Source organism: Janibacter anophelis NBRC 107843 (assembly GCF_001570945.1).
GTDB classification, from domain to species: domain Bacteria; phylum Actinomycetota; class Actinomycetes; order Actinomycetales; family Dermatophilaceae; genus Janibacter; species Janibacter anophelis.
Map to the genome: position 1 here is coordinate 1 of NZ_BCSQ01000028.1, position 45438 is coordinate 45438.

At 71.9% G+C, this 45438-nt stretch carries 45 protein-coding genes and 1 riboswitch; of the genes, 21 read left to right on the top strand and 24 right to left on the bottom strand.

What is annotated here, in order from left to right; genetic code table 11:
• On the bottom strand, positions 1 to 391 hold a 391-nt coding region (locus tag JAN01S_RS08995), incomplete at its 3' end, for an MFS transporter (RefSeq protein ID WP_157075678.1).
• 193 nt (positions 392 to 584) lie between these two features.
• On the opposite strand from JAN01S_RS08995, the gene rpsO reads away from it, so the two are divergent.
• Together rpsO and JAN01S_RS09005 are read left to right on the top strand one after the other, a co-directional pair.
• On the top strand, positions 585 to 854 hold the full coding sequence (gene rpsO, locus JAN01S_RS09000; protein WP_068316896.1) for a 30S ribosomal protein S15: 270 nt from the start codon (positions 585 to 587) through the stop codon (positions 852 to 854).
• A 156-nt stretch (positions 855 to 1010) separates the two neighbouring features.
• Positions 1011 to 3413 carry a polyribonucleotide nucleotidyltransferase gene (locus JAN01S_RS09005; RefSeq protein ID WP_068316899.1) on the top strand — a complete coding sequence of 801 codons (2403 nt, stop codon included), beginning with the start codon at positions 1011 to 1013 and terminating at the stop codon, positions 3411 to 3413.
• Between the two features lie 137 nt (positions 3414 to 3550).
• On the opposite strand, the gene JAN01S_RS16920 is transcribed toward JAN01S_RS09005, so the two are convergent.
• Positions 3551 to 3700, bottom strand: coding sequence for a hypothetical protein (locus JAN01S_RS16920; RefSeq protein WP_157075679.1), 150 nt, complete (start codon positions 3698 to 3700; stop codon positions 3551 to 3553).
• Between the two features lie 114 nt (positions 3701 to 3814).
• Between JAN01S_RS16920 and dapB the strand changes: the two genes are divergently transcribed.
• Positions 3815 to 4555: a 4-hydroxy-tetrahydrodipicolinate reductase gene (gene dapB, locus JAN01S_RS09010; RefSeq protein WP_068316902.1), complete on the top strand. Its 741-nt coding sequence runs from the start codon at positions 3815 to 3817 to the stop codon at positions 4553 to 4555.
• Positions 4556 to 4589: 34 nt separating this feature from the next.
• On the opposite strand, the gene JAN01S_RS09015 is transcribed toward dapB, so the two are convergent.
• The 8 genes from JAN01S_RS09015 to JAN01S_RS09050 are packed head-to-tail and all read right to left on the bottom strand — an operon-like array spanning position 4590 to position 10135.
• Positions 4590 to 4910 carry an AzlD domain-containing protein gene (locus JAN01S_RS09015; protein ID WP_068316904.1) on the bottom strand — a complete coding sequence of 107 codons (321 nt, stop codon included), beginning with the start codon at positions 4908 to 4910 and terminating at the stop codon, positions 4590 to 4592.
• On the bottom strand, positions 4907 to 5629 hold the full coding sequence (locus JAN01S_RS09020) for an AzlC family ABC transporter permease (protein WP_068316906.1): 723 nt from the start codon (positions 5627 to 5629) through the stop codon (positions 4907 to 4909). The genes JAN01S_RS09015 and JAN01S_RS09020 overlap by 4 nt, the downstream gene beginning before the upstream one ends.
• A complete protein-coding gene (locus JAN01S_RS09025) occupies positions 5619 to 6173 on the bottom strand; it encodes a GNAT family N-acetyltransferase (RefSeq protein ID WP_068316909.1) in 555 nt (184 codons plus the stop codon). The genes JAN01S_RS09020 and JAN01S_RS09025 overlap by 11 nt, the downstream gene beginning before the upstream one ends.
• Positions 6173 to 6895, bottom strand: coding sequence for an enoyl-CoA hydratase-related protein (locus JAN01S_RS09030; RefSeq protein WP_068316984.1), 723 nt, complete (start codon positions 6893 to 6895; stop codon positions 6173 to 6175). Before JAN01S_RS09030 ends, JAN01S_RS09025 begins: the two co-directional genes overlap by 1 nt.
• A 35-nt stretch (positions 6896 to 6930) precedes the next feature.
• Positions 6931 to 7683 (bottom strand): hypothetical protein, encoded by a 753-nt coding sequence (locus JAN01S_RS09035; protein ID WP_068316911.1) that lies wholly within the window; start codon positions 7681 to 7683, stop codon positions 6931 to 6933.
• On the bottom strand, positions 7680 to 8309 hold the full coding sequence (locus JAN01S_RS09040) for a SatD family protein (RefSeq protein ID WP_068316912.1): 630 nt from the start codon (positions 8307 to 8309) through the stop codon (positions 7680 to 7682). Before JAN01S_RS09040 ends, JAN01S_RS09035 begins: the two co-directional genes overlap by 4 nt.
• Before the next feature lie 15 nt (positions 8310 to 8324).
• Positions 8325 to 9329: a dihydrofolate reductase gene (locus JAN01S_RS09045; protein WP_068316915.1), complete on the bottom strand. Its 1005-nt coding sequence runs from the start codon at positions 9327 to 9329 to the stop codon at positions 8325 to 8327.
• The gene (locus tag JAN01S_RS09050; RefSeq protein ID WP_068316917.1) at positions 9326 to 10135 is read right to left on the bottom strand and encodes a thymidylate synthase; all 810 of its coding nucleotides are present in this window, start codon (positions 10133 to 10135) and stop codon (positions 9326 to 9328) included. The genes JAN01S_RS09045 and JAN01S_RS09050 overlap by 4 nt, the downstream gene beginning before the upstream one ends.
• A gap of 43 nt (positions 10136 to 10178) precedes the next feature.
• Between JAN01S_RS09050 and dapA the strand changes: the two genes are divergently transcribed.
• Both dapA and JAN01S_RS09060 read left to right on the top strand, forming a co-directional pair.
• Positions 10179 to 11075, top strand: a complete 897-nt coding sequence (gene dapA, locus JAN01S_RS09055; RefSeq protein ID WP_068316919.1) for a 4-hydroxy-tetrahydrodipicolinate synthase — start codon at positions 10179 to 10181, stop codon at positions 11073 to 11075.
• Positions 11072 to 12757: a ribonuclease J gene (locus JAN01S_RS09060; protein WP_068316922.1), complete on the top strand. Its 1686-nt coding sequence runs from the start codon at positions 11072 to 11074 to the stop codon at positions 12755 to 12757. The genes dapA and JAN01S_RS09060 overlap by 4 nt, the downstream gene beginning before the upstream one ends.
• 57 nt (positions 12758 to 12814) lie before the next feature.
• On the opposite strand, the gene JAN01S_RS09065 is transcribed toward JAN01S_RS09060, so the two are convergent.
• Together JAN01S_RS09065 and JAN01S_RS09070 are read right to left on the bottom strand one after the other, a co-directional pair.
• Entirely contained in the window at positions 12815 to 14029 is a 1215-nt protein-coding gene (locus JAN01S_RS09065) for an aminotransferase class V-fold PLP-dependent enzyme (protein WP_068316924.1), read from the bottom strand.
• A 41-nt stretch (positions 14030 to 14070) separates the two neighbouring features.
• Positions 14071 to 14185, bottom strand: a riboswitch (SAM riboswitch).
• A gap of 75 nt (positions 14186 to 14260) precedes the next feature.
• On the bottom strand, positions 14261 to 14905 hold the full coding sequence (locus tag JAN01S_RS09070) for a prepilin peptidase (RefSeq protein ID WP_068316926.1): 645 nt from the start codon (positions 14903 to 14905) through the stop codon (positions 14261 to 14263).
• A gap of 121 nt (positions 14906 to 15026) precedes the next feature.
• Here JAN01S_RS09070 and JAN01S_RS09075 point away from each other — a divergent pair, with 121 nt between their 5' ends.
• The gene (locus JAN01S_RS09075; protein ID WP_068316928.1) at positions 15027 to 17867 is read left to right on the top strand and encodes an FtsK/SpoIIIE family DNA translocase; all 2841 of its coding nucleotides are present in this window, start codon (positions 15027 to 15029) and stop codon (positions 17865 to 17867) included.
• On the opposite strand, the gene JAN01S_RS09080 is transcribed toward JAN01S_RS09075, so the two are convergent.
• The gene (locus tag JAN01S_RS09080) at positions 17851 to 18885 is read right to left on the bottom strand and encodes a TlpA family protein disulfide reductase (protein ID WP_068316931.1); all 1035 of its coding nucleotides are present in this window, start codon (positions 18883 to 18885) and stop codon (positions 17851 to 17853) included. The two genes, JAN01S_RS09075 and JAN01S_RS09080, sit on opposite strands and share 17 nt — an antisense overlap.
• Before the next feature lie 22 nt (positions 18886 to 18907).
• On the opposite strand from JAN01S_RS09080, the gene JAN01S_RS09085 reads away from it, so the two are divergent.
• From JAN01S_RS09085 to JAN01S_RS09105, 5 genes are all read left to right on the top strand, one after another.
• On the top strand, positions 18908 to 19612 hold the full coding sequence (locus JAN01S_RS09085) for an ion channel (protein WP_068316934.1): 705 nt from the start codon (positions 18908 to 18910) through the stop codon (positions 19610 to 19612).
• Positions 19613 to 19653: 41 nt separating this feature from the next.
• Entirely contained in the window at positions 19654 to 21060 is a 1407-nt protein-coding gene (gene rimO, locus JAN01S_RS09090; protein ID WP_068316986.1) for a 30S ribosomal protein S12 methylthiotransferase RimO, read from the top strand.
• Positions 21057 to 21716: a CDP-diacylglycerol--glycerol-3-phosphate 3-phosphatidyltransferase gene (pgsA, locus tag JAN01S_RS09095; RefSeq protein ID WP_084360129.1), complete on the top strand. Its 660-nt coding sequence runs from the start codon at positions 21057 to 21059 to the stop codon at positions 21714 to 21716. The genes rimO and pgsA overlap by 4 nt, the downstream gene beginning before the upstream one ends.
• Positions 21706 to 22188 (top strand): CinA family protein, encoded by a 483-nt coding sequence (locus JAN01S_RS09100; RefSeq protein ID WP_068316938.1) that lies wholly within the window; start codon positions 21706 to 21708, stop codon positions 22186 to 22188. Before pgsA ends, JAN01S_RS09100 begins: the two co-directional genes overlap by 11 nt.
• Before the next feature lie 86 nt (positions 22189 to 22274).
• Positions 22275 to 22574: a helix-turn-helix domain-containing protein gene (locus tag JAN01S_RS09105; protein WP_068316990.1), complete on the top strand. Its 300-nt coding sequence runs from the start codon at positions 22275 to 22277 to the stop codon at positions 22572 to 22574.
• A gap of 41 nt (positions 22575 to 22615) precedes the next feature.
• Here the strand turns inward: JAN01S_RS09105 and JAN01S_RS09110 are convergent, their stop codons facing one another.
• The 9 genes from JAN01S_RS09110 to JAN01S_RS09150 are packed head-to-tail and all read right to left on the bottom strand — an operon-like array spanning position 22616 to position 34568.
• Entirely contained in the window at positions 22616 to 23473 is an 858-nt protein-coding gene (locus tag JAN01S_RS09110; protein WP_068316941.1) for a DNA-formamidopyrimidine glycosylase family protein, read from the bottom strand.
• A 3-nt stretch (positions 23474 to 23476) separates the two neighbouring features.
• Positions 23477 to 28102, bottom strand: coding sequence for an ATP-dependent helicase (locus tag JAN01S_RS09115; protein WP_068316943.1), 4626 nt, complete (start codon positions 28100 to 28102; stop codon positions 23477 to 23479).
• A 36-nt stretch (positions 28103 to 28138) separates the two neighbouring features.
• A complete protein-coding gene (locus JAN01S_RS09120) occupies positions 28139 to 28630 on the bottom strand; it encodes a DUF2306 domain-containing protein (RefSeq protein WP_068316947.1) in 492 nt (163 codons plus the stop codon).
• Positions 28627 to 29043 (bottom strand): MarR family winged helix-turn-helix transcriptional regulator, encoded by a 417-nt coding sequence (locus JAN01S_RS09125; protein ID WP_068316950.1) that lies wholly within the window; start codon positions 29041 to 29043, stop codon positions 28627 to 28629. The genes JAN01S_RS09120 and JAN01S_RS09125 overlap by 4 nt, the downstream gene beginning before the upstream one ends.
• Positions 29044 to 29089: 46 nt before the next feature.
• Positions 29090 to 29626 (bottom strand): carboxymuconolactone decarboxylase family protein, encoded by a 537-nt coding sequence (locus JAN01S_RS09130; protein WP_068316953.1) that lies wholly within the window; start codon positions 29624 to 29626, stop codon positions 29090 to 29092.
• Complete coding sequence (locus JAN01S_RS09135; protein ID WP_068316955.1) at positions 29623 to 30504, bottom strand: SDR family NAD(P)-dependent oxidoreductase; 882 nt, start codon at positions 30502 to 30504, stop codon at positions 29623 to 29625. The genes JAN01S_RS09130 and JAN01S_RS09135 overlap by 4 nt, the downstream gene beginning before the upstream one ends.
• A gap of 39 nt (positions 30505 to 30543) precedes the next feature.
• Entirely contained in the window at positions 30544 to 32781 is a 2238-nt protein-coding gene (locus JAN01S_RS09140; RefSeq protein ID WP_157075680.1) for a hypothetical protein, read from the bottom strand.
• 57 nt (positions 32782 to 32838) lie between these two features.
• Positions 32839 to 33525, bottom strand: a complete 687-nt coding sequence (locus tag JAN01S_RS09145) for a lysoplasmalogenase family protein (protein ID WP_068316960.1) — start codon at positions 33523 to 33525, stop codon at positions 32839 to 32841.
• Positions 33522 to 34568 (bottom strand): agmatine deiminase family protein, encoded by a 1047-nt coding sequence (locus tag JAN01S_RS09150; protein WP_068316962.1) that lies wholly within the window; start codon positions 34566 to 34568, stop codon positions 33522 to 33524. The genes JAN01S_RS09145 and JAN01S_RS09150 overlap by 4 nt, the downstream gene beginning before the upstream one ends.
• A gap of 66 nt (positions 34569 to 34634) precedes the next feature.
• Between JAN01S_RS09150 and JAN01S_RS17125 the strand changes: the two genes are divergently transcribed.
• From JAN01S_RS17125 to JAN01S_RS09180, 6 genes are all read left to right on the top strand, one after another.
• Positions 34635 to 34889, top strand: coding sequence for a DUF3046 domain-containing protein (locus JAN01S_RS17125; RefSeq protein ID WP_169797199.1), 255 nt, complete (start codon positions 34635 to 34637; stop codon positions 34887 to 34889).
• Complete coding sequence (locus tag JAN01S_RS09160) at positions 34886 to 35809, top strand: ABC transporter ATP-binding protein (protein WP_068316967.1); 924 nt, start codon at positions 34886 to 34888, stop codon at positions 35807 to 35809. Before JAN01S_RS17125 ends, JAN01S_RS09160 begins: the two co-directional genes overlap by 4 nt.
• Positions 35809 to 36624, top strand: coding sequence for an ABC transporter permease (locus tag JAN01S_RS09165; protein ID WP_068316969.1), 816 nt, complete (start codon positions 35809 to 35811; stop codon positions 36622 to 36624). Before JAN01S_RS09160 ends, JAN01S_RS09165 begins: the two co-directional genes overlap by 1 nt.
• A complete protein-coding gene (locus JAN01S_RS09170) occupies positions 36621 to 37430 on the top strand; it encodes an ABC transporter permease (protein ID WP_068316971.1) in 810 nt (269 codons plus the stop codon). Before JAN01S_RS09165 ends, JAN01S_RS09170 begins: the two co-directional genes overlap by 4 nt.
• A gap of 243 nt (positions 37431 to 37673) precedes the next feature.
• The gene (gene recA / locus JAN01S_RS09175; protein ID WP_068316974.1) at positions 37674 to 38750 is read left to right on the top strand and encodes a recombinase RecA; all 1077 of its coding nucleotides are present in this window, start codon (positions 37674 to 37676) and stop codon (positions 38748 to 38750) included.
• 4 nt (positions 38751 to 38754) lie between these two features.
• Positions 38755 to 39360, top strand: a complete 606-nt coding sequence (locus JAN01S_RS09180) for a regulatory protein RecX (protein ID WP_084360131.1) — start codon at positions 38755 to 38757, stop codon at positions 39358 to 39360.
• Here the strand turns inward: JAN01S_RS09180 and JAN01S_RS09185 are convergent, their stop codons facing one another.
• Positions 39361 to 40017, bottom strand: coding sequence for an FMN-binding negative transcriptional regulator (locus JAN01S_RS09185; RefSeq protein ID WP_084360132.1), 657 nt, complete (start codon positions 40015 to 40017; stop codon positions 39361 to 39363). It abuts the gene before it with no gap.
• Positions 40018 to 40142: 125 nt separating this feature from the next.
• Here JAN01S_RS09185 and JAN01S_RS09190 point away from each other — a divergent pair, with 125 nt between their 5' ends.
• From JAN01S_RS09190 to miaB, 4 genes are read left to right on the top strand one after another with little or no spacing between them, the layout of a single operon-like run.
• On the top strand, positions 40143 to 41690 hold the full coding sequence (locus JAN01S_RS09190) for a circularly permuted type 2 ATP-grasp protein (RefSeq protein WP_084360135.1): 1548 nt from the start codon (positions 40143 to 40145) through the stop codon (positions 41688 to 41690).
• On the top strand, positions 41690 to 42610 hold the full coding sequence (locus JAN01S_RS09195) for an alpha-E domain-containing protein (protein WP_068316996.1): 921 nt from the start codon (positions 41690 to 41692) through the stop codon (positions 42608 to 42610). Before JAN01S_RS09190 ends, JAN01S_RS09195 begins: the two co-directional genes overlap by 1 nt.
• Complete coding sequence (locus tag JAN01S_RS09200; RefSeq protein WP_068316978.1) at positions 42607 to 43455, top strand: transglutaminase family protein; 849 nt, start codon at positions 42607 to 42609, stop codon at positions 43453 to 43455. Before JAN01S_RS09195 ends, JAN01S_RS09200 begins: the two co-directional genes overlap by 4 nt.
• A 35-nt stretch (positions 43456 to 43490) precedes the next feature.
• Entirely contained in the window at positions 43491 to 45029 is a 1539-nt protein-coding gene (miaB, locus tag JAN01S_RS09205; RefSeq protein WP_068316981.1) for a tRNA (N6-isopentenyl adenosine(37)-C2)-methylthiotransferase MiaB, read from the top strand.
• A gap of 71 nt (positions 45030 to 45100) precedes the next feature.
• Here miaB and JAN01S_RS09210 read toward each other — a convergent pair.
• Positions 45101 to 45438: YsnF/AvaK domain-containing protein (locus JAN01S_RS09210; RefSeq protein WP_157075681.1), on the bottom strand; the 338-nt coding region annotated here is incomplete at its 5' end.

Sequence of the window (45438 nt, forward strand, 5' to 3'; positions counted from 1 at the left end):
AGGCGGGGGCGATGACCGAGGCGGCGCCGACGCCGACGCCCCCGACGGCCCGCCAGAAGATCATGTCCACGGGCCCGAAGGCCAGGCCCGATCCGATCGCGGAGAGGGTGAAGAGCACGGAGGCGATGACCATGACCCGGATGCGGCCGATCCGGTCGGCGATCCGCCCGGCGAGGTAGGCGCCGAGCATGCAGCCCAGCAACGCCGAGGAGACGACGAACCCGGTGAGGGCCGAGGACATGCCGAAGTCCTCGCGCATGGCCCCGACCGCCCCGTTGATCACGGCGGTGTCGAAGCCGAAGAGGAGGCCGCCGAGGGCTGCGACCAGGGCGAGCTGGATGACCCTCGCCGTGTGGTACGCGCCGGGTGTCGCCGTCGTCGATGAGCTCATGGCCAAACCTCTCCCTCGGGGACGTGACAGCCACGCTAGGGGCGCAGCGTCGGTTCTTGCGGATTAGGGCCCCGGCGGAACTCGCTGCTAATCTTCAACGGTTGCCGTGAGAATCGGCCGCGGATCCACAGAGCCCCGGTGAACCAGCCCGGGCGCGCCGCGCAACAACCCAGAGAAGGAGCAGTGTCACCGCATGCCGCTGACCGCTGAAGTCAAGAAGCAGATCATGGCCGAGTACGGCACCGTCGAGGGTGACACCGGCTCCCCCGAGGTCCAGATCGCGATGCTCACGCAGCGCATCAAGGACCTCACCGAGCACTCGCGTGAGCACAAGCACGACCACCACAGCCGTCGTGGTCTGCTGCTCCTCGTCGGTAAGCGTCGCCGTCTCCTGCGTTACCTGGAGACCACCGACATCGAGCGCTACCGTGCGCTGATCAAGCGCCTCGGCCTTCGCCGATAAGGACAACGCGTCGAGCGGTTCCCGACCACTGGGGGCCGCTTCTTCGCGTATCGGGGGGAATCTCCGCCCGAGCCACAACTGAAGATCGTCATCACCGAAGTCCGCCCGGGGCACAACGACGATGCCCCCGGAACGCAGAGAGAAAAGGAGGGCCCGATGGAGGGTCCTGAGATCAAGTTCGCCGAGGCCACGATCGACAACGGCCAGTTCGGCACCCGCACCATCCGGTTCGAGACCGGTCGCCTCGCCCAGCAGGCCGGTGGCGCCGTCGCCGCCTACCTCGACGGCGAGACCATGCTCCTGTCGACCACCACGGCCGGCAAGACCCCGAAGGACCACTTCGACTTCTTCCCGCTGACGGTGGACGTCGAGGAGCGCATGTACGCCGCGGGACGCATCCCCGGCAGCTTCTTCCGCCGTGAGGGCCGTCCGAGCACGGACGCCATCCTCACCTGCCGCCTCATCGACCGCCCGCTGCGCCCCACCTTCGTCAAGGGTCTGCGCAACGAGGTCCAGGTCGTCATCTCCGTCCTGTCGGTCCACCCGGACCACCAGTACGACGTCCTCGCGATCAACGCGGCGTCCGCGTCCACGCAGATCTCCGGTCTGCCCTTCTCGGGCCCGATCGGCGCCGTGCGCGTCTCGCTCATCGACGGCCAGTGGGTCGCCTTCCCGAACTTCAGCGACATCGAGCGCTCGACCTTCGACATGGTCGTCGCCGGCCGGGTGGTTGAAGACGCTGCGGGTGGTGCCGATGTGGCTGTGATGATGGTCGAGGCCGAGTCCACCGAGTCGACCTGGGACCTGGTGAAGAACCAGGGCAAGACCGCCCCCACCGAGGAGGTCGTCGCCGAGGGCCTCGAGGCGTCCAAGCAGTTCATCAAGACGCTGTGCGACGCGCAGGCCGACCTGGCGGCTGCGGCCGCCAAGCCGGTCGAGGAGTTCCCGATCTTCCTCGACTACGAGGACGACGCCTACGCCGCAGTCGAGGCCGCGACCTCCGCCGACCTGGCGCAGGCGCTGACCATCGCCGGCAAGCAGGAGCGCGAGGCGCGCCTGGACGAGATCAAGGACGCCATGAAGGCCTCCCTCGCCGGTACCGAGGAGGCCCCGGGCCAGTTCTTCGGTCGCGACAAGGAGCTGTCCGCTGCCTTCCGCTCCGCGCAGAAGGCCCAGGTGCGTCAGCGCATCCTGCGCGACAAGGTCCGCATCGACGGCCGTGGCCTCGCCGACATCCGCGCCCTGGGCGCCGAGGTCGAGGTCCTGCCGCGCGTGCACGGCTCGGCGCTCTTCGAGCGCGGCGAGACCCAGATCATGGGTGTCACCACGCTCAACATGCTCAAGATGGAGCAGCAGATCGACTCGCTGAGCCCGGTCACCAAGAAGCGCTACATGCACAACTACAACTTCCCGCCCTACTCGACCGGCGAGACCGGCCGCGTGGGCAGCCCGAAGCGCCGCGAGATCGGCCACGGTGCGCTCGCCGAGCGCGCGCTCCTGCCGGTGCTGCCCTCCCGCGAGGAGTTCCCGTACGCGATCCGTCAGGTCTCCGAGGCCCTCGGGTCCAACGGCTCGACCTCGATGGGCTCGGTCTGCGCCTCGACGATGTCGCTGCTCAACGCCGGTGTGCCGCTGCGCGCCGCCGTCGCCGGCATCGCCATGGGTCTGGTCTCCGACCAGGTCGACGGTGAGACCCGCTACGCCGCGATGACCGACATCCTCGGCGCCGAGGACGCGTTCGGCGACATGGACTTCAAGGTCGCCGGCACCCGCGAGTTCGTGACGGCCATCCAGCTCGACACCAAGCTCGACGGCATCCCCGCCTCGGTCCTGGCCGGCGCGCTGACCCAGGCCCGTGACGCGCGGATGCACATCCTCGACGTCATGAACGAGGCCATCGACGCTCCCGACGAGATGGCCCCGACCGCTCCGCGGATCATCACGGTCAACGTCCCCGTCGACAAGATCGGTGAGGTCATCGGCCCCAAGGGCAAGATGATCAAGCAGATCCAGGAGGACACCGGCGCCGACATCAGCATCGAGGACGACGGCACCGTCTTCATCGGTGCGGTCGACGGCCCGTCCGCCGACGCCGCGCGCAACGCGATCAACGCGATCGCCAACCCGCAGATGCCCGAGGTCGGGGAGCGCTTCCTCGGCACCGTCGTCAAGACGACCACCTTCGGTGCGTTCGTCTCCCTGACGCCGGGCAAGGACGGCCTGCTGCACATCTCCGAGGTGCGCAAGCTCGTCGGTGGCAAGCGGATCGACGCGGTCGAGGACATCCTCGGCATCGGCCAGAAGGTCCAGGTCGAGCTCAAGGAGATCGACCCGCGCGGCAAGCTGAGCCTGGCCGCCGTCCTCACCCCGGAGCAGGAGGCCGAGCTGGCCTCCGGCGCGAAGGGTGACGACGAGGGCGGTCGCGGCGGTCGCCGTGAGGGCGGTCGTGAGGGTGGCCGCGACGGCGGTCGCCGTCGCCGTCGCCGTGGCGACGACAACGGCTCCTCGTCCGGCGAGTCCGCCGGCTCGGACGAGGGCAGCGCGTCGCAGGACGACTGACCGACAGGTCCCTGACAGAGGGCCGACCTCCCCACGGGGAGGTCGGCCCTCTGTCGTGCGGGCGCGGGCACGGAGAAGCCCCCGCCACCGGCGACTCAGGTGATGGGGGCTTCGGTCCGGGGGAGCGGTGGCTCCGGTCAGGCCGCGTGGCGCGCGGTGCGACGGGTCTCGTCGATCCAGCGCATCTCCATGCGGGTCCGGCCGTCCTCACCGCGCACGGCGACCCAGGTGCAGGTCAGCTTCGGCGTGCGGGGCTCGCTCGTCTTCTTGAGGGTGGTGACGGTCATGGCGGACACCTCCTGTTCATGTCTTGTTCACTTACGACACTAGCACCAAAGTGAACACAAGGTGAACGCCGCGCCGGTGGATGAGACGCGGCACCCCCTTCGTAGGCTGTCCCCATGACGACGAAGGTGGCAGTGATCGGCGCCGCGGGGCGCATGGGTGCGACGGCCTGCGAGGCGGTCGAGGGAGCGCACGACCTCGAGCTCGTCGCCCGCCTCGACGAGGGCGACGACCTGGGTGACCTCGGTGGGGCGGACGTCGCGATCGACTTCACCGTCCTGGCAGCCAGCGAGCGCAATGTCCGCCACTGCGTCGAGCGCGGCGTCCACGTCGTCGTCGGCACCTCCGGGTGGACGGACGAGCGGGCGGCGGCACTGCGCACCGAGGTCGAGGCGAAGGGGGGAGTGGGCGTGCTCATCGCGCCGAACTTCGCCATCGGCGCCGTCCTGATGATGCAGTTCGCCAAGCAGGCGGCGCGCTTCTACGAGTCCGTCGAGGTCGTCGAGCTGCACCACCCGCGCAAGGTCGACGCCCCGAGCGGCACCGCGACCCGCACGGCCGAGCTCATTGGCGCCGCGCGCGCCGAGGCAGGTCTCGGTGACGTGCCCGACGCGACGACCGACGACCCGGACGGCGCCCGCGGAGCCGTCGTCGAGGGCGTGCCGGTGCACGCGGTGCGCCTGCGTGGGCTCGTGGCCCACCAGGAGGTCCTCCTGGGCAACGAGGGCGAGATGCTCACGATCCGCCACGACTCCTTCGACCGTGTCTCCTTCATGCCCGGGGTGCTCACCGGCGTGCGTGAGGTCGGCAAGCACCCGGGCGTGACCGTCGGTCTGGAGCACGTGCTCGGGATCTGATCCTCGGGTCCGGCCCCACGGCCGGTGTGTGGCGTCAGCCCCAGCCGAGCGCGCGCAGCCCCGCGGCGAGAGCGGCGGCGGCGAAGACGACGACGACGAAGTTGGCGCGCAGCCACAGCAGCACGACGGCCAGCGTGACCGCGGCGAGGCGCGCGTCGAGCACGAGGCCGTCGTCGCCGCCGACGGTCTGCGTCACGACGAGGCCGGCGAGGAGGGCGACGGGCAGCAGGCCGATGACGCGCGAGCGCCGACGGCCGTCGACGAGCGACTCGGGCACGAGGTACCCGAGGTACTTCGTGACGAACCCGAGCACGCAGGCGGCGAGGACCGAGATCCACAGGACTGTGGCGCTCACAGCAGGTCCCCCTCCGGCTGCTCGATGTCGTGGGCCCGGCTCGGCGCGGAGTCGATGAGCCCGACGACGACGGCGGCGAGCGCGGCAAGCAGCACGGGCACGCCGGCCGGCGTCGGGGCGAAGGCGATGAGGGCGATGGCGGCGGCCAGGGCCGCGGTCACCTGACCCGTGCGGTCGCGCAGCCGCGGCCAGATGAGCCCGACGAAGGCGGCTGCGGCCGCTGCGTCTAGGCCCCACACACGAGGGTCGCCGATGGCATTGCCCACGACGGCACCGATGAGGGTCGAGAGGTTCCAGAAGGTGAAGACGCCCAGGCCGCCGGCCCAGAAGCCGGTGCGCTGCACCTCGGGGTGCTCCTGCGCGAGCGCGACCGCGGTGGACTCGTCGATGGTCACGTGCGCGGCCGCGGTCCGTCGCCAGCCGGTCAGGCGCAGGACGCGGGCCAGCTGGAGGCCGTAGAGGCCGTTGCGGATGCCGAGCAGGGTCGAGGTGGCGACCGCGGTGACCGGGCTGCCGCCCGCGCCGATGATGCCGATGAAGGCGAACTGGGAGCCGCCGGTGAAGAGCAGGAGGGACAGCGCGACGGTCTGCCACACGTCGAGCCCGGCGGCGATGCCCAGCGCGCCGAAGCTCACGCCGTAGATGCCGGTCGCCAGCCCGACGGACAGTCCTTGGCGGCGGGCCGCGGCGTGCTGCGCCGCGAGCGGGTCAGTCGTCACCGGGCTCCTCCACGAGGGCGGCGATGAGCCGCACCTCGCGCGCGGTGTCGTCGTCGGGGGAGACGACGCGGTCGCGGAAGGCGCCGTCGGGGGTCAGGCCGGACGCGGTGAGGAAGGAGCGCAGCCCCTCGTGCTCGACGAGGCACCACGTCGCCACGTGCTGGGCCCCGGCCTCGCGCAGGACGTCGACGGCGGCGTTGACCAGGCGGGAGCCGTGCCCCTGCCGGCGGTGCATCGGGTGCACCCCGAGTGCGGTGATCTCGCCGGTCGTCTGGCCGGCGTCCGGGTCCTGGCTCGGGCCGATGGCGACGAACCCGACGACCTGCTCACCGGCGCGGGCCACGAGCAGGCGGTGCACCCCTTCGGGCGGGGTGCGCAGGGCGTCGCGCCATGCCGTGGCGAAGGCCTGCGGGTCGAAGGCGGCATGCACCCGGGGCGGGACGATCCCGTCGTACGCCTCCTGCCACACCAGGGCCTGGGTCTGCCCGACGGCGGGGGCGTCGTTGACCGTCGCCGTGCGCACACTCGCGTCCGCGGCCGTCATCAGCGCCCCACGAAGCTCGGGCTGCGGCGCTCGCCGAAGGCGCGCTGTCCCTCGGCGAGGTCCTCGCTGGCCCAGGCGCGGGCGAAGGCGGCCTCGTAGTCGGGGTCGGGTCCGGGGCCGGCGACCATCCCCGCCTTGGACCCGGCCTGGGAGAGCGGGGCCAGTCGTGCGGTGGCGGTGGCCAACTCGACGGCCGCGTCGAGGTCGCCGCGCACCTGCGCGAAGCCCAGACGCCACGCGTCGTCACCGTCGAGCACGGCGGCGGTGAGCACCATGTGCCGGGCGGCGCCCTCACCCCAGCAGCGAGTGACCCGGTCGAGCGTCCACTTGTCGACCATGAGCCCGAGCCGCGCCACCGGCACGGCGAAGCGCGCGTCGCCGTCGACCACGCGCAGGTCGCACGCGACGGCGAGCTGCATGCCCAGGCCCATGCACGAGCCGGAGATGGCGGCGATCGTCGTGATCGGCACCGCGGCCAGGTGGCGCAGGACCTGCGCCAGGCGCTCGGTGAAGGAGACGTCCTCGAGCTCCTTGAGGTCGGCGCCGGCGCAGAAGTGCCCCTCGGCGCCGGTGAGCACGAGCACGCGGGCCCCGGAGTCGACGGCGGCCACGACCGCTGCGTGCAGCTCCTCGAGCGTCTGCAGGTCGAGGGCATTGCGCCGGTGCGTGCGGTCGATGGTCAGGACGGTGACAGCGTCGTGGCGCTGGGTGTGGATCGGCACGTCCGCCAGCATACGGAGCGGGCGAAGGGGGACGATCAGGCGGCGAGGACGAGCGCCGCGAGGGCGACGAGCCAGCTGACGAAGCTGCCGACGAGGAAGTACTCGGTCACCTTGTCGATGCCACCGCCGTGCTCGTCGTCGGCATGGGCCTTCAGCTCAGGCCAGCGGATCAGCCCCTTGGCGGCGATGACGAGGCCGGCAGCGGTCAGCTCGCCGGCCAGACCCAGGCCGAGGACGAAGATCCGCTCGAGCGGTCCGAGCAGCCGGCCCCCGCGCAGCTCACCGTCGGTGCCTCCCGAGACGGGTCGCGCCGGCAGGGCGCCGGTGGTGACGAGGACGAGTCGCACCACGCGGTTGCCCGTGGCGAGCTGGACGAGGACGAGGCCGGCCAGGAGGAGCGCGCGGTCGGGCGAGGGCTGCCAGGGCAGGTTGCTCCACGCCAACCAGTCGGCGACCCAGCCGTCCACCGGGGGAGCCCAGCCCGACAGGAGCAGTTGCACGAGCACCGCCCCGGCGAAGACGGCCAGGGCCCTCCCGTGGCCCTCGCCCCGGTCGGCGCGCTCGGCGAACACCAGCCAGGCGACCAGCCCGGCGACCGCGAGCGCGGTCAGGGTGACGCCACCCCAGGTGGTGAGCAGGCCGGCGCCTGCGGCGACGAGGGCGAGCACGCCAAGGCCGATGATCGGCACGGTGCGGGCGGGGCGTGTCGAGCCGGCCGGCCGTGCGACGAGGGCACTCAGCAGGTCGGCCACGCCCATGGCGACGAGCAGGGCGGACAGCACGCTCACGGCAGGCCCGCCAGCTCGTCGGACAGGCGCACGAGGTGGTCCAGCGCGTCCCGGTGCACTCGGCGTGAGACGGCGGTGGGGCTGATGCCCTCCGCCTCGGCGAGGGCCTGTTGGCTGCTCCCGGCGAGGAGGCCGGCGAGCAGGCGCAGTGACCGGTGGTCCAGTCCCGCGATGAGCAGGTCGCGGTGCTGCAGCGCGACGTCGAGTGCCAGCCCGGCGGGGGAGTCCTCGCGCCACCGGGTGCGCACGATCCGCGCCTCCCGTGCGGCCCCGGTCTCGCCCTCCTTGGCCAGGGTGATCGCGTCACGTGCGAGCCACCAGCCGGGTCCGTCCTGGACGCTGCCGTCCTCGCTCAGGGCGGTGACCTCGCCGTGGGCGAGGCCGTAGCGGGTCTCGACCTCGGGCAGCAGGCCCAGCCGCAGCAGCAGCGCGGCGTGGGCGGCCTGACCTCGGCGCTCCCAGGCGCCCTGGAGCTCGTCGCCGGTCCGGACGGCCACCGGCTGCACCGGGTCGGTCGCCGCGTTGACCTGCGCGACGACCTCGGTCAGGCGCGCGTGCAGCGCTCGGCGGTCGGCCGCCTCGCGCGAGCCGACGACGTCCCCGAGGAGGGTGGCGATCGAGGTCATGTGAACATCATAGCTTCATTCGCCTAGAAATGAACCTATGTCGTTCATCAGCGGCGGTGTGGACCCCTGGGGTTCACGCTCGTAGGTGACGAAGTCGAAGCCGTCGCGGGCCTCGCGCCGCACCTCGCGCCACAGCGTCGGGTCCACCTCGGGGAAGAAGACCTCCGCCGCCGGGGCGGCGGCGATCTCGGTCAGCTCCAGGCGGGAGGCCAGCCCGATCGTCTGTCGGTAGATCTCCCCGCCCCCGACGACGAAGACCTCGCCGGGCCCGGCCACGACAAGTGCCTCGCCCAAGGAATGCACGACGAGGGCCCCGGGCGCCGACCACTCGTGGTCGGAGGTGACGACGATCGTCGTGCGACCGGGCAGTGCGCGCCCGATCGAGTCCCACGTGCGCCGACCCATGACCATGACGCCGCCCATCGTCAGCGCCTTGAAGTGGGCCAGGTCCTCGGGCAGGTGCCACGGCATCCCGCCGTCGACCCCGATGGCGCGGTTGGCGCCGAGGGCGGCGACCAGCACGAGCCGCTGGTCGTGCCCCAGCTCGACGAAGGGGGCCAGCCCCCCGTCACGCAGCCCCTCCAGCACGACCCGCTCGTGCGGGACGACCTGCTCCGGCAGGTCCGCGAGCGGCCACCACCGCAGGTCGGCGGCCTTGTCGGGCTCGCGCAGCGTCGGCTCGCCGGACCAGCCGGTGACGTGGAAGAAGAAGTCGGCGCGCTGCTCGATCCGACCGGCGAGGGTCGAGCGCTGCACGGTCGTGAGCGGGGCGGCCGCCTCGACCCGGATGCCGAGCTCCTCCTCGACCTCGCGGGCCAGCGCCTCGCTCGGCGCGCTCGCGTCCTCGACGTGGCCGGCGGCCCCGCAGGCCCACCAGCCGTCCATGAACCCGGTGCCCCGGCGCAGCTGGAGCAGCACCTCGCGGCCCCGGTCCCCCTCACGGGTCATCACGGCGTAGGAGGCGGCGACGAGCGGCACCCGACCGCGCAGCTCCTCGGGCGTGGGACGCGGCAGGCTCATACGGCGATCGGCGCCTTGATGCTCGGGGCAGCCTCGTAGCCGACGAGGGTGAAGTCCTCGAGCTCGTAGGCATCGATCGACTCCCGGGGCCGGATCTCCATGCGCGGCAGCGGCCCGGGGGAGCGGCCCAGCTGCTCGTCGGCCTGCTCGAGGTGGTTGAGGTAGAGGTGCGCGTCGCCGAGGGTGTGGACGAACTCGCCCGGCTCCATGTCCACCTGCTGGGCGACCATCATCGTCAGCAGCGCGTACGAGGCGATGTTGAAGGGCACCCCGAGGAAGATGTCGGCGCTGCGCTGGTACAGCTGGCAGGACAGGCGCGCACGCGCGCCGTCACGCCCGGGAGTGACGTAGAACTGGAACATCGTGTGGCACGGGGGCAGCGCCATCTCGCCGACCTCCGCGACGTTCCACGCGGAGACGATGTGCCGGCGGCTGTCGGGGTTGGTCCGCAGCCCCTCGATCACCTGCGCGATCTGGTCGATCGTCGAGCCGTCGGGCGCCGGCCAGGAGCGCCACTGGTGCCCGTAGACCGGACCGAGGTCACCCTGCTCGTCGGCCCACTCGTCCCAGATGGAGATGCCGCGCTCCTGCAGCCAGCGCACATTGGTCTCGCCGCGCAGGAACCACAGCAGCTCGCCGATGATCGAGCGCAGGTGCAGCTTCTTCGTCGTGAGGACGGGGAAGCCCTCCGAGAGGTCGAAACGCATCTGGTGCCCGAAGACGCTGCGCGTGCCCGTCCCGGTGCGGTCGGACTTGTCGACACCGTGGTCGCGGACGTGCTCGAGGAGGTCGAGGTACTGGCGCATGGCGCCACGATAGACGCCACCACCGACGGCTACGCTGGCCCGCATGACGACTTCCCCCTTCGGCCGGGTCATCACCGCGATGGTGACCCCCATGACCCCTGACGGCGCGCTGGACACGAAGGGTGCGGCGGCCGTCGTCGAGCACCTCGTGGCCACCGGTCACGACGGCGTCGTGGTCAACGGCACGACCGGCGAGTCGCCGACGCTCAGCTCCGCCGAGAGCATCGCCATGGTCGAGGCGGTCAAGCAGGCCGCCGGTGACCGCCTGCTCGTCACCGCGGGCGTCGGCTCCAACAACACCGCGCACGCCATCCAGATGGCCGCCGACGCCACGAGTGCCGGCGCGGACGGGCTGCTCGTCGTCTCGCCGTACTACAACAAGCCGACCCAGCCGGGCCTGCTCGCGCACACCCGCGCCATCGCCGACGCCGCCGAGCTGCCGGTCATGCTCTACGACATCCCGGGGCGCACCGCGACCCCCTTCGCCGTGGACACGCTCATCGCGCTCGCCGAGCACGAGCGGATCGTCGCGGTCAAGGACGCGAAGGGGGACCTGTGGGCCTCCTCGGAGGTCATGGCCGCGACCGACCTGCTCTGGTACTCCGGTGCCGACGAGGTCAACCTCGCCCACCTCGCCCAGGGGGCCCACGGCGTCGTCTCCGTCGTCGGCCACGTCGCCGGTGAGCACTACCGGGCGATGATCGAGGCCGTCGACGCCGGTGACCTCGCGACGGCCCGCGAGATCCACCACCGCCTCATCCCCGTGACCAACGCGATCATGGGGACCTCCCAGGGAGCGATCATGGCCAAGGCCGCCCTCGTCGAGCTCGGGGTCATCGAGCACGCGAGCGTGCGCCTGCCCTACGTCGAGGGCCCCGCCGAGCACCTCGAGGTGCTGCGCGCCGGCCTCGCCGCCTCCCGGATCGGAGCCACTGCATGAGCCATCCCCACCCCGACCTCCAGCTCCCCCCGCCCCTCGCCCCCGGCGCGCTGCGTGTCGTCCCGCTCGGCGGGCTCGGCGAGGTCGGCCGCAACATGGCCGTCATCGAGCACGAGGGTCAGCTGCTCATCATCGACTGCGGCGTGCTCTTCCCCGAGGACCACCAGCCGGGCGTCGACCTCATCCTCCCCGACTTCGAGTACATCCTCGACCGGCTCGACGACGTGCAGGCGATCATCCTCACGCACGGGCACGAGGACCACATCGGCGCGGTGCCCTACCTGCTCAAGCACAAGCCCGACATCCCGCTCGTCGGCTCCATGCTCACCCTCGCCCTCATCGAGGCGAAGCTCAAGGAGCACCGGATCAAGCCGTACACGCTCGGGGTCAAGGAGGGCGGGCGCGAGTCCTTCGGTGTCTTCGACTGCGAGTTCATCGCCGTCAACCACTCGATCCCCGACGCCCTGGCGGTCTTCGTGCGCACCGCCGGCGGCACGCTGCTGCACACGGGCGACTTCAAGATGGACCAGCTCCCGCTGGACCGGCGCCTGACGGACCTGCGGGCCTTCGCCCGGGTCGGCGAGGAGGGGGTCGACCTCTTCCTCACCGACTCGACCAATGCCGAGGTCCCCGGGTTCACCACGCCCGAGCGCGAGATCTCCGGAGCGATCGACCAGGTCTTCCGCAACGCGCGGCGCCGGATCATCGTCGCCTGCTTCTCCAGCCACGTGCACCGCGTGCAGCAGGTCCTCGACGCCGCCGAGCGCAACGGCCGCAAGGTCGCGATGGTCGGCCGCTCGATGGTGCGCAACATGGGCATCGCCGCCGACCTGGGGTACCTCCACGTCCCCGACGGCGTCCTCGTCGACATCAAGAAGCTCGACCGTCTCGCCGACGACGAGGTCGTGCTCATCTGCACCGGCAGCCAGGGCGAGCCGATGGCCGCCCTCTCGCGCATGGCCAACCGCGACCACCGCATCGACGTCGGTGACGGCGACACCGTGCTGCTCGCCTCGAGCCTCATCCCGGGCAACGAAAACGCGGTCTACCGCGTCATCAACGGCCTGATGCGCCTGGGCGCCGACGTCGTGCACAAGGGCAACGCCAAGGTGCACGTCTCCGGCCACGCCAGCGCCGGTGAGCTCCTCTACTGCTACAACATCGTCAAACCACGCAATGTCATGCCGGTCCACGGCGAGTGGCGCCACCTCGTGGCCAATGCCGACCTGGCGATCCAGACCGGGGTCGACCCCGACCACGTCGTGCTCGCCGAGGACGGCCTGGTCGTCGACCTCGTCGACGGTCGCGCCCGCATTGCGGGGGCCGTGCCGTGCGGTTACGTCTACGTCGACGGCTCGAGCGTCGGTGGGACGACCGAGGAGCTGCTCAAGGACCGCCGCATCCTGCGCGACGAGGGCTTCATCTCCGTCATGGTCGTCGTCGACTCCTCGACCGGCAAGGTGATCGCCGGCCCGGAGATCACGGCCCGCGGCTTCGCCGAGGACGACGAGATCTTCACCCAGGTGCGGCCCAAGATCATCGCTGCGCTCGACGAGGCGATGGCCAAGGGCACCAACGACACCCACCAGCTGCAGCAGGTCGTGCGCCGCGCGGTCGGCGGCTGGGTCGGCGGCAAGATCCGCCGTCGCCCGATGATCATCCCGGTGGTCGTCGAGGCCTGACCGCCCGAGCGCGAAGGGGGCCTGCCGGGTCCCCCTTCGCGCTCACCCGAGGAGGGGTCAGAGGGAGCGCAGCGCGGCGAGCAGCCGGTCGACGTGCGCGGGCGTCGTGCCCAGGCCGGCGCTGATCCGCACCGCGGTCTCCTGCTCGTGCTCCGACAGCAGGTCGTCGACGAGCAGGTGCGCGCAGAACTTGCCGTCCCGCACGCCGATGCCGTGCTCGTCACCGAGGACGCGGGCGACCTCGCCGCTGTCGTGGCCGTCGACCGTGATCGTCGCGACGGGGGCACCGTCGACGCCGCCGAAGAGGGTGTGCACGTGGACGCCGTCGATGTCGGCCAGACCGGCGAGCAGCCGGATGCGCAGGGCCTGCTCGTGGTCGATGATCGCCCGCTCGTGCTCGGTGATGATCTCGCAGGCGGTGGCCAGGGCGACCGCGCCCAGCACGTTGGGGGAGCCGGCCTCGTGCCGGGCCGGGCCGCAGGTCCACTCGGTCGTGTCGAGGCCGACCCGGGCGGTGGCCCCGCCGCCGGCGAGGTAGGGGTCGGCGGCGTCGAGCCAGTCGCTGCGCCCGACGAGCACCCCGGCGCCGAAGGGGGCATAGATCTTGTGGCCGCTGAAGGCGATCCAGTCGACGCCGAGCGCGTCGATGTCGACGCGGCGGTGCGGGACGACCTGGGCGGCGTCGAGGGCGAAGCGGGCACCGTGCTCGTGGGCGAGCGTCGCGACCCGCTCGATCGGCCAGTGCTCACCGGTGACATTGGACGCGCCGGTCGCGACGACGAGCCGGTGCTCGGCCGGGTGGTTGCGCAGGGCCTGCTCGAGCAGGTCGAGCGCCTCGTCGTGGCTGTGCGGCACCGGCAGGCGCAGGGCATCACCCCACGGCAGCAGCGCCGCGTGGTGCTCGGAGGCGAAGACGAAGACCTTTGTGCCCTCGGGCAGCGCCCGCGCGAGCAGGTTGAACGAGTCGGTCGTGTTGCGGGTGAAGACGACCTGGTCGTCCTCGCGGGCCCCGACGAAGGTGGCGACGGACTCGCGCGCCTGCTCGTAGCGCGAGCTGGTCACCCGGGAGGCGAAGCCGGCCCCGCGGTGCACGGAGGAGTAGGTGACGGCCGCCGCGGCGACCTCCTGCGCGACGGCGGCGAAGGCCGGGGTCGTCGCGCCGTGGTCGAGGTGGGCGTACTCCACGACCGAGCCGTCGGCGTCGCGGTAGGTCAACCCGGCGGAGACGAGCTCGGGCAGGGCGGTGGCGGTGTGCAGGTCGGACACGGTCATGGCGGTGCTCCTCGAGGTCTTCGGACCCCGGGCTCGACCGCGATCCGCGCTTGCCGGGCGACACTGCGCCGCCGGCCAGGTCGTCACCCGGAGCACCCCACCGCGGAGGAGGGTTGCCGACCAGCTAGCCGGGGCTTGTCGCTGGTACTCGTGACCTTGTGCGCCACACGTTAGCGCATGCGGGTGGGTCGCTGTCGAGCGCTGGGCGCACGTGTCTCGCCACCCGGGACGTCAGGCGAGAGGGAGCGCCAGCAGGGCGCCGGCGACGAGGTAGGGGCCGAAGGCCAGGTTCGATTTGCGGGTCGCGCGCCGCAGCAGGATCAGGACGAGGGCGACGAGGCCCCCGAGGACGAACCCGAGCCAGATCCCCGTCACGAGGTGCGGCCAACCCAGCCAGGCGAGCGTCGGGGTGATCGAGACGAGCAGCTTGGCATCGCCGATGCCGATGGAGCGTCCGTGCAGGACGAAGGAGAGGGCGAGCGCCCCGCCCCCGACGAGCACGCAGGCGATGGCGGCCCGCACCAGTGAGGACCCGTCACCGGTCATGACGGACGCGAGGGTGAGCAGCACCGCGACGACGGGCAACAGGGGCACGGTGAGGGCATTGGGCAGGCGGTGGACGTCCGCGTCGACCGCCGCGAGGACCAGGCCGACGAGGCCGAGCGCGAGCGGGGCGAGCAGCACCGGCCAGGGGCGGTCGGCGAGCGAGCGCTCCACGAGCAGTCCGACGCCGGGGGCGAGCACCGGGACCCACAGGTGACGGGGGAGGGGGCCCTCATCGTCCGGGCGTCGGTAGGCGCCAGTGCGCAGCCAAGACCACCCGGCGAGGCCGCAGGCCAGCGCCGCGAGCACGATGACAAGGGTCCGCGGGTCCATCGGGGCGAGGTTATCGGTCCGCTCGCGACGTCGCTGCGGTGCCTGTGGACGAGCGGATCGGTGGCCCGTGGTGCGCGTGTGACGCGTGTGTCAGGGGTGGCTTTCGCCTACCCTGCGAACCATGGCCACTCGTCCGTCGACCTCCTCGCGCAGCACCAAGGGTGCCTCCGCGCGGCCCAAGGGCAGCACGCGCCCGTCCGGCCGCAAGGCCCCCGCCAAGGGCACGACGAAGGGGAGGGCCGCCGCCTCCCGTAAGCAGTCCGCGTCCGGGGGCGGCCTGCCGCTGCCCCTGGCCGCCGTGCAGAAGACCTGGATGGGCGTCGCCCACGCCACCGGGTCGGGGGTGCGCCGCATCGGCCACAGCGCGAGCCAGATCGAGCCGGAGCACCGCCGTGACGGCTGGGGCTTTCTCGCCCTCGCGCTGGCCCTCGTCGTCGCCGTGCGCGAGTGGTGGGGCCTCACGGGCCTCTTCGGGGACATCGTCCACGCCGTCTTCGCCGGCACCTTCGGCCGCGTCGCGTACGCGCTGCCCATCGTCCTGCTCGTGCTCGGGATCCGGCTGCTGCGCTCCCAGGGTGACTCGGCGGCCGACGCCCGGCTCGGTTTCGGCGCCGTGATGGGGCTGTTCGCCGCCTCCGGCCTGACCCACATCGCCAAGGACATCCCGCAGCCGCCGGACGGCGCGGGACCGATGCGTGACGCCGGCGGCATCGTCGGGTTCCTCGCCTCCGACCCGCTCGCGACCGCCGTCACCGAGTGGCCGGCGATCATCCTCCTCGTCCTCCTCGGCCTCTTCAGCCTCCTGCTGCTCACCGGCACCCCGCTCCACGAGGTGCCGCAGCGGCTGGCGTACGTCCGGGCGGCCTTCACCGGCGAGGTCCCGTCGCACGTCACCGCCGACGACGTCCGGGCGAAGGGGGATGCCCCCCAGGCGGCCGTCGCCCGGGCCCGACGCCGGCGCACCTTCGACGACGACGACCTGTCCGGGGAGCGCGACGGCGACACCGCCTACGACCAGGCGGCCGTGGTCCAGCCCGCGGGCAAGGGCCGCAAGCGCAAGCGCTCTGCCGAGCCCGCGACCGACGAGGTCGAGGCAACCACCGAGACCCCGCAGGCCGAGGCCGGCGGTCCCCGCCCCGGTGAGAAGCGCCCGACCAAGAACCCCGTCGTCGCCCCGATCAAGTCCTCGTCGCAGACGGTGCTCGAGCCGCCGCCCACGACGCAGCTGCCGCAACGCGTCGAGCAGCTGGCCCTCGCCGGCGACGTGACGTACACGTTGCCCGACAGCAGCCACCTCAAGCCCGGCGCCCCGCACAAGGAGCGCTCCGCTGCCAACGACAAGGTGGTCGAGTCCCTGACAAGCGTCCTCGACGAGTTCGGCATCGACGCCCAGGTCACCGGGTTCCACCGCGGCCCGACCGTCACCCGCTATGTCGTCGAGCTCGGGCCCGGCGTCAAGGTCGAGCGGGTCACGGCACTGTCGAAGAACATCGCCTACGCCGTCGCCTCCGCCGATGTGCGCATCCTCAGCCCGATCCCCGGCAAGTCGGCCATCGGCATCGAGATCCCCAATGCCGACAAGGAGATGGTCTGCCTCGGTGACGTGCTGCGCTCCGACGTCGCGCGCAACAACGAGCACCCGATGGTCATGGGTGTCGGCAAGGACGTCGAGGGTGGCTACGTCATCGCCAACCTGGCCAAGATGCCGCACATCCTCGTCGCCGGCGCCACCGGCTCCGGCAAGTCCTCCTTCGTCAACTCGATGATCACCTCGATCCTCATGCGGGCGACGCCCGACGAGGTGCGGATGGTGCTCGTCGACCCCAAGCGCGTGGAGCTGACCGCCTACGAGGGCATCCCGCACCTCATCACCCCGATCATCACCAACGCCAAGAAGGCGGCCGAGGCCCTCCAGTGGGTCGTGCGCGAGATGGACATGCGCTACGACGACCTCGCCTCGTCCGGCTACAAGCACGTCGACGACTACAACAAGGCCGTGCGGGCGGGCAAGGTCGAGGCGATCCCGGGCAGCGAGCGGGTCATCCAGCCCTACCCGTACCTCTTGGTCATCGTCGACGAGCTCGCCGACCTGATGATGGTCGCCCCGCGCGACGTCGAGGACTCGATCGTGCGGATCACCCAGCTCGCGCGTGCGGCGGGCATCCACCTGGTCCTCGCGACGCAGCGGCCCTCGGTCGACGTCGTCACCGGTCTGATCAAGGCCAATGTCCCCTCACGGATGGCCTTCGCCACCTCGTCGCTCGCCGACTCTCGCGTCGTGCTCGACCAGCCCGGTGCCGAAAAGCTGCTCGGCCAGGGTGACGCGCTCTTCCTGCCGATGGGCAAGTCCAAGCCGATGCGCGTGCAGGGCGCGTGGGTCACCGAGTCCGAGATCCAGGAGGTCGTCGACCACGTCACCGGCCAGCTCAAGCCGGTCTACCGCGAGGACGTCGCCCCGGAGACCCCCAAGAAGCAGATCGACGAGGACATCGGCGACGACCTCGACGTCCTGCTGCAGGCGACCGAGCTGGTCGTCACCTCGCAGTTCGGCTCGACCTCGATGCTCCAGCGCAAGCTGCGCGTCGGCTTCGCCAAGGCCGGACGGCTCATGGACCTGCTCGAGTCGCGTGGCGTCGTCGGCCCCTCCGAGGGGTCCAAGGCCCGCGACGTGCTCATCACGCCCGAGGACCTGCCGACGACCCTCGCCCTGATGCGGGGGGAGGAGCCGCCCGCCGCGGAACCGGCCGAGGACGCGCTGGACGGGGCAGCCGATGGCGAGGGTGGCACCGAGGTGGGGCCGCAGGCCCCTGTCGGCACCGACACGGACGTCATCGACGTGCGGCAGGGCGTGCCCGCCGCGTCGCAGGACCGCTACGCCGAGGACCCGATCGGCACCGAGGTCGTCGAGGAGTGGACCGAGGACGACGACGAGGACGCCTGGTCGCTCACCGACCGTCGCTGACCGGCTCGCCGGCCGGGAGCACCCCGGCCTCCTCGAGCTCGGTGCGCACGTCGACGATGAAGTCGGCCACGGCGCTCGTGCCCTGCACCGGACCGCCGGCCAGCAGCCCGTCGCCGCCGAGCAGCACCGCGCCCGGCGTGCCCACCCCGAAGATCCGCAGCAGGGTGGCCTGCGGGTCCTGGAGCACGCGGCCGGTGAGGTCGGGGACCTGCTGCAGGGCGGTCTCGAGCGGCAGGGACGTCACGGCCCGCACCCGTACGGGCCCGAGCGAGTCGTCCCACTCGGGGACCTGCTCGATGGCGCTCGCGCACGGGGCACAGCCGGGGGAGATGAAGACGAGCAGCACGGCGCCACCCGCGACCAGGTCGGTGAGCGGGCGCGAGCGACCGTCCTCGTCGACCAGGGCGGCGTACGGCATGGGTTGGCGGGCGTAGTCCACCTCCACGAGGTCGTCCTCGCCCCCGGGCGCGGTCTCGGGGGAGGCGAGTGATCCCCCCTTCGTCCCGCCGAAGGTCACGACGACCACGGCCACGGTCAGCGTGACCAGACCGAGCCAGGCCCACGCCGTGGCCGGCGCGTCGACGAGGCGGGTGAGCACCGATCCTGGCGCGGTCGCGGACCACGCCGCGAGCAGGCCGACGACGACGAGCAGGGCATTGCGCACCGCGGTGCGTCGGGTCACCTCGCCCATGCCGAGCCGCCCGAAGCAGCTGCACGTCACCGGGTAGCCGAAGCCGAGTGCGCGCACGATGACGAGCAGGTAGACGAGCAGGAGCAGCAGCGCCAGCACGGCCACGACGAGCGCGAAGGGGGCCGGGACCAGCACGAGCGACGCCGCCAGGGCGATCTCGGCCCAGGGCAGCAGCCGCGGCGCGCCGGAGGAGGTGAGCACCTGCGGCACGCGCAGCTGGACGAAGGCGGAGTGCGTCTCCTCGGGATGGCGCAGCTTCGCCGCGCCGCTCACGGCGAGCAGGATCGCGAGCAGGAGGGGCGGGAGCAGGAGGGGGCTGTCGGGCACGACGCGAGTCTAGGGTTGCCCCATGACGAAGGCCTGGTACGAGCTCGACAGCCGTCCGACGGGAGCCCGGTACTGGGCCGCGGTCGTGCGCAAGCAGCCCTCGGCGATCCTCGTCGGCATCCAGCTGCTTGCCATCGTGCTGCTGCCCTGGGTGGAGTCGGAGAACTGGGGTCGGGCGGTCATCACCTCGCTCTCGCTCTTCGCGGTGACCTTCGGCATCTGGGTCGTGCGCTCCACGCCGGCCCTGACCTGGCTGGCCCTGCTCATCGGCTTCCCCGCCTTCGTCCTCGAGGTGTGGTCGGTCATCGACCGCACCAACGTGCCCGTGACGTTCACCGCCCACCTGCTGCTCGCCGTGTTCTACATGTACGTCGCCTACGGCCTCGTCTCGTACATGTTCGCCGACACCTGGGTGACCAAGGATGAGCTCTTCGCCGTGGGCGCCGCCTTCACCGTGCTGCTCTTCGGCTTCGCCTATCTCTTCGTCGCGATCCAGACGCTCGTGCCCGGGTCCTTCACGGGGCACTCGGACGCCCCGCAGCTGACCTTCCTCGAGCTGCTCTACTACTCCGGGGCCAACCTCACGAGCGTCGGCCTGTCGGACATCACGGCCGTCGAGCCGCACGCGCGGGCGGCGACGATCATCGAGCAGCTGAGCGGGGTCCTGTACGTCGCGATGGTCATCTCACGCCTCGTGGCGCTCACGGTCATGCGGGCGCGCAGCTGACGATGCGCCCGGGTCCCGCCGGGCCACCTAGAGTGGGGGGCATGTCCGCCCCTTCCCGCAGCGTCGCCGTCGTCACCCTGGGATGCACCCGCAACGACGTGGACTCCGAGGAGCTCGCCGGTCGCCTCTCGGCCGAGGGCTGGACCCTCGTCGAGGACGCCGCGGAGGCCGACGTCGCCGTGGTCAACACGTGCGGGTTCATCGAGCAGGCCAAGAAGGACTCGATCGACGCCATCCTCGAGGCGAACGACCTGCGGGAGCACGGTCGCACGCAGAAGGTCGTCGCGGTCGGCTGCCTCGCCGAGCGCTACGGCAAGCAGCTGGCCGACGAGCTGCCCGAGGCCGACGCGGTCCTGGGCTTCGACAGCTACGCCGACATGTCCAGCCACCTGCGGGCGGTCCTCGACGGCCACGCCCCCGAGGCGCACACCCCCGGCGACCGCCGCAAGCTGCTGCCCATCTCCCCGGTCGAGCGCGATGCCACCGACGTCGCCCTGCCGGGCCACAACACCGGCGGCGACCTGCCCCGTGCCCGCCTCGACGACCGGCCGTGGGCGCCGTTGAAGATCGCGTCCGGCTGCGACCGCCGCTGCTCCTTCTGCGCGATCCCGACCTTCCGCGGTGCCTTCGTCTCCCGGCGCCCTCACGACGTCGTGGCCGAAGGGAGGTGGCTCGCCTCCCAGGGGGTGCGCGAGCTCTTCCTCGTCAGCGAGAACTCCACGTCCTACGGCAAGGACCTCGGCGACCTCGACCTGCTCGAGCAGCTGCTCCCCGAGCTCGTCGCGATCGAGGGCGTCGAGCGGGTGCGCGTGTCCTACCTGCAGCCCGCCGAGATCCGCCCGGGGCTGCTGCGCGCCATGGCGAGCGTCCCCGGTGTCGTGCCCTGGTACGACATCTCCTTCCAGCACGCCTCCGGCCCGTTGCTGCGGCGGATGCGTCGATTCGGCGACACCGCGTCCTTCCTCGGCCTGATCGAGGGGATCCGCGAGCGTCAGCCCGAGGCCGGCATCCGATCCAACGTCATCCTGGGCTTCCCCGGCGAGACCGACGAGGACGTCGCCGAGCTCGAGCGCTTCCTCACGCAGGCGCGACTCGACGTGGTCGGCGTCTTCGGCTACTCCGACGAGGACGGCACCGAGGGTGAACTGCTCGACGGCAAGGTCGACCCCGACGTCATCGCCGAGCGGGTCGAGCGGGTGCGCTCGCTCGTCGAGGAGCTGGCCGCCCAGCGCGCCGAGGAGCGCATCGGGCAGGTCGTGCACGTGCTCGTCGAGGAGGTCGACGACGAGACCGGCGAGGTCATCGGCCGGGCGGCCCACCAGGGCCCGGACGTCGACGGCGTCACCCTGCTCACCGGTGACCTCGACGACGTCGCCGTGGGCCGGATCGTCGCGGCCGAGGTGGTCGGCACCGAGGGCATCGACCTCGTGGCGGAGTCGCGCGCATGAGCCCGGACCAGGAGCCGACGACCGGCGGCATCTCGATGCCGGTGCCCGAGCCCAGCCCGTGGAATGTCCCCAATGCCCTGACGGTCCTGCGGATCCTGCTCGTCCCCGTCTTCGTCTGGCTCGTCCTGCGCCACGGCGGTGACGACGCCGGGACCCGCTGGTGGGCCTGGGGCGTCTTCGCCGTGGCCATCATCACCGACCGCATCGACGGTGACCTCGCGCGTGCCAAGGGGCTCGTGACGACCTTCGGCAAGGTGGCCGACCCCATCGCCGACAAGGCGCTCACCGGCGCCGGATTCATCACCCTGTCGATGATCGGCGAGATCCCTTGGTGGATCACCGTGGTCATCCTCGCCCGCGAGCTGGGCATCACCCTCATGCGCTTCTGGGTCATCCGCCACGGCGTCATGCCCGCCAGCCGCGGTGGCAAGGTCAAGACCTTCCTCCAGGCCCTGGCGATCGGCCTCTTCGTCATCCCGCTCAGCACGCTGCCGGTCGAGTGGCTCTGGCGTGGCCTCGCCTGGGTGATCCTCATCGGTGCCCTCGTCGTCACGATCGCCACCGCGGTCGACTACGTCATCAAGGCCATGACCCTGCGCTCGACGAGTGACCGCGCCCGGATGAAGCGGGAGCGCAAGGCCGCACGTGGGCGCTGACGCGGCCGGGTTGCTCGGCCTCCTCGCCGACGGCGGATGGACGCTCGGCACGGCGGAGTCCCTCACCGGCGGGCTGCTCGCGGCCACGCTCGTCGAGGTGCCCGGCGCCTCGAGGGTCTTCGTGGGGTCGGTCGTCGCCTATGACCCGGAGGTCAAGACCTCGGTGCTCGGCGTGGACCCGGACCTCGTCGCCCGGGTCGGGACGGTCGACGAGCATGTGGCGGTCCAGATGGCCCGCGGAGCGCGTCGGGTGCTGGGCAGCGACCTCGCGCTCGCGACGACCGGGGTCGCCGGTCCGGGGCCGAGCGAGGGGCACCCGGCCGGGACGGTCTGGCTCGCGTGCGCGTGGGCCGGGGGAGTAACGACGCGGAGGTTGGCGTTGACGGGGGAGCGGGCCGACGTGCGGGCCGCGTCGGTCGCCGCAGCGATCGGGCTCGCCCACGAGGTCGCCCTGACGATCTCGTCGTCCTGACCGTTCACGGGGGACGTCCTGACCCTTGACGGTGACCCGTTGTACGGTGGAGCCAGACAGCCGGACCCGCGAAGGAGGTGGACCACATGGTGTTGCTGCGCGAGGAGCTCGGTGACGTGCTGCGTGACGCGCGTCGAGCGCAGGGGCGCACCCTGCGGGACATCTCTGCCAAGGCGTCGGTCTCCCTCGGCTACCTCAGCGAGATCGAGCGCGGCGAAAAGGAGGCCAGCTCCGAGCTGCTCGCCTCCATCTGCACCGCGCTCGGGATGCCGATGTCGCTCGTGCTCACCGAGGTCGCCCAGCGGGCCGACCGCGCGGAGCGGGCCAGCGCCCCCGTCACCCTGCCGGTCGCGAGCCGGACCGAGGACGTCGTCTCCGCGGCCTGACCGGCCGGACCTGCCTCACTGCGCCGCCTCACTGCGCCGCCTCACCTACGCCGCCGCGCGCCCAGCGGCGCCTGTGGCCTCCCGTCGTCGGTCGGTGCCTGCCCGCCCTGGCAGCCCGGGCACGAGAAGAACACCCGGTCGGCGCCCGCGCGGCCCAGCGGCGCGACCCGTACGGTCGTGCCGCACCGCCGACAGGGCCGACCTGAGCGGCCGTGGACGAAGGCCCGGTCATCGGTGCGCAGCACTCCCGTCGACGACTGGATCGCGTGCTCGCGCCCACGCAGCATGAGGGCGTGGACGCGCTCGACCAGGGCGTCGAGCTCGTCGCCTGACAGGTCGGCCGCATCGCGCCAGGGGTGCAGGCGCTGGACGAAGAGGGCCTCGCTCGCCCAGAAGGTGCCCACTCCCGCGAGGACGCGTTGGTCGAGCAGGGCGGCCGCGATCGACGTGCCCGGAGCGGTGTACTGCAGGTTGTCGACCACCCGGCCCGGGTCCCAGTCGGCCCCCAGCACGTCGGGACCGAGGTGGCCGACGAGCCGGTGCTCATCGCTGCGTCGGACGAGGTCGAGCTCACCGAGCCGCAGGCCCAGGGTCGTCCAGGCCTCGTTGCCGATCGCGGCCCGCAGGTCCGGTCGGCGCAGTCCGCGAGCGGCGGCCTGGCTCCCGGCCTCCTCGATCCGCCACGAGCCCTCCATGCGCAAGTGGGTGTGCAGCGTCCACCCCGAGGCGAAGCGGTGGAGCAGGTGCTTGCCACGTGGCACGACCTCCTCGACCTCGCACCCATGCACGGGTGCCTCGTCGACCTCGCCCCAGCGCAGGTCGACGAGTGACGCGGGCGTGCCGGCGAGGGCGGCATGGAGGCGCCGCGCGGTCCGCCAGACGGTGTCGCCCTCGGGCACGGCTCAGCGCCTCGCGCCCGGGCGCAGCCGCAGCCCGCGCGGGGTCATGGTGAAGCCGGCGGCCGTGAGGGCGTGCGCGAGCGGGTCCTGCGACCCCAGCACGGGCGCGCCGTCGGCCCGCTGGACCGTCAGGCGCCCGAGTGCCCCCCGGTGGACGGCCTCGGCCAGCCCCTGCGCTGCCAGCGTGAGTGCCTCGTCGTCACTCGGCCACGACAGCAGGGTGCGCCCGCCCCGCTCCACGTAGAGCACGAGGTGGCCGTCGACGGCCACGACCAGCGAGCCGGCCTTGCGTCCGGGCTGGTGGCCGGACTCGCGCTCCGGCCAGCGCAGCGCGGCTCCCCAGGGGTTGGCGGGGTCCGTGGCGGCGAGGACGACGGCCCCCTCGGGCGCGCGTGCGGAGCGCACCTCGTCGACCGCGCCCGGCACGGCGAACTGGGAGGCGCCCAGACCCTCGACGAAGTAGCCGCGCCGCACCTGCCCGGCCTCCTCGGCGGCACCGAGCACCCGGTGGACCGCGGCGAAGCCCCCCGGGACGTCCTCGGCGACGACCACGCCGCGGGTGACGACTCCGTGCCGGTCCAGCAGGCCCTCGGCGACGGCGTGCAGGCGGATCGTCGGGTCGGTCTCGGCCACGGGCAGCGCGGACCAGCGACCGGCCACCCGCACGGGACCGCTGCGCTGGGGCACGCTCGGCCGACCCAGACGTGGCCGTCCGCCGTAGCGTCCGCGGGCGGCTGGTCGTCGCTGGGGCTTGTGCGCGGTGCGGCCGCCCGCGAGCAGGCCGCGCACCGGGGCGAGGGTGTCACCCGTGACGAGCCCGCGGTGGGCGAGGGCCCAGAGGGCGTCGGCCAGCTGCTCGTCGTCGATCCGCTCCTCGTCGTCGACCCGGTCACGCGCGAGGGCATCGGACAGGTCGCGGAAGAAGTGCGCCCCGCCCCCGGACAGCGCGTCGTGGACACGTGCTTCGACCTCGCCGAGCCCGGAGGCATCGGGCAGGGGGAGCGTCGTGTCGGCTCCGTCGGCGAGGTGCAGGCTGATCCACGCGTCATCGCCCGGCAGGCTGCCGTGGCCGGCCCAGAGCACCTGACCGGTGGCCATGAGGTCGTCGAGCACCGGGGCGACGGCGTCGTCGATACGCGCCGGGAGGACGAGCGACTCGAGCGCGCTGGCGGGCACCGGCACCCCGCTCAGCTGCTCGACGGCACGCAGCACGCCGTCGCGACCGCGCATGCGGCGACCGACGCCCTGCCAGCCCGGGAGGAATCGGGCGTACTGCCGCGGCTCGACGGGCTCGACCTCGTGCCGTAGCGCGGCCAGGGACCTCCGACGCAGCGTGCGCAGTACCTCGGCGTCGCAGAACTCGCCGCCGCGACCACCGCACTCGACCGGCAGGAGGTCACCCTCGACGAGTCGCCCGGTCTGCACGAGTCGGCGCAGCGCGTCGGTCGCCACCGCGCGCCCGAGCCCGTAGTGGGTGGCCAGGTCGGCAGCGGCGAAGGGGACGTGCGTGCGGGCGTAGCGGGCGACGAGGTCGCCGAGCGGGTCGCTCGATGGTTGCAGCAAGGAGTCGGCGAGGCCCGGCGGGAGGCTGACCCCGAGGGCATCGCGCAGGCGCGCGGCGTCCTCGGTGCTCGCCCACCGCTCCTCACCGGCCACCCGCACCGGGATGACCTGTCGGCTCGCCTCGAGGTCGACGAGGGCAGCGCGGATCGCCGTGTCGTCGAGGCGGCTGCGGGCGTCCAGCGCGGCGACCGACAGCGGGCCGAGCACCCGCAGCAGGTCGAGCAGGTCCTCGCCGTCGCGGGCGGCCCGCTCGGGGACGAGGTGCTGCAGCTCGGCGGCGGTCCGCTCGACCGCCTCCGGGTCGAGCAGGTCGGCCAGGGCCAGTTGTTCGCCGCGACCGAGCAGGTCGGCGAGCAGGCTGGGGTCGAGCGTGAGGGCGGCGGCGCGTCGCTCGGCGAGCGGGGAGTCGCCCTCGTAGAGGAACTGGGCGACGTAGCCGAACATCAACGACGCGGCGAAGGGGGAGGGCCGCGGGCTCTCGACGTCGACGAGGGTGACCCGCCGGCCGGCGACCTGCCGCATGAGGTCGGTGAGGGCCGGCACGTCGAAGACGTCTTGGAGGCACTCGCGCACCGCCTCGAGCACGATCGGGAAGTCGGCGTGGCCGCTCGCCACCTCGAGCAGGGCCGCCGCGCGTTGCCGCTGCTGCCACAGCGGCTGCCGCCGGTCGGGTCGCCGTCGGGGCAGCAGCAGGGCACGAGCGGCGCACTCGCGGAAGCGGGCTGCGAAGAGCGCCGACCCCCCGATCTCGTCGGTGACCGCGCGCTCGACGTCGTCGGGGTCGATGGTGATGAGCTCGAGGATCTGGCTGCTGACGGCGCCCGCGTCGAGCGCGGCATCGAACTCGAGGTCAGGCAGCCGCAGGACGATGCCGTCGTCCCCGTGCATCGCCTGCACGTCGATGCCGAAGCGCTCGCGCATGCGCCCGGCGATCGCCAACGCCCACGGGGCGTGCACCTGCGCGCCGAAGGGGGAGTGCAGTGCCACCCGCCAGTCGCCGATCTCGTCGCGGAAGCGCTCGACGACGATGGTGCGGTCGTCGGGCAGGTGCCCGGTCGCGCTGCGTTGCTCGTCGAGGTAGGCGAGCAGGTTGTCGCGGGCCCACTCGTCGAGTCCTGCCTCCGCGAGCCTGGTGTGGGCGGCAGCGCGTCCCAGCCCACCGACCTCGCGCACGAAGCCGCCCACGGCCGCGCCGAGCTCGGCGGGCCGACCGAGCTGGTCGCCGTGCCAGAAGGGCAGACGACCCGGTTGTCCGGGCGCGGGTGTGACGAGCACCTGGTTGTGGGTGATGTCCTCGATCCGCCAGCTGCTCGTGCCGAGCGTGAAGACGTCGCCGACCCGCGACTCGTAGACCATCTCCTCGTCGAGCTCGCCGACGCGCCGACCCGGACCGTCTCCGCCGGCGAGGAAGACGCCGTAGAGCCCGCGGTCGGGGATGGTGCCGCCGCTCGTCACCGCGAGTCGCTGGGCCCCACGCCGACCGACGATCGTGCCCGCGACCCGGTCCCACGTGATGCGCGGCCGCAGCTCGGCGAAGTCCTCGGACGGATACCGACCGGCGAGCATGTCGAGCGTGGCGTGCAGGAGGGACGAGGGCAGTGCGGCGAAGGGGGCGGCCCGGCGCACGAGGGCCTCCACCTCCTCGACCTGCCAGTCGTCGAGGGCGCACATCGCGACGACCTGCTGGGCGAGCACGTCGAGGGGGTTGGCGGGGACGTGCAGCGCCTCGATCTCGCCGGCGCGCATTCGCTCGACGACGACGGCCGACTGGACGAGGTCACCGCGGAACTTCGGCAGGACGACCCCGGCGCTCACGGCCCCGACCTGGTGGCCGGCGCGCCCGACCCGCTGCAGACCGGAGGCGACCGAGGGCGGTGACTCGATCTGGACGACGAGGTCGATGGCGCCCATGTCGATGCCGAGCTCGAGGCTCGAGGTCGCCACGACGCACGGCAGGCGACCGGCCTTGAGGTCCTCCTCGATGAGGGCTCGCTGCTCCTTGCTCACCGAGCCGTGGTGCGCGCGGGCGAGCACCGGTGGGGCGCCGGACGATGCACCGGACTGGGCCATGACCTCGGCGGGGGAGCGGGTGGCGTCCGCGGGCGGGGTCGTCCACGGGTCGTCCGGCGGGGCCACCCGCTCGGCGTGGATCTCGTTGAGACGGCCGGTGAGTCGCTCGCCCAGGCGTCGGCTGTTGACGAAGACGAGGGTCGAGCGGTGCTGCTCGACGAGGTCGACGACCCGCTCCTCGACGTGCGGCCAGATCGACGCGCGCCGCTCCTCACCGGCCGCGGCACCGGAGAGGTCACCCGTCGGCTCGCCGAGCTCGGTGAGGTCGGCGACGGGGACGACGACGTCGAGCTGCCACTGCTTGGTCGAGGTGGGTTGCACGATCTCGACAGGACGCCCTCCGGCGAGGAAGCGCGCCACCTCGTCGACGGGACGCACCGTCGCGGAGAGGCCGATGCGCTGGGCCGGGCTCTCGAGGAGGGCGTCGAGGCGCTCGAGCGAGAGGGCGAGGTGGGCGCCACGCTTGGTCCCGGCGAGCGCGTGGATCTCGTCGATGATGACCGTCTCCACCCCCCGCAGCGCGTCGCGCACCCCTGAGGTGAGCATGAGGAAGAGTGACTCGGGCGTCGTGATGAGCACGTCGGTCGGCGTCCGGGCGAAGGCCCTCCGCTCGGTGGCCGGGGTGTCGCCGGAGCGGACCGAGACCGTGACCTCCGGGGCCGGGAGCCCCAGCCGGTCGGCTGCGTGGCCGATGCCGACGAGCGGCGCGCGCAGGTTGCGCTCGACGTCGACGGCCAGCGCCTTGAGCGGCGAGATGTACAGGACCCGGCTGCGTGCCTGCGAGTCCTGCGGACGCGGCGTCGAGGCGAGTCGGTCGAGGGCCCAGAGGAAGGCGGACAGGGTCTTGCCCGAGCCTGTCGGTGCGACGACGAGCGCGTGGCTGCCCGCGCTGATCGCGCTCCAGGCTCCGGCTTGGGCCGGTGTGGGCGCGGCGAAGCTGTCGCGGAACCACGTGGCGGTCGCGGGGGAGAAGCGCTCGAGGACGTCGTCGGTCATGTCGTGGGACAGCCTGCCACCGACCGCCGACAGCCGTCAGGGCACGCGTGTCGGGCTCCTCGGAGCGTCGATGTCTTCAGTGACGAGCGCCCCCAGTCGGATCAGCAGGAGCGTGGTTCCCGCGAGCACCAGCACGGCGACCACCGCGTCGACCGGTCTGGTCATGACGAAGGTGGGGATGGCCCGGTCCGGGACCGCGACGGCACCGATGAAGGCGCCGAGCAGCCCGAGCCAGCTGCCGCGCATGTTGGCCTTGTGGGCCGTGATGTCGCCGCGCCGGGCGTTGACAACGCCGAGCGTCACGGTGACGACGGTGACGGTCGAGAGGATGTGCAGGAGGGAGAACTCGCCGTGCCGGATCTCCCGGATCGCGTACGAGCTGAGCGCGACCCAGAGCATCAGGCCGGCCCACACCCGGCCGAGGAGGACGTGCTGCGGGTCCCCCTTCGTCGGTCGGAAGAGCTGGAACGCCCCGAGGGGGAGGGCGATGAGGGCGGCGACGAGGTGGGTGAGCAGGAGCGGGCTCATGGTGACTCCAGGAGGATCGCGGTGAGTCGGCGTACGTCCTCGGCGAGGGCGTCCGGATCCCGCCCGATGCCGCGGACCACGTCGTCGAAGTCGGCCCCGAGGCTCGCGCTCGACCGGGTGAGCAGGTCCCGGCCGTCCACGGTGAGCCGCAGGTCACGGCGGTTGCCCCCGCCGGGCGTGCGGATGATCTCGAGCCACCCGTCCTCGGCGAGGGCGGTGGCGGTGCGGCTGGCCGTGGGTTCGCTCAGGCCCAGCGCTTCTGCCAGCTCGCGCTGCGTCAGGCCCTCGTGGTCACCGATGACGACCAGGGCCAGGTACCGCGGATACGTCAGGCCGAAGGGGGCCAGCCGCACCTCCGCGGACCGGTCCAGCGCGCGGACCAGCAGGTGCAGCTCGTGGGCGAGAGAGGGCATGCCCCAAGACTTGCGCACGTAAGTTGCATACGCAAGGTGCGATCGGTCAACGGTGGGCGTCGGGCTCCAGCCGCAGGGCCATCAGGGTCGTGGCGAGCATGTCGTAGTGGCCGACGAGCAGGAGGAGCTCGATGGCCTCGCGCTCGGTGGTCACCGACCGCAACCGCTCCCACTGGGCGTCGTCGAGGTCCTTGCTCCGCACGAGCACCTGGGCGCTCTCGCGCAGCACCCGCTCCCGGTCGCTCAGCGAGTCGACCACCGTGTCGGCGAGGATGCCCTCGATCTCCGCCGTGGTGAGTCCGGCGCGCTTGCCGAGGAGCCGGTGGTGCTCGCGCTCGTACTCGCAGCCGCGCTCGGTGGCGACGGTGAGGATGACCATCTCCGACTCCCTTCGCTCCAACGAGCCGAAGGGCATGAGGCGCCCGGCGAAGTGCAGCCAGCCGGTGAACAGGCCCTTGGTCCGCCCGAGCGTCGTGAAGATCGCCGGGGGCTCGGTGCCCGTGACCCGCCCGGCCGCCCGTGAGAATCCCCAGCGGAGCGGGCCGAGCTCCTTGACCCCACCGGGTGCGATGCGCGCGGTCATGACGCGCCCAGGGTCTTGGCGGTGCCCGTCGGCTGCTCGGTCGTGTACTCGACCTGCTCGGTGCGGGCGATCTCCAGGGACTTCTCGAGGTGCGGCAGCGGCTTGAGCTCGATGACGCGCTGCGCGACGTGACGCAGGGGGACGACCGGCCGGGCCCATCCCGGGGCGGCGATCCGCCGGCTGCGCCGGGCGATGCCGCGCTCGAGGGCCCGCAGTCCGGTCTCGAGCGGGGCGACGCCGCTGACGGTCCCGCCGAGCTCGTCGGCCGCCGCGGTGTCGAAGCCGCGAGTGGTCATGTCGGTCTGGAGCTCGGCGTAGTAGGCGACGCCGACCTTGGCTCCGGCCGGCTTGACCTCCTGACGGAAGGTGTTGCCGATGGCCTCGACCGCGGCCTTGCTCGCCGAGTACGCCGACAGGAGCGGCAGGTGGACCGCGGCGGCGAGGGATGCGGTGGCCAGCGCGTACCCGCTCGGGTGGCTGATGTGCGGGCCGGCGGCGCGGAGGGTGTAGAAGACGCCAAGCGTGTTGACCCGCAGGTGCGCCTCCATGACATCGGGCTGACCGCCGATGATCGGCAGCTGCTTGGCGATGCCCGCGTTGGCGATGACGATGTCGAGACCTCCCAGCTCGGTGACGAGCTCGTCGACGGCCCGGTCGACGGCCTCCGGGTCCGCGACGTCGCACTCGCGCCACGGTGCGTCGTTGCGTGCGGCGACCTCGGCGAGCAGGTCGGGCTCGAGGCCCATGAGGGCCACGCGGGCCCCGTGGGCGGTGAGCAGGTCGGCGAGGCCGGCTCCGATGCCGCGTGCCGCGCCCGTGATGAGGACGCGACGGCCGCGGAGGGCCGGGGTGTACTTCGGGCGCGGAGAGAGGTTCATTACCGGACAGTAACAACGATGTGCCGGCCCCGCGACCTCTCAGCCCTCGTCGCCCGTGACCTGTGTCGTGGCGATCTCATCGATCCGCCAGATGCGGTCGCCGCTGTACTGCGAGGTCACGGCGTAGACGTCGTCTCCGACAGTGGTCACCCAGACGCTCGCGTCCTCCACCTCCACCGGTGCCCATTGCCAGGTCCTCCCGTCCTGCGAGAACCACACGACGGCGCCGAGGTGGTCCTCCGTGTCGAGGTACCCGTCCGCGACGAGGCCGCCGTCGACCTCGTGCGGAGTCCCTCGAGTGACCCCGCGAGGCAAGGGTTCGCGGGCGGTGAAGTCCTTGCCGTCCGAGGTCGTCCACTCGATGTCGTTGCCGTCGACGGAGCCCGAGACGACGGTGGTCCCATCGGTCGTCGCGCAGGATCCGAAGCTCGCGCCCTCACCGCTCAGTTCGGGTACCTCCATCGACCACGAACCCGAGGAGTCACGACGCCAGACGGTCGCCTCGCTCCTCGCGTTGGCGTCCGTCTGGCTCGACCCCAAGGCCAGTGCCGATCCGTCAGGCAGCTCGCAGACGTCCGAGACGGAAGAGCCTGCGCCGTTGTCCGCGGACCAGGTCCCGGGGGCCTCGCGCCAGCGCCGGCCATCGTCCGAGGAGTACACCCGCGCATGCCGGGTGGTGTCCGGCGAGCCGTCCTCGGCAACCTGGAGCGCCACGAGGAACTGTCCGTCGACCACGGTCACGTCCGACACCGACTCGTAGCCGTGGACACCGAACCCACTCACCGTGGACCAGCGGCCCTTGCGCAGGACTCGACCTGCGGCCCTGAAACCGTCCTCGGTCTCTCCCGTCCCCACAGCCACGGTCGTGCCGTCCTCGCGGGTGGCGGTGTGCACCCCGGACCACTCGCTCAGGGCCGCGGGTCGCCACGCCTGCTGCCGCAGCGACCCGTCCAGGACGTAGGGGGTGATGCGCGAGGTGTTGCGCCAGCCACCGTCGTCATCCAGGGTGAACTGTCCACGCGTGCCGGCGACGAGCGTCTGCGAGCCCACGCTCTCCATCGCCGTCACGCTCTGGGTCCGCTCTCCGCGGATGAGGGTCCGTGCCTGCTTGCCTCCGAACAGGTCGAGGGAGCCTTGGGCCCATCGCACTCCGGAGCCAGGGCTCCCGGGGAGTGGTGCGGTCGACGGCGAGACCTCCTCGATGCGGGGTTGGTTGTCCGTGACCTCGGCAGCACCAGAGCCGTCATGGACGAACCGGGTCGTCCACGTACAACTGCGGCAGGTCTGGTCGAAGGCTGCTTGACCGTCGATGAGGGTGGGGGCGGAGAGGTGGAAGTCTGCACCCACCGCGACGTCGTTGCCCCAGGAGATGGGCATCGTGCGCTGGCGCTTCCACGTCCGGCCGTCACGAGAGGTCCACACCATGCCACTCGTTCCCACGGGAGCCTGACGGTCCGCCCATCCCGTGGCGACGAGCGTCTTCCCGGTACTGACCAGTCCCGCGACTCCGTAGCTGCCCTTGGCTCCCGGCATCTTCGGTCCGCGCTCCCAGGTCTTGCCGCCATCGGTGGAGGTCAGCGCCCGGGTGACGGACTCGTCGCCGCGCGCGGCCTCGTTCACCAGCAGGACGAGCGCACCGCGGTGCTCGACGAGGTCGATGGGGGAGAGCTCCTGGCCCTTGGCCGTCGGGACCTCGTGGGTCGTCCACGCGTCACCGTCGCGTCGCATGAGCACGGTGCTGCCGTCGGGCTTCTCGGCGACGACCAGTGGTACGTCACCGTCGATCCCGACGTCGTCGAAGCCCCAGCCCTTGCCCGGGTAGGTGATCGGCACCTCGGTCCACGTCCTCAGGTCAGTGGAGACCCTGACGAAGGGGGTGCGCGAGTGGTCCTGCGCGACGTCACCGGCGACGACGGCGGTCCGTGCATTGGCGCTCCCGCCCCACCCGAGTGGCGCGGTCACGTCGAGCGCCACCTGCTTGCGTGTCCTCGGGTCCACGGCGTGCAACTGCGTCGGCTTGCCGTCGGACCCGGTGAGCTCGGCAAGGACCGTCGAGCGCTTCCCGGAGACCAGGGCCTGCCACCCGCCGATGACAGTGGACCGGGGCCGCAGTGCCTCGGTCCCCTTGACCTCCGTCATTTCCACGGTGGTCCGGGTTCCGTCCTGCGTCGAGCTGCCGGTGGAGTTCTTGTCGGGGGAGTCGTCGGTGCAGGCAGTGACGAGTCCCATTGTGAGCAGCGCGGCGAGCGCCGCGGTCATGCGTCGTGGTGTCCCCATGGCCACGAAGATACGTGGAAAGCGGTCACCTCGCCCGCCGGTCATCCACAGGCAGGCTCAGCCCTCGTCACGCAGCCCGTGGACGAGCAGCGCGAGGGCCGCGGTGTAGGTCGAGAGGATGACCCCTGACGAGATCGCCTGTGCCCGAGGGGTGCTCGCGTACTGCTGCCCGAGGATGATCGCCGCGTCCGAGACGAGGAAGAGCGCGCCGCCCAGGGCGACGGCCCGACCGTTGCGCGCTCGCTGGCCATCACCCATCGCCAGGGCCGACATCGAGCCGAGCAGCAGTCCGTACCCGGTGAGCACCGGGTCGGGGGCGCCGCCGTCGGCGTCGAGGACGGCCAGACCCGCGAGCGTGGTAGCGGCGACGGCCGACGGCACCGGCCGCGGGCGCGCCCCGTCGTGCAGGAGCAGCCCGATGAGTCCGACCTGCTGCACGCCGAACGCGCTCGCCCCCCGTCGCATCAGCGATCGTGCCGCGTCACCGTCGCTGCGGCTGGAGCGGTACATGTACCAGTCGCCGACGGTCGAGCCCACGAGTGCGGCGAGGAGGGTTCCGGTGCGCTTGGGGCAGCGCTGCGTGCGGGTGGCGAGCAGCGCGGCGGCGAGCGTCGGGGCCAGCGCCACCTTGCTCACCGCGTGAGTACGGTCTCGCCCGAGGACGTCGGCAGCGGTCGTCACCACCGCGAGCGGGACGTAGGCGAGCAGGTCGGCCCGGCCGCGGACGAAGGAGGCGAAGCTCATGCCGACTCCGGCTGCTGCTGGGTGATGCAGTGGATCCCGCCACCGCGGTCGAAGAGCGGGCGGGCGTCGACGCCGACGACCCGGCGACCGGGGTAGACCTCGCGCAGCACCTCCAGCGCGCGCTCGTCGTGGGGGTCGTCGAAGACGCAGGCGACCACGCCGCTGTTGCACACGAGGTGGTTGACGTAGGACCAGTCGACGGGGCCCTCGTCGTCGGTGAGCGTCCGGGGCGCGGGTATGCGCGTGACCTGCAGCTGCCGACCCGCGGCGTCGTGGGCGGCCAGGAGCACCTGCTCGATCTCGCGCGAGACCGCGTGGTCGGGGTGCGCCTCGTCCTCCTGCCAGTGCAGCAGCACGTGCCCCGGCGCGGTGAAGGTCGCGACGATGTCGACGTGCCCCCGGGTGCCGAACTCGTCATAGTCGCGGGTGAGGCCGCGCGGCAGCCAGACGAAGGTGTCGACGCCCAGCAGCCGTCCTACCTCGGCCTCGATGTCCCCCTTCGTCGCTCCGGGGTTGCGTCCCGGGTCGAGCTGCACGGTCTCGGTGAGCAGGACGGTGCCCTCGCCGTCGACGTGCAGTCCGCCCCCTTCGTTGACGATGGACGAAAGGAGGTGGTGCGCCCCGGCCGCGTCGGCCACGTGCGTCGCGACACGGGCGTCGAAACCCCATGTGGCCCAGTCCTGCCCGCCCCAGCCGTTGAAGATCCAGTCGACCGCGCCGAGCTCGCCGTCGGGGGCCAGCACGAAGCTCGGGCCGATGTCGCGCATCCAGGCGTCGTCGAGGTCGGCGATGACGATGTCGATCGGGTGGGGGGTGTCGTTGCCGATGTACTCGCGGCACAGGTGGAGGTCGTTCGGCGGCACGACGAGCGTCACGGGCTCGAAGCCGGCGATCGCCCGCGCCACCGCGGCCCACGTGCGGCGCGCGGTCTCGACCTCGGCGGGGGTGTCGCCCAGGGTGTACCCGGAGGTCGGCCATGCCATCCACGTGCGCTCGTGGTCGGTCCACTCGGCGGGCATGCGCCACCGGGTCGTCTGCACCATCGGGCGCCCTCCTTGGTCGTCGTGGCTGCAGTATGCCCGTCGGGGGCGACACCTACACTGCAGGGCGTGCGGCTGAGTCACTTCTGGACCCTCATGGAGGACGAGTTCGGGCAGGCCTATGCCCACACGCTCGCGCGCGGGCACGTCGTGCAGGCCCTCGGCGACCGCACGGTCACCGCCGCGCTGGACGAAGGGGAGTCCCCGCGCCTGGTGTGGGAGGCCCTGTGCGAGGACCTCGACGTCCCGCCGCACCGCCGGCTCGGCCTCGACCGGCCGCCGATGGAGGTCCCGCCGGAGATCGCGAACGAGGTGCCCGAGTGAGCATCCTGCTGCGCGCCCGAGGCCTGACCAAGACCTTCGGCGACTTCACCGCCGTCGACGGCATCGACGTCGAGGTCCGGCAGGGGGAGTCCTTCGGCTTCCTCGGGCCCAACGGTGCCGGCAAGTCCTCGACGATGAAGATGGTGGCCGCCACCTCACCCCCGAGCGGCGGCGAGCTGAGCATCTTCGGGCTCGACCCGGTGACCGACGGCGCCGCCGTGCGCGCCCGCCTGGGCAACTGCCCGCAGCAGGACAACCTCGACGAGGAGATCACCGTCGAGGAAAATCTCCACGTCTACGGGCGCTACTTCGGGCTGCCGAGGTCGGTCATCCGGGAGCGCACCGACGAGCTGCTCGACTTCGCGCAGCTGAGCGAGCGGCGCAAGGACAAGGTCGAGCCGCTCTCGGGCGGCATGAAGCGGCGCCTGACCATCGCCCGCTCCCTCATCAACAACCCTGAGATCCTCCTGCTCGACGAGCCGACGACCGGGCTGGACCCGCAGGCGCGGCACGTGCTGTGGGACCGCCTCTTCCGCCTCAAGCGCCAGGGCGTCACGCTCATCATCACCACGCACTACATGGACGAGGCCGAGCAGCTGTGCGACCGGCTCGTCGTCATGGACCACGGCCGGATCGTCGCCGAGGGCTCACCGCGCTCGCTCATCGAGACCCACTCCAGCCGTGAGGTGCTCGAGCTGCGCCTCGAGGTCGACGACCACCTCGCCGCCGGCGACCTCGTGGCCGGCATCGGGGAGCGCGTCGAGGCGCTGCCCGACCGGCTGCTCCTCTACACCGACCACGGCGACGGTGCCCTGGAGGCGGTCCACGCCCGTGGCCTGCGGCCGATCAGCGCCATCGTGCGTCGCTCGACGCTCGAGGACGTCTTCCTCCACCTCACCGGACGGACGCTGGTCGACTGATGACGACCGTCTCCCGCCACGTCCACGGCGAGCGAACCCCCCTTCGTCCCTCCGAGCGGGTGCGTGCCGTCGCTGGCTACTTCTTCGTCGTCTACCAGCGCACGTGGCAGGGCTCCCTCTTCAGTCGCTTCGTCTCGCCGCTGCTCTTCCTCCTCGCGATGGGGTTGGGTCTGGGATCGCTCGTCGACGGGGCCTCCGGTGGTGTCGACGGCGTGCCGTACCTGCTCTTCGTCGCGCCCGGGATGGTCGCGGTGCAGGCGATGATGACCGCCGTCAGCGAGTCGACGTACCCGGTCTACGGCCTGTTCACGTGGAACCGCATGTACCACTCGATGCTCGCGACGCCGCTCACCGTGAGCGACCTGCTGCTGGGGCACCTGGCGGTCGTCGCGGCGCAGGGTGGGATCGCGGCCGCGGCCTTCGTGCTCGTGGCGGCGCTCTTCGGCAGCTTCACGTCGTGGTGGGTCCTGCTGGCCGTGCCCGTCGGGGTCCTCGTGACGCTCGCCTTCGCGGTACCGCTCTTCGGCTTCACGGCCCGGGCGAAGGGGGATTCCTCCTTCAACATCGTCTACCGCCTCGTCATCACGCCGCTCATGCTCTTCTCCGGGGTCTTCTTCCCCGTGGACCGGCTGCCGGTGCTCCTCGAGGTCCTCGCCTGGGTCACCCCGCTGTGGCACGGCGTCGAGCTGGCCCGGGCGTGCGCGCACGGTGGGTTCGCTCCCTTCGACCTCGTGCACCTGGTCGTGCTGCTCGTCTTCGTCGCCGTCGGCTGGGTCTACGCCCGCACCGGCATGACCCGCAGGCTCGTCACGTGAGCGTGCGCACCCGGGTCGCGCCGGTCGCCGTCCTCACGCCCGGTCTGGCGATGTGGCGCTCGGTCGTCGAGCGCAATGTCGTGAGCTTCCGTCGGCAGTGGTCGGCCTTCGTCACGGGCTTCGCCGAGCCGGTCTTCTACCTCTTCTCGCTCGGCATCGGCGTCGGCTCGCTCGTGCCCTTCGTCGTGACCGACGGCGGGAGCGAGGTCTCCTACGCCGCCTTCGTCGCGCCGGCGATGCTCGCCAGCTCGGCGATGAACGGCGCGATCATGGACTCGACGTTCAACGTCTTCTTCAAGCTCAAGTACGCGCGCATCTACGACGCGATGCTCGCGACGCCGCTCGGGCCGCGCGACATCGCGGTCGGCGAGGTCGCCTGGTCGCTCATCCGGGGCGGGATCTACGCGCTCGTCTTCTACCTCGTGGCCCTGGCCGTCGGGGTCGTCGAGTCGTGGTGGTCGCTGCTCGCGGTGCCGGCGGCGGTCTTCATCGGGCTCGCGTTCTCGGCGGTCGGCATGTTCGCGACGACCTTCATGCGCTCGTGGGTCGACTTCGACTGGGTCATGCTCGTCATCCAGCCGCTCTTCCTCCTCTCGGCCACGTTCTTCCCGCTCGGCACCTACCCGGGCTGGGCGCAGCCGATCGTCATGGCGACCCCGCTCTACCACGGTGTCGCGCTGGAGCGGGGGCTCATGCTCGGCGAGGTCGGGTGGGGCGTGCTGTGGCACGTCGCATATCTCGTCGTGCTCGGCGTCGTCGGCATCTGGGCCACCTCGCGGCGGATCGAGACCCTGCTGCGCTCCTGAGGCGAAGGGGGGAGAGGCACGTCGTCCGGCGTGTCGGCGCGTCGCTCCTTGGCTCGAACACGTGTTCGGGTAGCGTCGTCCACAGGTGCTCCACCGACGGCACCGGTGTCCACAGCCCCACGGCAGCTGCGGACCGTTGTCGGTGGCGGCTCCTAGCGTCTGACCAGACAAGCACGAGACGTCCGACTGTGTGGACCTGGTCGCCGGTGGACGCGCCCGACACGATGACAAGGAAGGTGTGGCATGGCTGAGGTCACCGCCATCGACAGCAAGCTCCACGAGCAAAAGCTCAAGTCCCTCGACAACGTCATGGGCCAGATCGAGAAGCAGCACGGCAAGGGCGCGGTGATGCGCCTGGGCGACGACGTGCGCCCGCCCATCGCGGTCATCCCGACGGGTGCGATCGCGCTCGACGTGGCCCTCGGCATCGGCGGCCTGCCCCGCGGCCGGGTCGTCGAGGTCTACGGCCCGGAGTCCTCCGGTAAGACGACCGTGGCCCTGCACGCCGTGGCCAACGCCCAGCGCGCCGGCGGCATCGCCGCCTTCATCGACGCCGAGCACGCGCTCGACCCCGAGTACGCCAAGAAGCTCGGTGTCGACACCGACGCCCTCCTCGTCAGCCAGCCCGACACCGGTGAGCAGGCGCTCGAGATCGCCGACATGCTCATCCGCTCGGGTGCGCTCGACATCATCGTCATCGACTCCGTCGCGGCGCTCGTGCCGCGCGCCGAGATCGAGGGCGAGATGGGTGACAGCCACGTGGGTCTGCAGGCCCGGCTGATGAGCCAGGCGCTGCGCAAGATCACCGGTGCGCTCAACAGCTCCGGTACGACGGCGATCTTCATCAACCAGCTCCGCGAAAAGATCGGCGTCATGTTCGGCTCGCCCGAGACGACCACGGGTGGCAAGGCGCTGAAGTTCTACGCCTCGGTCCGCCTCGACGTGCGCCGCATCGAGACGCTCAAGGACGGCACCGACCCGGTCGGCAACCGCACCCGCGTCAAGGTCGTGAAGAACAAGGTCTCCCCGCCGTTCAAGCAGGCCGAGTTCGACATCCTCTACGGGCAGGGCATCTCCCGGGAGGGCGGCCTGATCGACATGGGCGTCGAGCACGGGTTCATCCGCAAGGCCGGCGCCTGGTACACCTACGAGGGCGACCAGCTGGGCCAGGGCAAGGAAAACGCGCGCAAGTTCCTCAAGGACAACCCGCAGCTCGGCGAGGAGATCGAGGTCAAGATCAAGACCAAGCTCGGCATCGGTGTCCAGCCCGAGCCCGAGGCGGAGGCCGACGCCCCGGCCGAGGTCCCGGTCGACTTCTGAGTCGATGAGCGAGCACGACACCGGGACCGCCGCACGCACGCTCGAAGGGCTGCGCGCGGCGGTCTCCGCCATCGAGGAGGAGGGCCCGCCACCGCCGGACCCCCGCAGCAGCGAGGGTGACGCCGACGCCGACCCCCATGCCGTGGCGCGCGCGGTCGTCCTGCGCCTGCTCACCGGCTCCCCCAAGTCGCGCGCCGAGCTGGACAAGGCGTTGCGCCGCAAGGGCTGTCCCGACGACGTGGCGGCCGAGGTGCTCGACCGCTTCGAGCAGGTCGGGCTGGTCGACGACGAGGCGTACGCCCAGGCCTTCGTCCGGTCCAAGCAGGCCGGGAGGGGCCTGGCGCGACGGGCCCTGACCCATGAGCTGCGGGCGAAGGGGGTCGACGACGAGGTCGCCGCGGCGGTCCTCGACGAGGTCGACCCGGAGGACGAGCGGGCCCGCGCCCACGAGCTCGTCGCGAAGAAGTTGCGCTCCATGCACGGCCTGGACCGGGCAGTGCAGACCCGTCGGCTCGCCGGCATGCTCGCCCGCAAGGGCTATGACGGCGAGGTGTCCCGCCGCGTGATCAACGAGGCGCTCGACACCTTGCCGGAGCACCAGCGCGACTGATCACCCGCGCTGCGGCGGCTGGCTCATCCACTCGACGAGCAGGTCCCGGTTGCTCCCGGCACCGGGTCCGGGCCCATCGGCCGCGACGCCGTCGCGCGCTCCGAGCCGGTCGGCGTCGCTCTTGTGCGCCGAGACCTTGAACTTCGCCGTCATCCGCTCCACGGGGATGCGCACCCCGACGATCTGGCGCAGCTGCTCCTCGGTGTACTCCCGCGGCGCCATCCCGACCCGCCACGGCTCCTCCCGCCCGGCCTCCATGTGGTTGGTCAGGCGGGCGACCGCGGCCCGGACCCAGCGCGGGTCGTCGTGTACCTCGAGCGGGCCCCATGCGTGCACCACGACGTAGTTCCACGTCGGCACGGTGCGATGGTGCTGTGCCTTGCTCGGGTACCACGTGGGGGAGATGTAGTGGTCGGCCACGCGAAAGACGGCGAGGCTGCTCCCTTCGTGTCGTCCCGACGTCCAGAGCGGGTTGGCCCGTGCGACGTGCCCGATGAGCTCGATCCCGTGCTCGGTGCGCTCGGCGAGGAGCGGGAGCAGGTCGACGTCGGGCGTGGTGCCGTCATGGGTGACGAGGGAGGCGAGGGGGTGCGCGGCGATAACCTCGAGCACGAGGTCCTCGTCGTCCACGGCATCGTGGTCGGGCAAGTACGGCATGACGCGTGTCTAGCAGCCGAGGCGCGGATGTGCACCGTCGGGAGGCACTCGTGCGTAGTGTGGGCGCCGTGACCGACAACGACTCTCTCTTCGGGACCTACGCACCCGGCGCGGCATGGGACGAGATGGTGGGTGAGGGCGGCGAGCCCCGTCAGCCGTACAAGCCGGTCCACCACACCCTGCGCTCCATGGAGCCTCGGGAGCTGAAGGACCGCGCCGACGCCCTCGCCCGCATGTTCTTCGACCAGGGCGTGACCTTCGACCATGCGGGCGAGGAGCGGCCCTTCCCGCTCGACGCCGTCCCACGGGTCATCGAGGCCGACGCCTGGCAGGCCGTCGAGCGCGGTGTCGCGCAGCGGGTCAAGGTCCTCGAGGCCTTCCTCGACGACATCTACAGCCGCGCGAGCGGGCTGCCGCGTGCGGTCGAGGACGGCATCGTCCCGTGGAAGCTGATCTCCACGTCGAGCCACTACCACCGGGCCGTCACCGGCCTGCGGCCGCCCAACGGCGTACGGGCCCACGTCAGCGGCATCGACCTCATCCGCGACGAGGAGGGCGCCTTCCGCGTCCTCGAGGACAACGTGCGCGTCCCCTCGGGTGTCTCGTACGTCATCGCCAACCGCCGCGCGATGACCAATGCCTTCCCCGAGGCCTTCGCCACCATGCGCATCCGCCCGGTCCACGACTACCCGCGCATGCTGCTGCAGGCACTGCGCGCATCCGCGCCCGAAGGGAGGGCCGACCCCACCGTCGTCGTCCTCACCCCGGGCGTCTACAACAGCGCCTACTTCGAGCACACGCTCCTCGCGCGGATGATGGGCGTCGAGCTCGTCGAGGGGCGCGACCTCGTGGTGCGCGGCGGTGAGGTGCGCATGCGCACCACCCACGGCGAGGAGCGGGTCGATGTCATCTACCGGCGCATCGACGACGACTTCCTCGACCCCGTCCACTTCCGCCGGGACTCCATGCTCGGTGTCACCGGCCTGATCTCCGCGGTCCGTGCCGGCCGGGTCACGCTCGCCAACGCGATCGGCAACGGCGTCGCCGACGACAAGCTCGTCTACTCGTACGTGCCGGACCTGACGCGCTACTACCTCGACGAGGACCCGATCCTGCCCAACGTCGACACCTACCGCCTCAACGAGCCGGACGCCCTGCAGGAGGTCCTCGGGCGCCTCGACGAGATGGTGACCAAGCCGGTCGACGGCTCCGGTGGCAAGGGCCTGGTCATCGGCCCCGCCGCGTCCGGCCCCGAGCTCGACGAGCTGCGGGCGAAGCTGCAGGAGGACCCCCGCGGGTGGATCTCCCAGCCGGTCGTCCAGCTCTCGACCGTGCCGACCCTCATCGACGGCAGACTGCGTCCCCGGCACGTCGACCTGCGGCCCTTCGCGGTCAACGACGGCAACGACGTGCAGGTGCTCCCGGGCGGGCTCACCAGGGTCGCGCTGCCCGAGGGGCAGCTCGTCGTCAACTCCAGCCAGGGCGGCGGGTCCAAGGACACCTGGGTCCTCGCCGGGCGGTACAACCGGCTGCCGCACGCCGAGGACGAGCGCGAGGTCATCTTCCTCGGCACGGGCACCGGCTCCCACGAGCGGGAGGCGACCCCGGCGCAGAGTCAGTCGCAGAGCCAAGGCCAAGGCGCCCCCCACGACCCGAGCGAGGAGGAGCTGTGATGCTCAGCCGGATCGCCGACTCCCTCTTCTGGATCGGTCGCTACATCGAGCGCGCCGACGGAACCGCCCGGATCGTCGACGTCCTGCGCCTGCAGCTGCTCGAGGACCCTGCGGCCGACGAGCAGACCGCGTGCACGATGGTGCTGCGCGGAATCATGGGCTACGACGACATCGGTGAGGTCGACTACGCGGGGACCAGTCGCCGACTCGTCTTCGACGCCGGCAACCCCAACGCGGTCTCGGGCTCCTGGCACGCCGCCCGCGAAAACGCGCGCCGCGCCCGCGAGACGGTCTCCACCGAGATGTGGGAGGCGATCAACACGACCTACCACCGGTGGAACTCCTTCACCCCCGGTCGCGCCACCCAGCACCACCTCGGGTGGGTGCGTGAGCGCGCGGCCCTGCTCGACGGGTTGACCGACACGACGATGAGCCACGACGACGCGTGGGACTTCCTGGTCCTGGGCCGGGCCCTGGAGCGCGCCGACATGACCGCGCGCCTCGTGGCCACCGGCGCGAGCGACCTCGGGCCCGGCTGGGGTTCGGTCCTGGCCAGCTGCGGCGCCCAGCAGGCGATGCTGCGCACGATGCGCGGGGTCGTGACCGACCGCACGGCGGCGGCCTTCCTCACCCTCGACCGACGCTTCCCGCGCTCGGTCATCGCGGCGCTCAAGGAGGCGGAGGACCGGTTGATCAACCTCTCGCCGGACAAGGACCGCGTCGGGTTCTCCGACGAGGCCCGCCGCATCCTCGGGCAGACCCGCACCGCGCTGGAGTTCAGCAACCCCGACCGGGTGCTGCACGACCTGCCGGAGCGGATGCAGGAGGTCCAGGAGGCCGTCATGGCGGCCTCGGACGCGATCGGTGCGCGGTACTTCATGTCAGCGCCCGTGCAGGAGTGGAGCGGAGAGATCGTATGAGCAGTCGACGTCACCGCATCGTCCACCGCACGACGATGCGCTACGCAGGAGAGGTCACCGCCGCGCACAACGAGCTGCGGATGATCCCGGTGAGCGAGCCGGGCCAGGCCACGCTCGAGGCCCGGGTACGGGTGCGCCCGCTCACGTGGAGCCACGTCTACGAGGACCACTGGGGCACCCAGGTCATGGCGTTGGAGTCACAGGCACCCCACGAGGTGCTCGAGATCGAGGCGACGAGCACCGTCGAGCGCTCGGAGCTGCCGGTCGAGGCCGAGGCCACCGGGTGGGACGCGGTGCGCGAGGACGAGACCGTCGACCGGCTGAGCGAGTACCTCGCGCAGACCGGGCGCACCGAGCCGCCTGCCGAGGTCCTGGCCATCGCCGAGTCGCTCGCCGACGAGCCGACCCCGCGAGCCGCGGCGCTGGCCCTCGTGCAGCGACTGCACGAGGAGCTCACCTACGAGCGCGGCATCACCGGGTGGCAGGCGACCGCCGCCGACGTGTGGGAGCGCCGCGGGGGCGTGTGCCAGGACTTCGCCCACCTGACGTTGGGGGCCCTGCGCGCCATCGGCGTCCCGGCCCGCTATGTCAGCGGCTACCTCACCGCCGAGGACACCGTCGTCGAGCGCGGGGCCACGGTGGCCGCCCGCAACCACGCGTGGATCGAGCTGTGGGACGGCGGCTGGCACCCGCTGGACCCGACGAACCTCAGCCCGGTCGGCCTCGACCACGTCGTCATCGGGCGCGGTCGTGACTACGACGACGTCTCTCCCTTCCGTGGGATGTTCGTCGGTCCCGAGGTCAGCGAGCTCGACATCGAGATCACGTACACGCGCATCGGGTGAGGCGCCCCCTTCGTCCGACGTACCCTTGACGGGTCATGACTGCAACGCCCAAGACCTACGACGTGCGCACCCACGGGTGCCAGATGAACGTCCACGACTCCGAGCGACTCGCCGGGCTCCTCGAGACCGCCGGCTACGTCGACATCGCCAGCCTGCCCGCGCCCGACCGCGGTGAGGTGGCCGACGTCGTCGTCTTCAACACCTGCGCGGTGCGGGAGAACGCCGACAACAAGCTCTACGGCAACCTCGGCCAGCTGCGCCCGCTCAAGCAGCGCAACCCCGACCTGCAGATCGCCGTGGGCGGCTGCATGGCGCAGAAGGACCGCGCGACGATCGTCGAGCGTGCTCCCTGGGTCGACGTCGTCTTCGGCACGCACAACATCGGGTCCCTGCCCGCGCTGCTCGACCGCGCCCGGCACAACGCCGAGGCCCAGGTCGAGATCCTCGAGTCGCTCGAGACCTTCCCCTCGACCCTGCCGACGCGCCGCGACTCCGCCTACTCGGGCTGGACCTCGATCTCCGTCGGCTGCAACAACACCTGCACCTTTTGCATCGTCCCGGCCCTGCGCGGCAAGGAAAAGGACCGCCGCCCGGGCGAGATCCTCGCCGAGGTCGAGGCGCTCGTCGCCCAGGGCGTCATCGAGGTGACCCTGCTGGGGCAGAACGTCAACAGCTACGGCGTGGAGTTCGGCGACCGTCTCGCCTTCGGCAAGTTGCTGCGCGCCTGTGGTGACATCGAGGGGCTGGAGCGGGTGCGGTTCACCAGCCCGCACCCCGCAGCCTTCACCGACGACGTCATCGAGGCGATGGCGCAGACGCACAACGTCATGCCGAGCCTGCACATGCCGCTGCAGTCCGGGTCTGACCGCGTGCTCAAGGCGATGCGTCGCAGCTATCGCTCCGAGCGCTTCCTCGGGATCATCGAGCGCGTCCGCCGTCAGATCCCCGACGCGGCGATCACGACCGACATCATCGTCGGCTTCCCGGGGGAGACCGAGGAGGACTTCGCGCAGACGCTGCGCGTCGTGCGCGAGTCGCGCTTCAGCTCCGCCTTCACCTTCCAGTACTCCATCCGTCCGGGCACGCCGGCGGCGACGATGGCCGACCAGGTGCCCAAGGAGGTCGTCCAGGAGCGCTACGAGCGGCTCGTCGCCCTGCAGGAGGAGATCTCCTGGGCCGGCAACCGCGAGCAGGAGGGGCGCGAGCTCGAGGTCCTCGTGGCGACGGGGGAGGGGCGCAAGGACCGCGAGACGGCTCGCCTGAGCGGTCGCGCGCCGGACAACCGCCTCGTCCACTTCGCGCTGCCGGCCGACCTGCCCGAGGCCGACCGCCCGCGTCCCGGCGACATGGTCACCGTCGGGGTGACCTACGGCGCCCCGCACCACCTCGTCGCCGACTCAGCGCTCTCCGGTGGCACCTTCGCCGTGCGCCGGACGAAGGGCGGCGATGCCTGGGCGGCGTTGCAGGACAAGGGGGTCGACGGGGCGGTCGCCAAGCCGGGCGTCTCGCTGGGCATGCCGCGCATCGGCGTGCCCGAGCCGGTCGCCGCCGACGGGCCCGCCTGCGGGGCCTGATCCGCACCACCCGGACATGACGAAGGGGGTCAGGCACCGTTCGGTGCCGGACCCCCTTCGTCGTGTCGGGCTCAGGCGCGGCGGTCGTCGGGGACGTCGTCGACGCCCTCGGTCTCGATCTGCTCCTTGCGCACGGTGTCACCGACCTGCTCCTCGCTGGTGACGGTGTCCTTCTCCAGCCGGACGCGCTCGACGGGGACGGTCTCCTTCTCCACCACGGGTCGCTCCTCGTGGAGGGTGACCTCGCGCTCCTCCTCGGAGATGCTCGGGCCGTCCAGCGCATCGCCACGGTTGGCGTCCGTGATCGGCTCACGCTCGACCCGGACCTCCTCACGGCTCACCGGGACGGTGGTCTGCTGCTCCTCGGTCACGACGTACTTGCGCAGGCGGGCGCGGCCGGTCTCCCGCC

What these genes read in the sequence shown, in the direction of transcription:
- rpsO (WP_068316896.1), top strand. Translation starts at nt 585, where the DNA reads ATGCCGCTGACCGCTGAAGTCAAGAAGCAGATCATGGCCGAGTACGGC.
- JAN01S_RS09005 (WP_068316899.1), top strand. Translation starts at nt 1,011, where the DNA reads ATGGAGGGTCCTGAGATCAAGTTCGCCGAGGCCACGATCGACAACGGC.
- JAN01S_RS16920 (WP_157075679.1), bottom strand. Translation starts at nt 3,700, where the DNA reads ATGACCGTCACCACCCTCAAGAAGACGAGCGAGCCCCGCACGCCGAAG.
- dapB (WP_068316902.1), top strand. Translation starts at nt 3,815, where the DNA reads ATGACGACGAAGGTGGCAGTGATCGGCGCCGCGGGGCGCATGGGTGCG.
- JAN01S_RS09025 (WP_068316909.1), bottom strand. Translation starts at nt 6,173, where the DNA reads ATGACGGCCGCGGACGCGAGTGTGCGCACGGCGACGGTCAACGACGCC.
- JAN01S_RS09040 (WP_068316912.1), bottom strand. Translation starts at nt 8,309, where the DNA reads ATGACCTCGATCGCCACCCTCCTCGGGGACGTCGTCGGCTCGCGCGAG.
- JAN01S_RS09045 (WP_068316915.1), bottom strand. Translation starts at nt 9,329, where the DNA reads ATGAGCCTGCCGCGTCCCACGCCCGAGGAGCTGCGCGGTCGGGTGCCG.
- JAN01S_RS09050 (WP_068316917.1), bottom strand. Translation starts at nt 10,135, where the DNA reads ATGCGCCAGTACCTCGACCTCCTCGAGCACGTCCGCGACCACGGTGTC.
- dapA (WP_068316919.1), top strand. Translation starts at nt 10,179, where the DNA reads ATGACGACTTCCCCCTTCGGCCGGGTCATCACCGCGATGGTGACCCCC.
- JAN01S_RS09060 (WP_068316922.1), top strand. Translation starts at nt 11,072, where the DNA reads ATGAGCCATCCCCACCCCGACCTCCAGCTCCCCCCGCCCCTCGCCCCC.
- JAN01S_RS09065 (WP_068316924.1), bottom strand. Translation starts at nt 14,029, where the DNA reads ATGACCGTGTCCGACCTGCACACCGCCACCGCCCTGCCCGAGCTCGTC.
- JAN01S_RS09070 (WP_068316926.1), bottom strand. Translation starts at nt 14,905, where the DNA reads ATGGACCCGCGGACCCTTGTCATCGTGCTCGCGGCGCTGGCCTGCGGC.
- JAN01S_RS09075 (WP_068316928.1), top strand. Translation starts at nt 15,027, where the DNA reads ATGGCCACTCGTCCGTCGACCTCCTCGCGCAGCACCAAGGGTGCCTCC.
- JAN01S_RS09085 (WP_068316934.1), top strand. Translation starts at nt 18,908, where the DNA reads ATGACGAAGGCCTGGTACGAGCTCGACAGCCGTCCGACGGGAGCCCGG.
- rimO (WP_068316986.1), top strand. Translation starts at nt 19,654, where the DNA reads ATGTCCGCCCCTTCCCGCAGCGTCGCCGTCGTCACCCTGGGATGCACC.
- pgsA (WP_084360129.1), top strand. Translation starts at nt 21,057, where the DNA reads ATGAGCCCGGACCAGGAGCCGACGACCGGCGGCATCTCGATGCCGGTG.
- JAN01S_RS09105 (WP_068316990.1), top strand. Translation starts at nt 22,275, where the DNA reads ATGGTGTTGCTGCGCGAGGAGCTCGGTGACGTGCTGCGTGACGCGCGT.
- JAN01S_RS09115 (WP_068316943.1), bottom strand. Translation starts at nt 28,102, where the DNA reads ATGACCGACGACGTCCTCGAGCGCTTCTCCCCCGCGACCGCCACGTGG.
- JAN01S_RS09120 (WP_068316947.1), bottom strand. Translation starts at nt 28,630, where the DNA reads ATGAGCCCGCTCCTGCTCACCCACCTCGTCGCCGCCCTCATCGCCCTC.
- JAN01S_RS09125 (WP_068316950.1), bottom strand. Translation starts at nt 29,043, where the DNA reads ATGCCCTCTCTCGCCCACGAGCTGCACCTGCTGGTCCGCGCGCTGGAC.
- JAN01S_RS09130 (WP_068316953.1), bottom strand. Translation starts at nt 29,626, where the DNA reads ATGACCGCGCGCATCGCACCCGGTGGGGTCAAGGAGCTCGGCCCGCTC.
- JAN01S_RS09135 (WP_068316955.1), bottom strand. Translation starts at nt 30,504, where the DNA reads ATGAACCTCTCTCCGCGCCCGAAGTACACCCCGGCCCTCCGCGGCCGT.
- JAN01S_RS09140 (WP_157075680.1), bottom strand. Translation starts at nt 32,781, where the DNA reads ATGGGGACACCACGACGCATGACCGCGGCGCTCGCCGCGCTGCTCACA.
- JAN01S_RS09145 (WP_068316960.1), bottom strand. Translation starts at nt 33,525, where the DNA reads ATGAGCTTCGCCTCCTTCGTCCGCGGCCGGGCCGACCTGCTCGCCTAC.
- JAN01S_RS09150 (WP_068316962.1), bottom strand. Translation starts at nt 34,568, where the DNA reads ATGGTGCAGACGACCCGGTGGCGCATGCCCGCCGAGTGGACCGACCAC.
- JAN01S_RS09165 (WP_068316969.1), top strand. Translation starts at nt 35,809, where the DNA reads ATGACGACCGTCTCCCGCCACGTCCACGGCGAGCGAACCCCCCTTCGT.
- recA (WP_068316974.1), top strand. Translation starts at nt 37,674, where the DNA reads ATGGCTGAGGTCACCGCCATCGACAGCAAGCTCCACGAGCAAAAGCTC.
- JAN01S_RS09180 (WP_084360131.1), top strand. Translation starts at nt 38,755, where the DNA reads ATGAGCGAGCACGACACCGGGACCGCCGCACGCACGCTCGAAGGGCTG.
- JAN01S_RS09185 (WP_084360132.1), bottom strand. Translation starts at nt 40,017, where the DNA reads ATGCCGTACTTGCCCGACCACGATGCCGTGGACGACGAGGACCTCGTG.
- JAN01S_RS09190 (WP_084360135.1), top strand. Translation starts at nt 40,143, where the DNA reads ATGGTGGGTGAGGGCGGCGAGCCCCGTCAGCCGTACAAGCCGGTCCAC.
- JAN01S_RS09195 (WP_068316996.1), top strand. Translation starts at nt 41,690, where the DNA reads ATGCTCAGCCGGATCGCCGACTCCCTCTTCTGGATCGGTCGCTACATC.
- JAN01S_RS09200 (WP_068316978.1), top strand. Translation starts at nt 42,607, where the DNA reads ATGAGCAGTCGACGTCACCGCATCGTCCACCGCACGACGATGCGCTAC.
- miaB (WP_068316981.1), top strand. Translation starts at nt 43,491, where the DNA reads ATGACTGCAACGCCCAAGACCTACGACGTGCGCACCCACGGGTGCCAG.